Raw genomic sequence first — 57,671 nt, 5'->3', positions numbered from 1 at the left:
ACCATTTCTCGAGTTTCAAGACCATCATATTCCGTGGTCTCGGTTATCGAGGCAACGCCGCCCCCCCCTTCGACCGTCCGCGATATGGTCCTGCCTTGCCCATCAACGACCAGCCGGGTTATTATTCCTGTTTGATCGATCTCCACCGACTCGACCGGTGTCGGATATTCATTTTGGACAATGATCCTGCCATCCTTCCATGAATAGGTTTGGCGCCCGTAAGCATCATAAGCATAGGTAGTCTGTGTGGCGGGCACGAAACTTGACTCATCGGAAACACCAGAAACTCCCGGAGGCAAAATTCGCGTTTCTTCTAACATTAGACCCTGCATTCCTGAGATTGTTATTGTCTGGATCGATCGTCCCGGGATCACATACTGTCCACCGGAATAGGGAATCTGGTCGGTCCAGCTCGTACCCTGCGTGACCACAGACATCGTATGAATGGCAGAATCTTCCGTGCCCGGAGCAGCAGGTGTGAAATCCGACCAAGCATTTCCAGTTGCAGGATTCCAAGTCCCTTTGATCTGGTCGGTAATCGTCGCACCCCAGAGTTCGTCGTGCGACACCGAAGATCCTCCCTCACTCACGATATTGCGGGTGGCATCGCGAATAATCTTAGGCGCGTGACCGTCTTCTAGAAGCCAGGTCTTAGCTGTCTGGGTATATGTCTCGGTTCCAATATATGCTTCGACTCGCATCTGCTTAACCGGAAGATTCATTACCGCCAACTCCGTGTTCCCATCTACAACTCCCACGCCAGTTACAGGATCAAGCGAGGGAGGCATTGTCGACTCCCATGGTTCGTAGGTGGTCGCCACATTTCCATCGATGTCGTAACCGTAAAGAATCCATCCTCCATCATTCCGCTGATGAAACTTTAGTTTGCCGTTTAGGTGGATATTCCCGCCCAGTAGAGCAGCGTGCTGCCCGTAATAGTGCCAGGTTTCGTCCAATCCGGTATCCGTCAAGCTATTGAGAACCACCCTCCTCAAGGTCGGGAGTTCCTCCACTCTCAAAAGAAGGGCTTCGTGGTAAATCGGAATATAGCAATATTCCTCGATGGTTTTGGAAACCAACTCCTCATTGTCATGCACCGTTGTAGTCGAACTGCGGTACGACGCCCGGATGGATGCGGCATCAGTCAAATCAAGACCCTGGTCCTCCGTCACCGTCACCGTCCTGCCTCCGCTCGATGTCGTGGTGGTCATCTTGTCAGTGGAAATCCCATAGTCCGTGACCTTTACTGGGTTCAAGCTGTCAACAAAGGCACCGGTCCACTCGGAGATCCGCAGGCCATTAGAAAAGCCGGTCGATGCGGGGGTGATCTCATATTTATAGATGGCAAGCTTCTGGCCGGTAAAAATACGGCTCCCCACATTATAGCCCGATGCGGGATACACATCGATCTGTAGGAGTCCCGATAGCTCCTCGATGCAGATCACCGCTTCCTCCGACACCAGTATCCGTCGTGGATCACCCGTCGCGGGATCCCAGTGGACCGGCATCGCGTCATTGTCTTCGTCAGATGGATTGAAATACTCCGATGAAATTAACACACCAATGCCCGAAAAATCCTCATCGCCTACCGGATGAGAAATTCTCAATGATCCCGCGCTCTTCCTCATACCTGAATCATCAACCCCACCCAACGGAATCGAAATGCCAATCGCGGGTTCCGCAAGGAACTCTGTCGCCGCCGCTTCAGGGAGATCAGAAAAAATTCCCTCTTGGATCCCCTGTGTGATTCTCGAAAGCCCGGGAGCTTCGTTCCAGTTTGCCCCGTTCACCGATCCTCCCGCCTGAGGGGCGGTTGTCCCTGCACCACCAACATCAGGAGCGATCCGGACATAGTAACGGGTTACATCCTTTGCTTTCCTCTTACCTTCTACAATCAGAACTTCGTCAGGATCATGATTGTGGGGAATGTTGGTTTGATCATGCGCATCAGGGAAATTAACGGTATCCCACTTGAAATTTGCACTGCTGCTTCCCTGCTGGAGCGTCATGGTTTCGGCGTTAACCCACGCCGAATAAGTGGGCAGCCCCGGTTGATCTTCATCGATAATTTGTATCTCCAAGCGGCACCCTTCAAATAATAGATTAGCCGACGGGCAATCTTTGGCACCTGTGTATTGTGCCGAAATTTCCATAGGATAGACCTTACCGGGGAGTAGCATAATCTTACGCTCTTCACCAAGTGACGCTCTTTTCCACCCCTCCTCGTCGCGTATTCTCAAAGTAGCCGAGTTCACTTTACTCTCTCCCTCATCATCCACAACATCCGGTATCCTCGAAGGATTCTGATCGGGAACCGGGTTTGAGATCTGAATCGTGTTTGTGATAACCCCTCCCGGACAAGACCAGCAGTTCGCCTGGGCAGACCCAATCCAGTATGGCAAGGCTAACAACGGAACAATCGATGCAAAAGGAGTTCTCATGATCGTATAAAAAGAATTACAATAGCTACAAAGAAACTGCCTATCTTAACGGCGTGAGTACAAACACTGAAATAATCGTTGGACTATCAATTGCCGGGGTCAGCGGATACTCATCCTCCCCGTCCGGGACACCGTCATGATCCGTGTCAATATCTATCGGAGATGTTCCCAGTGCGTATTCCTGGGAGTTGGTAAGACCGTCTCCATCAGGGTCATCACTGGGTCCGAAGCCATGGCCTATACCAAAATATCCCTCCATCCAGAGCTTGAACTCTTCCCAGTCAGGAATGTCGTTGGAGTTTCCGTCATAAGGCGTCTTGAGGCGCAGGTAGTCTGAGGGCTTTGAAAATGCCCCCGCAGAACTCGCCGCAATCGCGTGAATCTCAAGGTTGCCCCAGGTTGTCGGAGTGTAGGTGTAGGTGTAGGGAGCAGTATCGTCCTCTCCGAGATAAATGCCATCAGCGTAGAAGTAGACTCGGTCGATACTTCCCGAACTCACTGATGCAGTTGCCTCCACCGTCACGTTATGGTGGAGATTTACTGATGTATCGGATGATGGTGCGGCAATCAAAAGCTCGGGAATCGGATTTATATAGTTAAACCCCAAAGCTAATCGAGCGACACAATTGGCATAGGTATTGAAAGAATTTATCAGCTCCCCCCTAGGACCAAAACCAGTAGACAATATTCGGCCGTCATCCTTGATAATATAACTTGTTTTATTACCCGCGAATGTCCGCCCGGCCTGTCCGACATTTACGTTTGGAATTTGAATTGGCATTGATCGAACGGCATTAGTATCATCACCTAGCTGCCCATACGAGTTGGCTCCCCATCCCCATACGCTCCCATCTGATCTAATAGCCAACGAACATGCCCACAGTGCTGCGTCAAAGTCTCCTTTACTCGCCGAAATTGAAGTGATTCCGGCGAGGTTCGCAACTTGAGTTGGAGTTGACCTGTTCGTAAATGTTCCATCGCCAATATTGCCACTCGCATTGCTTCCCCAAGCCCAAACGGTACCATCATCTTTAAGCGCAATGGCAAATTCACATCCACATGAAACGGCGATTACCCCATTAAGACCCAATACCTGAACTGGGATATTGCTAAACGTAGTTGTTCCATCCCCAAGTTGTCCCGACCAGTTCGCACCCCATGTCCAAACGGTCCCGTCAGATTTTAGAGCCATCGAATGAAAGTACCCGGCCGATATTGCAACTATCCCAGACAATCCATTTACCTGTACAGGACTTGACCGATCTAGCCACGAACCGTCTCCCAACTCACCAGACCAATTTTGTCCCCAAGCCCATACTGTACCATTATTTTTTAGCGCCAACGAGTGACACTCTCCTGCGGAAATAGCAACCACGTTGTCCATATCTACTACTCGGACAGGAATAGGAGTCGCACTATTACTAGTTGTCCCATTCCCCAGCTCCCCAACTGAATTACTCCCCCAAGCCCACACCTCGCCGCCATCATCCAAGGCAAGCGAATGGGATCCCCCTGCTTCGGCACTTACGATATTCTTAACTTTTTCAACTTTATTTGGCGTGAGATGACTCGATATCGCCTCATACCCCAACTGCCCCTGATCATAGCGACCTACGGACCAAACATTACCATCAACATCAACAAGAAGGGTATGCCCTGAACTACCTGATATCGAATCAATATTCGAAATAAATCTCTGGCTCCAGCTTTTACGTTGAACCACCGCACCGTCGCCCAACTGACCATACCGATTATTCCCTAAAGAAACCACGGATCCATCCCCTCCCAGTATAACCGTGTGGTGTTGGCCTGCAGAAACCGACACCCCGACTAATCCGATCACTTGAACCGGTTCACTTTTCCGCGTGGTCGTCCCATCCCCCAACTGCCCGCTTTCATTACGCCCCCACGCCCATACCGAACCATTTGAATTAAGTGCAACTGTGTGATATTGACCGGCTGATATCGACACAGCTTCGCTCAAACCTATTACTTGAACTGGCGTGCTTCTTTGGCTCGTCGTTCCATCTCCGATCCGACCACTTTCATTGTTTCCCCATGCCCACGCCGTTCCATCAGACTTCACAGCCACGCTATGGCTTTCACCCGCTGATATTGCTGTCACTGAATCTAATCCGAAAACTTGCACTGGAGTATTCCTTGCAGTCGTTGTTCCATCTCCGAGCCGACCGCTTCCATTGTTTCCCCATGACCAAGCCGTTCCATCAGACTTCACGGCCAAGCTATGGCTTTCACCCGCTGATATTGCCACCACTGAAGTTAATCCCGAAACTTGCACCGGAGTATTTCTTTGGGTCGTTGTTCCATCTCCGAGGCGACCACTTCCGTTGTTTCCCCATGCCCACACCGTCCCATCGGATTTTACGGCCATGCTATGACTTCTACCCGCTGATATCGCCACCACTGAACTCAATCCCGAAACTTGAACCGGTATGGCTCTATCTATTAGCGTCCCGTCTCCCAACCTTCCATTGGTGTTGGATCCCCATGCCCAAACGGTTCCGTCGGATTTCAGTGCGATCGCATGTCCCTCCCCCGCAGAAACGGCCACCGTCCCGGTCAGACCTGAGACTTGAACTGGCATATCCCTCTGTATAGTCGTCCCATCCCCAAGCTGACTTGTATCATTGTATCCCCAAGCCCACACTGTACCATCTGCTTTGACAGCAGTGGTGAACAGCTCGCCCGCGTCAAGTATTTCCGCCCGCACGCTTCCAGTCAGTCCAACCATGGAAATAAACAGAGCGGCGCTCAATATATGATATACATCTAACAAACAGGCATCCAGAAGAGGCAATCTTTCCCGATTGCACGCCCGAATCGGGGTATAATTAGAATTATTCATAGTTAATCCTTTTGGTTAATGCATTCCGGAGGCAATCCGGCATGCGATTTTGAATCCATTTCGATATAGGCCAATCCCACGTTCAGAGCTGAATTGAACGCGCTCCAACCTTCCGGAAATCTGGGCTTTCCCCTAGGGTTGAAGGGATACATCTCGCTCCCGGGACCTGAGGAGAGCGATCCCCGGCAAGTCTCCAGACGTGCTGTAGTTCCGTTCGGGAACCCCACTGGCCATCCTCTCTCGATCATTCCATTCCACCCCCGTTCCGGATGATGGGGTGAAGCACTATTGATCGGATTCCGCCCCAAGAGGCAGTCCAAGGCAGCAAATGCGATCTCTCTGAGACGTTTCTTTTTCGCGGAATCCTCAATCACCCAGCTTACCGACAAGGCACACGCCGGGAAGCCCCCCAAATTACCAGGCTCGTTCATCACCGGGATCGTCCAGTGGTCTCCAAGGTCGTAGCGACGGAAATCCCAGAGGTTATCGGATCGGGAGATGGCAACATCCGCCCAATCCTCCAGCTTCTTTTTCAGTCCCGATGGAGCCTGCTCCGGGTAGTTCTGCTGGAGCCACACCAAGCCCGTAATCATCTTGTGCTCGCTCATCCGGTGACCCTTCGTGTGGCGCGGGTCCCTCCAGTCCATCTCGCGGATCACATACTGCGCCTGGGAAATCGCGGCGGTGAGGTAATTGATCCCTCTTCCGCTTTCATTACGCCGAGTCACTTCATACATGAGAAGGTTAGGCAGAATCGAGTGCCCGGGAACATGGCGGCCCTTGTAGGGATTGAGTGCGGGGCCGGACATCTGTCTCAGTGCCGGGTCTGTCGCCTCCCTGTAGTCCCGGGGTTCCCAAGTGTGAGGAACCCTCAGAAGTCCCACTTTCGCCCAGTGCTTGTCCACGAATGCTTGGGCTTCGGTGAAAAATGTTTTCGGGATCCATTTCTTGAGCTTCGGCTCCAACGCTAGGACATACGCCACTTGTTCGATCAGTTGCGAATGCACCTGTAAACCGATGCCATCGCCGCTCGGATCGAAGATCTTGGGTTTGGCCATGGTCATCCCGCAGCCCCAATGGATCAATTTCACGGCATCCGGAGCGTCAGCTGCCGGGGCCTCATAGTGGCGATAGTAGTATCGGGCCGCTTCCAGGAGATGATTGTCTCCCCTCGTTGGCACCCATTTGAAATCCGGAGAGAGAACCCTGACTTGCTCCGCCTGCCAGTCGATCTGGCGAGGCATTTCGCTGATCTCATCCGGAAACGCCAGATAGAGCATCACCAATGACGCCAATTCGTGGGTGTAATAACTTCCATCCCGCCATGCGGCACCACCATAGGCACTCGGGTGAGTTCCCACGACCGAGCGCGCATCAACCATGAAATCCACCATTGGTTGCAACAGGGATTTTTGCAAAGCTCTCTCACCCACCGCAAAAGGAAACGATTTTTCAGCATCCATCCCTCCGCCTTCAACGTGAATCGTGTAGTCCCCTCCGTCCTTGCCTGCGTTCCATGCTGAGAAATCCCCAGTCCCCGCCCTTATGTCTCCTGTGAAAAGCGCCTCCTTGTCCGAACCTGCTTTTCGGACTGAGAACTTGGCGCCATCCTTGATCGCGGTTGGCACAGTGAACCGTTTCGGATAACCGTCGTTGTAAGCGATCTGGTTCACGCTCACCATATGTGTGCCATCACCATAAAAACCTAGGCCTTCCCCGAGCGCTGCTGACTGTGGGTAGAGCGCAAGTTCCCGCACAGCCACCTCGCCTTTCTGAACAGTCCACAGCCGGAGAGAGGATGTTTCAATCAGCCCTCCTGGGACCGTAATCCTTAGTTCATCGAACCTGTTATTGGAAAACTCTCCGACCTTCTTCCAATCGGCTCCTTCCTTCACTTGGATCTCTCCCGCCGTCACGAGCGAGCCCTTGATCGATCTGAGACCGCTGTGGAGCTGAACTTCAGAAACCCTTACAGGCGACGGAAAGTCCAATTGCAACCACTGCCCTTCCCCCTCTCCTCCACCCACCCATGCAGAAGCATCGGTCGCATCTCCATCAGCAGCATTCTTCGCGTCATGCGTCCCCGAAACGGAACTCGCTGATACCTTCGCCCCACGGAGAGGACCGGAGACTTCATTCTCTGCAAGGAGACCTGAAACTCCGAATAAAGGAAGCGTCAAAACAGAGGCAAACGCTATCTGGCACACCGAACGACTGCCCGACAGAATTGATCTTTCCACCCGATAAAACATTAAAGGGTCGAATACTAACAGCGCACCAACTGATCAACTATTTTCTTCTTAATGTCCGGTTATGGGATATTTCAGTTACCCATCAATCGCCCCCATGAAAGATAGTTTCATCCCATGACGCAAGTCAATGTCATCACCGCGCAATCGCGTTAAGCGGGCCACATCCCTCACCGAAAAGGCCGTAGATATTCAGTAGGACAGCAACAGTTGACCAATGCACAGCAACAGTTTACCAATGCGATAACCGCAGAGAAGCCCCCTCAACTCGGGCGTTCTACCTTAGCATTCTTACTCTCCTGCCTACAGCCAATGGCGAATTAATGGTCCACCATCACCCTCAACGGGATCAGTCGATCGCAACGGAACGAGTGGGAGATTTCTGTCCGCCTTTTCCCTATCGTCCGGATCATCACGGAGAAGATCAGGCTCATTCCCTCCAGGATATGCCCCACCACCATGAAATTGCCAGAGCACCGGAGGCATTTGTGGCCCACACCGGCAGGGATGACCACTACATCTCCGAGTACAACCTCAATCTCTCGCCCACTTTCCCTCCGAGCTTCAAAGTCGCTGATCCCCTGCACACCCCGAGAACTTCATGCGTCATGCTGTGGTAGTGAGGGAATGGATAAATCCCGTCCCTCCATGCGTTAGTACCGCCGTTCTCCCGAAATCTCCCCTCAATTAGATCTGCAAGATCCGGGGAATCCAGAGGGCAGGCATTCCTGTAGAGAATTACGGGAAGATGACTGTTGGGGATGTTGCCCTCTTTTGAAAAGGCGATGACCTCAATTCGCGAATCAGGTTCCGGTGACGGCAGGAAGTCCATCAGCCAAAGTATCCTGCCAGCCACCACACGCAATGGGTGAATGGAGAGCATTTCACGAAACAAAGAAGCCCGGCCTATTCAGCCGGGCTCCAGTCTCGCTTCTATCTCAAACCACTTTCATCAGCCACCCATTTTCAAAGTAATGAACCGGAATGGACGTCTGGGAGTAGCAACCATCCGGTCGATAACGCCGGAGCATTCGGAGTGTGCACGCGCCCTTGCAGCCCTTTAGCCGAATCCTCTCCAACGAATCAAAGGACAGAATCTCGGTTACTTCCTCGCGCCGATACACGTGGATGACCTTTTCCGCCGAGAAGAGCCCCTCGTAACGGGCTACCTCCAATCCGAGGCTCTCGTAGATATCCGTGATCACCGCCTGGGCCTGACCTTTGGATAAATCCATGGCCTGTCCAAACTTAGCGAGAGTATCCCGCTGTTTGGCGCTAGCCGCTTCCTTGTCAATGCCGAGGCTGCGATTCACGCTATCCACCACCAGCGCTCTCGCCTGCCTCACACTGAGTCCGTGAACGGACACCTTCATGTCTTTCCAGATCTTCTCTGCACCTTCCTTCGTCACCTTGGCGGCAAATGGGATATGATATTTCTCCATGTCTTTTGAGGGGATCACGGGTTCAGGCAGGAAGCCACTCGTTGCGGAAATACTCCTGGGGGATGTCCGTTTTGGAGTAATCCCCGTCGTCCCGGTATTTTCGGAGCATCCTGATGTAAGCAGTCTTTCCGGTTCCCTCGAATTTCACCTTCTCACCGAGCTTGATCGAGCGGATCACCAGCACCGTTCGCTTGTCCTTCACGTGAACCACCTTGGATCCGATCATCAGCTTTTCGTGGAACATCACATCCCGGTCAAGCTGCTCGCCAACGTCATCGATCACCGCTTGGTCGATCACCTTGATGCCGCTGCTTTCAAGCCCGTATTTCGCGAGCCACGCAACCTGTTGTTCGGTTGAATTATAATTCCCCAAGCAATCCGTCTTTCTCTGGAAATCGGCTCTTACCATCGCCTCTCCAACCCGGCGGCTGTAACCCGTCAGATTCTGATCAATTTCCATGGTTTTCCCATAGTATCCTTCGTGATTTTTCAGGAGGTGGATGTTCGGCATTTCGAATTTCTTCTTCATCTATTTCTTCGACGGGCATGTAATACCCGTAGATATACTTTCGTCAAGCATAAATCCGCATTTTTCCAGAAAAAGATCAATTCCCAAAGACATGCCTTACAGATATTGAAATCGACCATTAAACATGCCGAACCTAATCCACTTATAACTCCTTAAACTTTTGCGTGATCCTTCCGTCAGAGAGACAGGCGCGGAGCAGGCCTGGCTCTCAAAGCATTCACCTTTCCTCTCCGCTCGGAGGGGAGAGGCGTTTCACTGCTTATTCTGCGTAGCTACGGTCGGATTAGCTCCGCCCGTTCGTAGCTCCATCAGTTCAGCATAGCCTCTCGGCGGAGCGGGACATCCAACTTCATTTCTTCCTCCGGTCCTTCGATCAGGAAACATCAGGGCATTACTCTCCTTAAACCCCTTCCATCCTTCACTTTATATTCCCTGACAGAGAGACAGGCGCGGAGCTGGCCTGGCTCTCGAAGCATTTACCTTTCCTCTCCGCTCGGAGGGGAAAGGTATTTCATTCCCCATTGCTTGTAGAGCTACGGGCGGATCAGCCCCGCCCGACCGTAGCTCGATCTTCAACCGCTTCGCCGTTCGGCGGAGTGGCAGGCATTCAACTCCCCTTCCACCAGCCTCTCCGACTAAAGTCGAAGAAGCACCCGGATCCGGACTACCGGCGGGGCCCCAACCCCTCCCGGAACTCCTCAGAAAAAGAATGAAGAAGGACAGACATCCCCTCCGCCGAGCGGCGAAGGGATAAAGTGATCGGTGCCATCAAAACCCTCAAGCCCTCCGGGACGGGTTTTTCCGGACACCTTCAGGAAAGACAAACAGGAACAAGGCAACCCTTCTTGGATACATTGATTATAACAAAACCGGATTTCATGTCAAGAAAATTCGCGGACCAAAAGTTATGTTTTTATATATCAAAGAGCACAAGCATATTACAACCCACGCCCCACCCCTTCAATCACCGGCCACGAGACACAGATGTATATCACCCTTCGGAAAGAAGAACCCGGAAAGCCCTCACCTCACGATCCGACCATTTCACGGGATACGAAACCTCTTTTCCCCGTGTGTTATAATATGTCCGGAAGGTTCCCTCATTGCCCGTGACATCGTGCACAAGGAATACATACCCCTTCACCGGATCATGCAAGAGCACCGGACTGAAGACGTATTCCCCAGTTTTTTCATCGGCAAAGGAACTCCCACCGGCTATCCGCTCACACCCGAAAAGGCTGCAAATAAGCGAGGCCGTGTTGTCCTAGTGCGTGCGATGCCTCAACTTTACGGGCCCGAATTTAAAGGATCGCAACAAATGATATATCTCCACCAAACCAACATCTTCAACCTCCCAAACAGGCTCATCGACAATATATAAGCCACCGTCAAGATAACCATAAAGACGATGATCGATGACCTCCACCTTGTAATCATGACTGCTTGCCGATTTAGCATATTCAACCACGCTCTTTATTTCTCCATTTACCCTGTAAAGAACAGGCGTGTACACCTCAATGACCTTAGATCTCGAATTCCATACGACATCGTAATAATCATCAACGTGATCCATCCCCTCGACAGGCTTCGAGCAAATATAATATCTTAAGATTCCGTCACCTTTCAGATCGTACCTCTTTGCCCCTTTCCTAATCTGATCAGGAAGAACACGAGCATCCCATTTTTCTTTTAGGTCGAACCCCATGAAAACAAATCCCACCAGGCCAAAAAGAACGAAGAGAACAATACAGAGGCTTTTTATTATTTTCATGGTGATATTGGTTCAAGTTCGGCTTATCGGTGTGCATTGAACTTCCTCCGCTCCCTAATGGTTGTGATAAGGAAAGGTGCCACCCCAACCGAAAGAATACCTATCCCTGTCCACAGAAAGGAAACCACCAGTCCCTTGTAAGGATAAAGCGCGGCATTGGAAGGGATCGGCAGGACAGCGTAACCACGTTCCTTCATCGCCACGTTCCAGGCCCTCAATGCCTCGTTGCTCAGATCTTCGCGGCTCTTCCCTTCCGCCTTCTCTTCGACAGCATCCGAAGAACCAAAACCCGGTGCGGTGCCATAAAAGGGATCGAAAGGACTGTAAGGACCGCCAGAATAGTAGGGGTCTCCACCATTCTCGTGGCCACTGTCACTACTGCCAGTCGCGCCCAGCGGTTTGATCACCAGCCCCCGCATCACGGACTCTTCCAACCGGCGGGCATAGGCGTTCACAATCCGAAGTTCAGTTCTCCAGTCCCGAAGTTCGTTGTCCTCTTCGCTCCACTCGTTCAGGGCTGCAACAACAAGCTCACTGCTCATGTGGCGCATGGCTGACCTGGTGCCTTCCGCAACCGTGCTGATGTCATCCGTCCAGTTCGGTCCGGCGATGGAATGCAACGGATCTTCCACCTGGGTTCCGAACTCATCGTGTATGGCCATGAGCGACGTCAGGGTGAAGGTCAGCACAACCACGCCCGCGTATCGGCAGACGGTGGCCAAGATCCTTACCCAACGGACTACCTTGTCTTTCTGGAGCTTCATTGGTCAGAGGCTGGTGGGTTTTTGGCCGATTCATCCGACAGCTTCCAGAGGCCCCAGCAGATCCCGCCGATGAGGAATCCCCACCAAGGGAAGATCAGGGAGAATACAAAACCTCCAATCGCAACCGCCGTGTCGAGTCCTTGATTCTTCCTGTTGATCTTCTCGATCAGGGTTCCCGCGTGGTAGGCAAGGAACACTCCGGAGGTCAGACGTAAGAGAGTCTGGAACACGTAATAGAAGAATCCGCGTTCCCCTCTTCTTTCTTCCCTCTGGGCTTCCCGGGAGCTGTAGCCATACGCCTTACCACCCGCTCTTCCTCCTGCGGTGAAAAGGTCATCGAGAAACTTGAATTTGGCGGCAAGGTACGTTGCGGGAAGATGGGTCTGGGCGGGAATGGTGCCGTTTGGGCCTCCAGCGGCCTCACAAGGGCTTATGAGGCAGAGGGTGGCACACAGTACCATAACGATGGCCATCAGCCTGGAGGCGCTGCTGCGGACCATCGCCGTTGAGTAGGATTGTTCGCTTTCTTTCATGGTTGATCGGTTCTTGGATTCCCCCATTTGTCCATGCGCTGGCCGCAGTGGCGACAGGTCCACCCTCCCCACATGAACTCCTCCTTGTCTTTGGGCCTCCGAAAGGCAGGCGCGTCTTCCCCGCATCCACAGCACTTCATTCTTTTGAGGTTCACGCCTGCTGCTCCCTTGGACCGTGTGGTCCTGACAACGAGCACGACTCCGCCCACAGCCAGCGCGAGCTTCAGAATTCCAAGAAGTATCCCGATGAGTTCCATGGCCGTGGTTCAATCTTCCCCGAACAGATCGTCCGGAACGTCGTAACGGGCTTTCCGTCCCTTCAGGCCGTCCGAAAATCCTTCCTTAAACCAATCCCCGTCCTCGGAGGGCATTTCTGAGAGAGCGCCCGCCAACGTCCGCCGCTGTGTCTGCCGATCCGCATTTGTGGCGATTTCTCCCAGTGCCCATCCGCCACGATAGGTCATGACTGCATGGTTGGAAAGACCGCCGAGACGGAAGTCCCCCGTCAGGACAGGGAGAGAGAGGAACGGAAGGAGGTAGTACGCCCGCAGCTTCAGCGTGAGGGGGCCAAGACAAGCAACGGCGGGATCTGCCAGACCTCGATGCAGCCGATGAAGAAAAGTGGTGTTCGTACTCATGGGGAGGAATGGGGTCCTTCCCAGGTGGACGGGGAGTGAATAAGCTGCCGCTAGACAGCCGCAACGGCCTTTAGCCGACTCCCCGGAGGAAGCGGCCTGGACATGCGCCGCCGCCTCCCCGGCCATTTGGCACGGTTTGGCGGCAATGTTGCGGTCATTGCCGACCGCTAGCGGACAGGGTTATTCAGACCCTCGCCTGCTGGTGCAGACATTCCTGTTCAAGCAGTTAATCCCGCGCTCTGCAAGCAAATCCCACGGCGCGCGGGCATTTTCATGGATCTTCTAACAGAGTGGCACCGTGGAAGATACGCTATTTATACGACACACCTCACTTTCAAGAATATCTGGATCCCCGAAGGCAACGAAACGCCGGAAGCTCCAGATTGATCGAGCCTCCGAGATTTCTCCTGGAGGCTCTTTCATATCACTGGATGTGGACCGGATTAGCCGACCATACCCTATTTATCTCTGGAAGAGATCATACTCGAATTTCGTCCATGATATCTTGGATCAGGGCCTTCACATCTTTGAAACAGTAGTGTATCCCGTCCGCCCCATCGACGCGTTGAGGCGTCAACACCCCCTTTTCTTCCCACCTGAGGAGTTCTTCGTCGGCGAGATCAAAGAATGCAATCACCTTGCTGCGTCGAACCATAGTGTTCGAATCACGAGCATCGTGCTTTTGAAGCTCTTGCTCCAATGTCAATCCAGCGTGCTCCTTCCTAGCTTTTGCAATGAGGTGTGGTTTCTTAAGTGCGAGCGCTTGGATCGACTCCATGGTGTAGTAGGTCGAACCGTCTCCCGGAAAGACAGAGACGAGGAGTCCTTTCCGTCCCCACTCCTTGACCGTCTTTTCGGTAACACCGAAATAATCTGCAACCATCGCAGGGCGCATCACGAGAGGGCCATCGATCAACACAGGGGTTTCCGCTTTCTTCTGGTTATGGATACTTTTCTTTTTCACTTTTTCATATTGTCTGGGTTGTTCCCACACAAATGAACCGAAAGAAAATCGCTCATCCTGAATCAGAATGACCATCACAACACTCCCTACCGTCCTTAGACGAGGGAAGCCGCGGATCTCGAAACGAGTCCATTTGCCGGGAGTGTCAGGTAGCCAGGTGCCAAACTACCAGTGATTAAATAGGGCATCAACCGACATAGCCGCTCGATGAGCACCCTGCGCCAGAGGCGCTACAGATACTTGCATTGCAGGCACCTCGTTGCAAGCTCAAAGTGAAAAATTAAGATTTGTCCGGATCAAGAAGGCCCAATCCGATTGTCTGGGTCTGGGGGTTGAAAAAGAGAGGTTCCACCAGTCTTCCCAAAAGAGCAAATTCCTCCCATTCTCGTCCTGACAATCCCGAGATCTTTTGGACATCCGATATAGAAAGCGCAAGATCACACAAAAGGAGTTTTGAGCAGATTCGACCTAGAGCGGAATTGGGTTCTGTCTTTGATATCAGCCTCGCCATTTTCCGCGCCTCCCCATGTTTGGGAAAGCCGTCCTGAAAGAGCGTCGAAAAATCTGGATTCGGCAGCAGATCGCCAAAAAGTCGCCTCCTAAGAACCTTCTGAATCTCGGTTGGTTCGGTCATATCGGACTGCTACGAGGATAGAACAAGAAGTTCAAGAGGCTTACTGCGATCAGCCCCGCGCTATGCGATGTAAGAACAGCTATCGCTGTCCGCTTTCACGATTCGAGGCTCGCACAGATCAAGGAAGCACCTAGCTCCCAGAAATCAAGAAATCAAGAAATCAAGAAATCAGGCCCTGCGCTGCCCCCCACAGCCAGCGATCCTGAAAAGGGCTCCTCCGTAAGAAGCCGGAAGAGCCCTTAATTAAATGATTAATTGACTGGCACTCCCGCGTCCCCGGCTAACTTCCCTTCCTCCGAAATCAAGCGGATCACGATGGCCGGCTGGCCCCTTTTTCCGCTATGGAGACGCTCTCCTCGCGCAAATCTGTCAGGCTTCGCCCTGACAATGGTATAGACAGTGTTTCGGGCGATTCCCAGTTCCTCGATGAGAGTGTCAACCCTCGCAGAGCCCCCACGGGCCCGAAGAGCCGCTTCCAGCAAATTCGCCTTCTCGTTCGTCACCCTCTCATGGGCATCCTCGCTAAAAATCTCCGCATTCCGGGTGTAAGACTCGCAAAGATCACAGAGACCAACGGCCGCCTGGAGATCCGCCAGTCCAATCTCGGTATCTTCGAGGAGGGATTCCAGATCACCATCAGGATGCCCTTCGGCAATCCGCTCGGCATGGAGAATAGCTGCCAGCCGGACGCCCAGTTCATCCCTCCGAAGAACGCTATCCTCCGACTTTGCCCGCTCGGTCTTGAGCCATTCACTGGCTTCGGACGAGAGAGTGACAGGAATGTACCCCGCAGCTTTCTCGGCGGAACGAATCGCCGCAAACCGTCTGAAGTGTTTCTCCAGCAAAGGCTTTGCCTGATCCACTGAAACAGCTGTCGGCGTCTTGGGCAATGCTTCCAGTGCCTGGAACTGAAGGGTGCGGTTGATCAGTCCCTTTTCACGAACCCTGGTACTTCCAAAGAAGTCCGTGATTCTCTCCGGTTGAACCATCACAAGCGTACCCAGATGGAGATGCGGAATGGTGTCCTTACCCTCCGCCGTCACCCGTTCGTAACGCTCGCCGCAAAAGCCCTTTGCATGGAAGTCCAGGGCGAAGGCCGCCTTTCCAGAATCCACGGTGATCGTGCGGATGATCTGGCTACCATCCGGATCCGAGACCCCCACCGAGTTCCAGGAGTCAGAGTTGGCAGCCCGGAGAAGACCGATTTCGGTGAACGCATTCTGGAGAATGTCGGGAAACACGCAAGCGTCGATCAGCCTGTGAAGGGTACCGACAATCGCAGTGTAGGCGAGGGACTTTCCAACCTTGGGAAAAGCCCCTACCTGGATCTGAAGGACCGGAGTGGACGAGAAATCCTCTTCGCGGACCTGCAGACGCGGGCTGAGGGACAGGCTGAGGACATGCAGCATGCAAGGCAGGGAGAGCTCGTAGGGAACTCCGTGCCTCCGAGCCAAAGCGTCCATCATGGTGACGGAAGCATGTCCCATTCTCGACATGTAGGCATCGAGGCCGTGTTTCCCCGACCGCTTTTGGCTGTCGAAATTCGCTTTCTGCGCTTTGGAGGTTCCAAACGCTCCTGCCTTGGGAGCAGGGCGAGCGGGGCGTCTGGAGAATCCGCCAAGCTGATACTTGCTGGGTTGATCTGAGAGTAGAGATTTGACGACCTTCCGAGAAACTCCTTTGGGGGTAGGCTTCTTCTCAAATTCTCGGAGCAAATCGTCGAGTCCGACTGACTGATTCCGAGGATCTTTGCCAGAACTCGTCTGGACAGCCTCTTCAACAGTGAGGATTCGTTCCGCAATCCCCGAATTGGGGACTGTGGACTGATCGCCTGTGCTATTTTGGTTTTTAGTCGACTCCGAGGAGGCGGCTTTACACTGCTTTGTGGTATATGTCATTCTAGTGAGGGCGGTTGGCGGAACCTTCCATGACCGAGACAGCCAACCGCGTGGGTATTTTGCCTCTGCGCTCCTTCCTTGCGGAACTTACGCTTCATGTTAGGCCTCCCTCCCCCCCGGTTTTGGACACCGACAGAGCAATCAACGGACGTACTCTTTTATACCGGCGACGAGATACTGACAACCGGGTCAACGCACTTTTCCGAAAAAAGTTCGTCACCTTTTCACTCCCCGGATCTCACGGCCTGCCAGGGTCAGAAGTCCGGTCGTTCTTCCGATGCTAAAGTGGTGCGAAGAGCTATGACGAGCTGGAACTGGTCAGACAATCCTCGCGCAACTGCTAGCATAAGAAGTAGCATAAACGAACGAAAGTCAGGCCACATAAACGAAAAAGGGAGCCTTGATGGCTCCCTAACTCGTTCTACCTAAAGAAGTGCTCGAAAGAGGACTCGAACCTCCACGGGGTTGCCCCCACTAGAACCTGAATCTAGCGCGTCTACCAATTCCGCCATCCGAGCTGATGACTTTTTCCGGCGGGTCGCGCCGGGGCGCACAAAACAGCATGCGCGCCGGGGGAATGCAACACCGATTTCAAAGATCTTTTCGCGGCCCATGGACAACGGCTCCGGGCGGTGCCGCTTTCGACGTTGCCACCCCGCCACACAACCTCCATTTTCTTCCCCATGCAGAAGGCCACGCCGCTCATCCTCGTCCTCATCCTGGCAGTGACCGCAACGGTCCTGTCCCTGCGCCCGAAGCAGGAAAAACCGGCGGATCCACCACCTGCGGCGGCCGCTCCGGCCGAGCAGAAGCCAGCCGCCACGGCCGAAACAGTCCCCGCTCCGACGGCGGCGCCGGCACCCGTGGCGGCAAAGCCATGGCCGCAGGAAGCCTCTGACATCAAGCCCGACGAGGGTGCGACCTTCGGCAAGCTGCCGAACGGCTTCCGTTACATCATCTACCCGAACGTGGAGCCGCCGACGCGCGTGTCCATGCGCCTGCACGTGGCCGCCGGCTCTCTGATGGAGGCGGATGACCAGCAGGGACTGGCGCATTTCCTGGAGCACATGGTGTTCAACGGATCGAAGAACTTCACGTCCGCGGAGCTTATCCCGAAGATGCAGCGGCTGGGGATCGCCTTCGGCGCGCACGCGAATGCCTACACCTCGTTCGACGAGACGGTGTACATGCTGGACCTGCCGGACCTGTCGAAGGACACCCTGGATCTGGGCTTCACCGTGATGCGCGACTTCGGCGATGGCGCGAAGCTGGAGGCGGATGAGATCGACAAGGAGCGCGGTGTGATCCTTTCGGAAAAGATGAGCCGTGACTCCGTGGACTACCGCCTGATGGAGCAACAGTACCAGAAATTCCTGCCCGGCTCCCTGGTGGCGAAGCGTTTCCCCATCGGCACGGAGGAAGTGATCAAGGGCGCGTCCCGCGAGCGCTTCACCGACTTCTACACGCGTTACTACACCCCGGAGCGGATGACTTTCGTGGTGGTGGGCGACATCGACGCTGCTGAGATCGCAAAGCGGGTGGAAGCCGTCTTCGGCGATATGAAGAACCCCGCGGATCCCGGGAAGAATCCGGATCTGGGACCGATCAAGTCGCCGGAGGGCATCGAGGCCAGCGTCTTCGCGGACAAGGAAGTGGACTCCACGGAAGTCTCCCTGATGTTGACCCGCCCGTTCGTCCAGAAGCCTGATACGGCGGCGAACCGCACGGAGCGCATCCCTCGGGGGCTGGCGCATTCCATCCTTTCCCGACGCTTCGACCAACTGGCGAAGCAAGAGAACTCCCCGATCACGACCGGCTCGGCGGGTGACTTCGACCTGTTCAACTACCTGGAGCTCGGCTCCATCGACGTGACCGCAGCGGACGACCGCTGGCAGGAAGCGGTGCCGGTGTTGGAGCACGAGTTCCGCCGCGCTCTGGAGCATGGTTTCACGGAAGCTGAACTGGCAGAGGCGAAGGCGAACCTGATCAACGCCTACGAGCAGGCGGTGAAGCAGAAACCCACCCGGAAGTCGGAGGGATTGGCTTCCTCCCTCGCCCGAATGATCAATGACGACAAGGTGTTCTCCACCCCGGAGACGAACCTGGAGATCGCAAAGAAGGCGCTCGATTCCATCGATCTCGCCGGGATCCACGAAGCGTTCAAAGCGTTCTGGAACGCACCGGGCTACCACCTGACACTGACCACCAAGGAGAAGCCGGAAGGCGCGGAGGGCACCCTGGCATCCCTCTATCAGGAGGCGACCGGCCAACCGGTGGAAGCCCCCGCCGCGAAGGCCGTCGAGCCATTCGGCTACACGGACTTCGGCAAGCCGGGTACAGTGGCCACCCGCAAGGAAGTCGCTGACCTGGGCATCACCCAACTGGTGCTTTCCAACAAGATCCGGGTGAACCTGAAGCCGACGGATTTCGAAAAGAACAAGATCCGCGTCTCCGCGCGCATCGGTTCCGGGCAACTGAGCCAGCCAAAGGACAGCCCGATGTTCGACGCATTCGCCTCCGCGGTGTTTGACGGCGGCGGCCTGGGCAAGCACTCCAACGACGATCTGCAGCGCATCCTGGCCGGGAAGAACGTGAACAGCGGCTTCGGCATCGGAGAGGACGCCTTCATCCTCGGTGGCACCACCACTCCGGCGGACTTCCTGCTGCAACTGCAGTTGCTGGCCGCCACCCTGACGGATCCGGGCTACCGGAACGAGGGGCTGTGGCAGTTCCAGAAGATGATCCCGACGATCTACCAGCAACTGAAACACACCACCTCCGGCCCGGAGCAGGAGATGAACGCGTGGCTGCACGGCGGCGACGCCCGCTTCTCCGTGGCACCGCAGGCAAAGCTGGCCTCCTACACCATCGCGGACGCGAAGAAGTGGCTCACCCCGGAACTGACGAAGGGCTACCTGGAGCTCAGCATCGTGGGTGACTTCACGGTGGATGAGGTGCTGCCCGGCATCCTTTCGACCTTCGGCGCGCTCCCGGCGCGGGCCGCGGCCCCCGCCCCGCTCGACGCGGCGCGCACGGTGAAGTTCCCGAACGCACCCGGCGAGAAGACCTTCACCTTCGAATCGAAGATCCCGCAGGCCGTCGCCTCCACCGTGTGGAAGACCGGCGGCATGCGGAACAACATCCCGGAGTTCCGCCGCCTCAACATCCTCTCCACCATCTTCGAGAACCGCATCCGCGAGGAGATCCGCGAGAAACTGGGAGCCTCATACAGCCCGAACGCCGGTGCCTCCGGATCCGATGCGCTGGACAATTTCGGCTACGTGATCGGCCAGAGCGTCGGCAAGCCGGAGGACCTGGAGCTGCTGCTGAAGACGGTGCGGGACATCGCCCACGAGCTTTCCGAAAAGGGCGCGACCGACGACGAACTGGACCGCGCGCTGAAGCCGACGCTGGGGATGCTGGATAAGTCCACCCGCGACAACGGCTACTGGCTCAGCACCGTGCTCAGCCAGTCCCAGGCGGATCCGAAGCGGCTGGACCTAGCCCGCACCCGCGACGAGGACTACCGCGCGATCAACCTTAAGGAGATCAACGCGCTGGCGAAGAAGCATCTCGCCGCGGAGAACGCGCTGATGATCTCCATCAAACCCGCGCCCGCTCCCTGAGTCATCCCTTCCTGCCATGGAACCCCTCACCCTGCGGCCCTTGGGCGGCGCGGATCTGCCCGCCGCGGCGGAGTTGCTGGGTTTCCTGAATCCATCCACACCCTGCGGGACACTGCGGGAACGCCTCGCCACCATCCTCGCGGAGCATCCGCACTACCGGCTGACGGGCGCCTTTTCCGGTGACCGGCTGGTGGGGCTGACCGGAGCGTGGATCGCCACCAAGGTCTGGTGCGGCAAGTATCTGGAGGTGGACAACCTGGTGGTCCACCCTGACGCCCGTTCCGCGAAGATCGGCACGCGCCTGATCGGAGATCTGGAGGCGGCCGCCCGGGCGGAGGGTTGTGAGATCCTCGTGCTGGACAGCTACACCTCGAACCACCCCTCCCACCGGCTCTACCACCGTCTGGGATTCGAGATCTGGGGATTCCATTTCGTGAAACCGCTTAATCCTACCTAGTGCAAGTTCCTACCCTCGTGAGAGAAGAGATTTTCAACCACAGATGAACGCGGATGTACGCAGATAAATAAGAGGATTTGGATGGATCTCTTCGATCTGCGTACATCCGCGTTCATCTGCGGTTGAATTGCATTTCGGCAGTTTGTTTTGGCAATGGGTCTAACAAAAGATAATTAGCCGGTAGCCTCCCGCGAACCGCCGCCGGGCCGTCATGCGCATCGCCATCGTCCACTACCACCTGTCACCCGGCGGGGTCACCACCATCATCCGCGCCGCGTGCCGCGGGCTGGCGGCGGCTGGAGTGCACCATTTGGTGCTGTGCGGCAACGCGCCTGCGGAGGATCTCCCGGTACGGATCGTCCCGGATCTCCGTTACCTCCGGACCAGCGCGCGCCCGGCGGAGGCCCTGCTCGAGGAGATGCGGAAGGCGGCGGCGGATGCCCTGGGCGGCCCACCGGACGTCTGGCATTTCCACAACCACTCTCTGGGCAAAAACATCCTCATGCCCCGCGTGGTGTCCCTGCTGGCGGAGGCGGGAGAACGGCTGGTTCTGCAACTCCATGATCTGGTGGAGGACGGGCGACCGGGGAACCATCCGCTGGTGGCGGAGCAACCGTGGCTCTATCCGCTGTCACCGCGCGTCCGCTATGCGTTCATCAACGGAACGGACCATCACCGGTTCCTGGCCGCAGGGCTGCCGGAGGAGAACGCGATCCTACTTCCGAACCCCATCCCCACTGCGCCCCCCCTCCCCCCTGCCCCGCAGGAAAAGCCACCGCTGATCCTCTATCCCACGCGGGCCATCCGGCGGAAGAATCTGGGAGAGCTGCTGCTGCTGTCCATGTTCGCGCCGGAGGGCACCCGCTTCGCCATCACACGCGCACCGGAAGATCCGGCCGCGCGCGCCATCCACGACCACTGGAAGTGGCTGGCAGAGGAACTGGAACTGCCCGTCCAGTTCGGGGTGGTGGACCGCACCGTGCCTCATGGGGAAAACGATGCTTCCTACGCCTCATGGATTGCGGCCTCCACCCACTTCATCACGACGTCCGTGGCGGAGGGATTCGGCATGATCTTTCCTGAGGCCGCAGCGTTCGGAAAGCCGGTCATCGGGAGGGAACTCGAAACCCATCCGCGGTCCGGCGACCGTCCGATCTATCAGAACATCCTGGTGCCTGAGGAATGGATGCCAGCCGGGTACCTGCGACGCCATCTTTCCCGTCATCTCGGTGAGACCCACCGGCTCTACAAGCGCAGGCTCGCCCCGGAGGATACCGACTCAGCCAGGGCAGCACTGCTTCATGACGGGCATGTGGATTTCGGCAACCTGCCGGAGACGCTGCAGCGGGAAATCCTGCTGCGCCTGCGTGGTGATCCATCGCTCCGTCCCATCATCGGCGGGAAGCCTGCCGACGAATGGATGCGGGAGGCGCTGGCACAGCCACCCGCGCCTTACACGGGGCAGGGCATTCCGGAAGGAGAGTATGGGAGAAAACTCATCTCATACTACGCATCGCTGTCCGGGCGTGCGCCAGGTGCCGTGGGGTATGCCGATCCTGAACGTGTGCTGGACGCCTACCTTTCGCCGGAGAATTTCCATTTCCTCCGCACATCCATCGCGAAGATCCGCGCGGTCATCTTCGACATCTACGGCACGCTGCTCATCGCCCCGCCGGGAGCGGTGAAGCACGATCCGGCATTCGATCCGGCACTGCGGGAAATCCTTTCCGCAGCCGGGCATGATCTAGGGGATTCGCCAACGGCCGTGCTGCATGCAGCCGTCCGCCGCCACCATGCGGAGTCGGGGCATGCCCATCCGGAGATCGATCTGATGCAGGTCTGGCAGGAAGTGCTGGGCACCACGGAGGATGTGACGGACCTCATCACGGCGGTGGAGAACGCATGGCATCCGTGCGAGCCGATGCCCCGCGCGCGGGAAACTCTCCAGCGCCTTTCCGCGGAGGGCGTGACGCTCGGCGTGCTGTCGAACGCCCAGGCCAACACGCTGCCTGCCCTGGACGGCACGCTCGGCGCGGTCACCCATCTGCTGGTCCCGGAGCTGACCCTTCTTTCCTACCAGCATGGCCTCGCGAAGCCATCACCGGAGCTGTTCCAACTGCTGGTGCGGAGGTTGGAGGCGTGCGGCATTTCCCCGGCGGAGACGCTTTTCGTCGGGAACGATCCCCGGCAGGACATCCTGCCCGCGCAGGCGGCGGGATTCCGCACCGCGCTCTTCGCCGGCCATTCCGGATCCCTCCGTCCCGGAGAATGCACACCGGATCTCACACTTCGGAGCTTGTCCGAAATTCCGTCCGCGACATCATCTTTCTAGCCCGGAGACCACCATGCACCGCCGTTCGTTCCTGAAGACCACCGCCGCAGCGGCCATCGCCGCACCTTTCGCCAATGCCGCCACGGCCGCCGCAGCAGAGGGGGCGAAGATGAAGGTCGGCTTCGACAATTTCTCGATCCGCGCGCTGGGACTCAAAGCCGGACCACTCATCGACTACGCGGCGGAACAGAAGGTGGATTGCCTGCTCCTTTCCGACCTGGATGTGTATGAGAACCACACCGACGCCTATCTGGACGATCTTCGGAGAAAGGCGGCGGATCTCAACATCGCTCTCTACGCCGGCACCGGCGGCATCTGTCCCACCGCGCACCGTTTCTCCGACAAGTGGGGCACGGCGGAGGAACACCTCAAGCTCACCATCCGCGTGGCGAAGGCGCTCGGCTCACCGGTGGCGCGCTGCTACCAGGGCTTTGCCGATGACCGGAAAAGCCCCGGCGGCATCAAGGCGCGGAACAAGGACACGCTGGCCGTGCTGAAGAACGTCCGCAGCTTCGCCATCGATCACGGGGTGAAGATCGCCATCGAGAACCACGCGGGGGACATGCAATCGTATGAACTGCGCGACCTCATCGAGGAGGCGGGCCGGGATTTCGTCGGCTGCACCATTGACAGCGGCAACGCCGCATGGGCGCTGGAAGATCCCATGGAGAATCTGGAAGTGCTGGGACCCTACACCGTCTGCTCCGGCATCCGGAACAACATCATCTGGGAGGATGGCGACGGAGCACAGGTCGCGTGGACGTCCATCGGTGAGGGACAGACGGACATGAAGGCGTATGCGAAGCGATTCGCGGAGCTGGCTCCCGGCGCGCCTTTCATCCTGGAGATCATCAGTGGCATCAACCGCCCGTTCACTTACCTGAAGCCTGAGTTCTGGAACGGCTACGAGAACGTCTCCGCGCGGGGCTTCGCGAAGTTCCTGGCGCTGGCGAAACAGGGGAAGGCCATCCCGTCTTTCAAACCGGAGGGAGACAAGAAGGCGGCGGAGCAGGCTTACCAGAAAGCGGAGCTGGAGCGCGGCATCGTGTGGTGCCGGGAGAACCTGAGGTAGGGAGGGTGGACACTTGTCCACCGGCGGCATTGGCGATGGCAGGTAAGAGGCGGATCTATCTTGAGATGCCTTTGCTCTGTGTTCCCATTGCAGCCGAGTAAGGAGGGTGGACACTCCTGTCCACCGGCGGCATTGGCGATGGCAGGTAAGAGGCGGATCTATTCTGAGATGCCTTTGCTCTGTGTTCCCATTGCAGCCGAGTAAGGAGGGTGGACACTCCTGTCCACCGGCGGCATTGGCAATGGCAGATAAAAGGCGGATCTATTTTGAGATGCCTTTGCTTTGCGTTCCTGTTGCAGCCGGAGGACAGGAGTGTCCTCCCTCCTTACTTCACTTTCCGGACCGCATCATAGACATACCAGTCCTCCAGCTTCTTCCGCGCCCATGGAGTCTTCCGGAGAAAGGTGAGGCTGGACTTGATGGTGGGGTCGAACATGAAGCAGCGGATCGGGATGCGGTCGGCCAGCGTTTCCCAGCCGTAGCGGTCCACCATCTTGCGCAGCACGGCTTCCAGCGTGATGCCGTGCAGGGGATCGTTCGGATGTTCCATGGCGGCAGCATTCCGGAATCACGCGGCATGGCAATCCGTGAATTTCCCGCCGCACCGCGCTTGCCGGGTCCGGCGGGGCGGGCAAGACTCCGCGCATCATGGAACGCGAGGATCTCCCGCTCGACCGACAACTCCGCCAGGAAACGCTCTTTGCCAGGGAGCGTGTCTATCGTTTCGGCCAGCCAACTCCTCTCGAGCGCATCATTATTCCCGACGGACCCGAGGTATGGGTGAAGCGGGAGGACCTGTGCGCGGTGAAGTCCTACAAGTGGCGCGGCGCCTGCAACCGCATGGCGGTGCTGGCACCGCAGGAAGCCGCGAAGGGAGTGGTCACCGCCTCCGCGGGCAACCACGCGCAGGGCATCGCGCTGGCGGCGAAGTCGCTGGGCATCCGGGCGCGCATCTACATGCCGCGCTCCACCCCGCGGGTGAAACAATCCGCCGTCCTCCACCACGGCGGGGAGTTCGTGGAGATCCACCTTTCCGGAGACTCCTATGACGAGGCGGTGCAAGCCGCCCGCGCCGATGAAGCGCAGAGCGGAGCCGTCTATGTCCACGCCTACGACGACGTGAAGGTGATGGCGGGACAAGGCACGCTCGCGGATGAAGTCGTCCTTTCCGGCCACGGCCCGTTTGACGCCGCCTACCTCCAGATCGGCGGTGGCGGGATGGCGGCCGGGGTTTCCACCTGGCTGAAGACCTATTGGCCGGGTATTGAAATCATCGGCGTGGAGGGCATCGGCCAGGCGTCGATGAAAGCCGCGCTGGAGGCGGGGAAACCCATCTCACTGGAAAACGTAGATCTGTTCTGCGACGGAACCGCCGTCCGCAAGGCGGGCGAATTCCCATTCCAGATCCTCCGTGAAACGCTGGACCGCATCGAGACCGTCACCAACACGGAGGTCAGCCACGCCATCCGCACGCTGTGGGAAACGCTGCGTTGCGTCTCCGAGCCGTCCGGCGCGCTGGGTCTGGCCGCCGTCATCAAGAACCGCGAGGCGCTCAAGGGAAAGAAAGTGCTCATCGTTGTCTCCGGCTCGAACGTGGATTTCCTCCAGCTCGGCCTCATCGCCCAGTCACAGGGCGCCTCCAACCAGATCAGCCGCACGCTGCGCGTGAGGATCCCGGAGCGACCGGGCACCATGCTGGAGTTGCTGGACACCTGCTTCGACGGAGTGAACATCACCGACTTCCAATACGGAAAGACCGACGAAGCGGAGGCGTGGCCCGCCTTCACCATCGCCGCGGACGACGCAGCCGTCCTGGATGGGGTCCCCGCAAAACTGGATGCCGCCGGGTTTGCTTGGCAGGACCTCACCGGGGCCATCGACATCGACTTCCGCGCCATTCCACTACGCAGCGACCTGCTCAGGAACCCCGCCTTTCTGCGGCTGGACTTCTATGAACGGAAGGGCGCGCTCCACGACTTCCTCGGCCAGCGGATCCAGGGCAACGCGAACCTCTGCTACTTCAACTATCGCCAGTCCGGCGAACGCATCGGCCGCGCGCTCATCGGTCTCGATTTCCCCTCACCCTACGAACGGGACGCCCTGCTGATGACCATCCCCAGCCACGGTGACGGCTACCGCCTGTGCGAGCCGGTGGATGAGGAAACGCGGCGGCGGCTGGCCGGTGGGAAATAACGGAGGTCGGGGGGACTGGGGCGTCCAGCTCTCAGAACTCCACCCGCTCGTAGATCTCCGCCAATTTCAGTTCCGTCTCGACCTCCGGCAACGGCACTGATTTCTCCAATCCGAAATACTCCTCCCTGGTAAATCCTCCGCTGGGACCGCGCCGATGGACCAGCACCAGAGGTTCGTCAGATTCGACGAAGATCAGGACCTTGAGCGACGGGATCGTCAGGTACGCTTCTTTCTTCTCCGTCAGGTCGGTCCGCCGCGTCGAATCGCTGAGGACCTCCACGATCACAGCAGGCCATTGCTGGAATTGCTCCGAATCCTGGCTCTTCTGGCAAACGACCATCGCATCCGGGTAGTAGAAGCGGGTTTGGCTGGTCAGCTCAATGCGGACCTTCGTGTCGCTATTGAAGACCCGGCAGGATTTTCCACGAAGTCCTGAACCAAGCGAGACCATGATGTTTGAGGAGATCTCATTGTGGCGGTTGGACGCCCCGGCCATCGCATGCACCGCTCCCCCGAGATATTCATGCTTGGTCTCGGACGTCAGTTCGCCAGCCAGGTATTCCTCGATACCCAGATGATGATGCTTTGGCACCGCCGTCATAGGAGCATCCTAGCCCTAGGGTGGAAAATTGGCAAGAACGCCAACCGCCGGCTCCGCCACGCCGATCCTGCCTCCCTATTGCCAGCTTGTGAAAAATTTCACAAAGCACGCTTGCCCGTTCATGGGCGGATTGACATATTCGCGCGCGAACCCGCCGGAAATGATCATCCGTCGGGATTCAGTGCCTTTCACCAGCCATGAGCGACACACCTTCGGCGACCGCGGAAATCAAGCTTCCAAAAGACCTAGCCGCCGAAAAGGGCATGGTGAATGTCCAGATCAACGGCACATGGCACCAATTTCCCCGTGGCACCCGGATGATCGAGGCATGCCGCCAGGTGGGCGCGCTGGTCCCGCATTATTGCTACCACCCGAAGCTTTCCGTCCCCGGCAATTGCCGTATGTGCCTGGTACAGATGGGCATGCCACCCCGTCCGGCTCCCGGTGAGGAACCGAAGCGTGACGAAGACGGCTACGAAAACATCGGCTGGATGCCCCGTCCGGCCATCGCCTGCGCGAACACCGTCGGCGAAAACATGGGCATCCGCACCCAGGGAGAGCTGGTCGAGAAATGCCGCGAGGGCGTGATGGAGTTCCTCCTCATCAACCACCCGCTGGACTGCCCGATCTGTGACCAGGCCGGCGAGTGCCGCCTGCAGGAACACTCCGTGGACCACGGACGCGGCGTTTCCCGCTTCGTGGACATGAAGGTGAAGAAGCCGAAGAACGTCGATATCGGCCCGCGCATCCGGCTGGATGACGAGCGCTGCATCATGTGCAGCCGCTGCATCCGCTTCATGGATGAGGTGGCCGGGGATCCGGTGCTGGGCTTCACCCAACGCGGCACCCACACCACCCTGACCGTCCACCCTGGACGCCTGCTGGACTCCAACTACTCCCTCAACACGGCGGACATCTGCCCGGTCGGAGCACTGACTTCCAATGACTTCCGCTTCCAGATGCGGGTCTGGTTCCTCAAGGAAACGCCGACCATCGACGTGAACTGCGGCACTGGCACCAACATCACCGTCTGGAACCGCGGCAACACCATCCACCGCATCACCCCGCGCCAGAATGACGGCGTGAACAGCAACTGGATGCCGGACTCCCACCGCCTGAATTTCCACTACATCAACAGCGACGCCCGCCTGACCGAGCCGCTGGTGAAGCAAGGACCCGTCCACGAAGTGGTCCCATGGGCGGACGCCCACGCCACCGCCGCCACCGTTCTCAAGACCCTCTCCCCGGACGAAGTGGCGGTCATCGCCTCCGGCCGAATGACCAACGAGGAGCTGTTCCTCGTCAAAAAGCTCACGCAAACCATCGGCACCAGCCACCTTTCCCTGGTCCCGCGCACGGGTGAGGCGGACAAGTTGCTGGTCGCCGCCGACCGCAACCCGAACACCACCGGCGCGAAGCTGGTGCTGGGTCTGGAAGATCCCTACGCCGACCTTTCCGCCATCCGCGAGGGCGTCCGCCGCGGCGCCATCAAGGCGCTCCTCGTATTCGGTGAGGACCTCATCGCCGACGCGGATTTCACCCACGACGACCTTTCGGAACTGAAGCTGCTGATCCAATCCCACATTCTGGCGAACCCGACCGCGGAGAACGCCCACATCGTCCTGCCATCCGCCGCTTTCACCGAGAAACGCGGCTCGATGGTGAACCTGAGCGGCCGCCTGCAACGCCTCAACCGGGCCAACGAACTGCCGGGACAGGCCCGCGACGACTGGGAAATCCTCCGCGACCTCACCGCCGCCATCACCGGCGAAAAGAGCCCGCTGTTCCTCATCGAGGATCTCTTCAAGCAAGTCGCCGAAACGGTTCCCGCCTTCAACGACCTCACCCTTTCGAAAATCGGCCACCAAGGCACGCAGGTGCTGGAGACCGGCTACGAAATCCCCCTCCTCAAGAACGAGGGCGCCCGCAAGGCCGCTGGCATCATCAACGGCTAACCGGACAACCTTTCCGCTACCATGGACATCGTCCCGATCCTCATCATCCTGGTCAAAATCGTCGCGCTGACCTTCATGGTCGTGCTGCCGCTGGTGCCGGTATCCGTTTATTTCGAGCGCCGCTTCTCCGCCATCATCCAGGACCGGGTGGGGCCGAACCGGGTGGGCATCCCGCTCACGCTGTTCGGGGCAAAGAAAGACTTCCACCTCTTCGGTCTGGTCCAGCCCATCGCGGACGGCCTGAAGCTGTTCCTGAAGGAGGACTTCACCCCGGACCATGTCCGGAAAGCGTTCTACTGGCTGGCCCCCGCCCTCACCGTCATCCCTGCGCTGATCACCGTGTGTGTCGTCCCCTTCGGCTCGCCGCTGATGGTCAACGGGGAGGAATACAAGCTGGTCATCGCCGACATCGATGTCGGCCCGCTGTTCGTCTTCGCCGTCGCTTCGCTCAGTGTCTACGGCATCACCATCGCCGGATGGGCCTCGAATTCGAAGTTCCCGTTCATCGGTGGTGTCCGTTCCACCGCGCAGATGATCTCCTACGAGATCTGCCTGGGGCTCTCCGTCATCCCGGTGCTGCTCTACTTCGGCGACCTGAACCTTTCCAAGATCGTCCAGCACCAGGCGGACCACGGCTGGCTGCTGCTGCCCATCTGGGACAAGGACGGCTTCGGCCTGACCATGGAAAAGGCGCTGTTCTGGTTCCCCGCCGCCATCGCCTTCCTCATCTTCACCATCTCCATCTTCGCGGAAACCAACCGCATGCCCTTCGACCTCCCGGAGTGCGAGACGGAACTCGTCGGCGGCTACCACACCGAATATTCCTCGATGAAGTTCGCCATGTTCTTCATGGGCGAATACGCCGCCATGGTCATCGGCTCCGCCATGATCGTAACCCTGTTCCTCGGCGGCTGGTCGATGGGCTTCACGCTCGATTCCCACATCGCGGACTGGAACATCGCCGGATTCGGCCTGGCCGGGCTGATCCACCTCGGCGTGTTCATGACGAAGCTGATCGTCTTCATCCTCTTCTTCATCCTCGTCCGCTGGACGGTGCCGCGGTTCCGCTATGACCAGCTCATGAAGCTGGGCTGGGTGATCTTCTTCGAAGCCGCGCTCATCAACGTCTTCCTGGCCGCACTGATCCTGGCCGCCCCTCAGCTCAAGGGCACGATCATCGCCGTCGGCGCCGTCCTCCTCATCGTCCTCACGCTGGCCGTCATCTGGGTGGCGAAGGTGTCCGAGGAAAAACCCAAGCTGCTCCGGGCCTAACCCTTTTCCCTCCATGGCAATCGTCAAACTCCAGCGCCCCAAACTCGGCCTCGGCGAGAAGATCTACTTCGGCGGCCTCATCAAGGGCTTCATGCTCACGATGCGCCACGCCATCACCTCCCTGCGCGGAAAGTCGATGGGCGCGAAAAGCCTCAACTCCTCCGGTCTGGGCGTGACCATGCAGTTCCCCGAGCAACGGTGGGACGACCACATGCCCAACCACTACCGCGGCGCGCCCACCCTCGTCACCGACGAGCAGGGCCGCGAGCGCTGTGTGTCCTGCCAGCTCTGCGAATTCATCTGCCCGCCGAAGGCGATCAAGATCACCCCGTCCGAGATCCCGTCCGACGACAAGTGGGCAAAGGTCGAGAAGCGTCCGCTGGAGTTCGACATCGACATGATCCGCTGCATCTACTGCGGCATGTGCGAGGAAGTCTGCCCGGAGCAGGCCATCTTCCTCCGCAAGGACTACCTGATCACCGGCCTCAGCCGGAAGGAGATGGTCCACGACAAGAAGAAGCTCTACCAGATCGGCGGTGTCCGCGAGGGCCTCGTGAACAAGTGGAACGAACTGAAATGAAATCGATCTCGGCCTCCATCGTCGTCATTGCGGGTGTCTACGGCCTCGTGGCCGCCGCGCCCCACATCCATCAGGTGTCCGGCTTCATCCTGACCCTGGCGGGCGTCATCACCCTCGCGCTCGGACTCGTCGGCTGGTGGGCCAGCCTTAAATACGACCGCTGAACTTTTTCGAGAATCCCAATGCCCTCCTACCTTTTCTGGCTTTTCACCACCATCATGCTGATCGGTGGCACCGCGGTTGTCGCCTTCCGCAATCCGGTCTCCAGCGCGCTGTCCGTCGTGACCTGCTTCGTGGGACTGGCCGGGCTGTTCATCGGTCTGAGCGCGTTCTTCGTCGGAGTCATCCAGATCCTGGTCTACACCGGCGCGGTCATGGTGCTGTTCCTGTTCATCATCATGCTCCTCGACCTGAAAAACGAGGAACACCGGGCCAACCGCCTCGCCCCCATCGCGGCGGGCATCGCCCTATCGCTGGCATTCGTGGTCCAGCTTCTCGGCGTGCTATCCAAGACGGCGGACAAAGCCGCGCCCGCTCTGGACAAGACCGCCCTCGCCAACTCCGCGGGCCGGTTCCCCGCTGGTTCCAAGATCGCCACCACACTGGGTGAAGGAAAACTGCCCGACGTCCACCTGATCGGCCACACGCTGTTCACCGAATACAACTTCCCCCTCCAGATCCTCGGCGTGCTCCTCCTCGTCGCCACCGTTGGCGTCGTCTCCCTTTCCAAACGCCAGGCTGAATAGTCCTCACACTTGTTGACCGCTGACCCCTGAACCGATGGCTACTCTCAACGACTACCTCCTCGCCTCCGGCCTGCTGTTCGCCATCGGCCTCGCCGGCGTCGTCATCCGGCGGAACATCATCATCGTCTTCATGTGCCTGGAGCTGATGCTCAGCGCCGCGAACCTGAGCCTGGTCGCCTTCTCCCGTTTCAACACCGTGAACGGCCTGCCGGACTACAACGGCCAGATGCTTGTCTTCTTCGTCGTCACCGTCGCAGCCGCGGAGGTCGCCGTCGGCCTGGCCATCATCGTGGCCCTCTACCGCTCCCGCCAGACCATCCACACCGACGAGCTGACTTCCCTGAAGGGATAGAAACCACGGATTTCACGGATTATACGGATTTAATGAAGAGCAGAGCTGACAGCCACCCACATATGGAACTCACCGAGCAGATCATCGGTGCGGCCATGAAGGTGCATCGCGCTCTCGGCCCAGGCTTGGATGAGAAGATCTATGAGAACGCTCTCTGCCTGGAGTTCGCGGCCCAGTCGCCCGATTTCACCCAGCAACAAGCATTCCCGGTATTCTACCGGAAGCGCATTGTGGGCAACCTCATCACCGATCTGATCGTCTCCGACAAGGTGATCATCGAAGCAAAAGCCGCTTCCAGCATCAGCGACATCCACATCGCCCAGACATTGAGTTATCTCAGCATCACAGGACTACAAGTTGGCTTGATTCTGAATTTTCGGCCCCTCTCCCTCACCTTTAAACGGATCGCCAATATTTACCTCCAGGAGAACTCCGAAGTTCACACTGATCCGCGAACACAGAATCTGAATAATCCGTAAATCCGTGTAATCCGTGGTTTCCCATCCCCTTTCCTAACAGACGCACCCATGCCCTGGATCCTACTCTTTCTCCCTCTGGCCGTCGCCGCGGCCAACCAGCTCGTCCTGAAGAAGACGGGCCTGGCACCGCTCGTTTCGACCGGATCATCGGTTGCGACCTTCATCATCGCGGTGCTGCTGCTTGGAAAGACCGGCACCTACGATTTCCAGTGGGCGACCATCGGCGACTTCTCCGTCAACATCGGCGTCCAGCTCGACAAGCTCTCCACCGGCATGATGATCGTGGTGACCGGCATCGGCATGCTGGTCCACATCTTCTCCCTCGCCTACATGAAGGATGACGAGGCGAAGGCCCGCTACTTCACCGGCCTGTCCCTTTTCATGTTCTCGATGACCGGCATCGTGCTGGCGTCGAACTTCATCATGACTTTCATCTTCTGGGAGCTGGTCGGCCTGAGTTCCTACCTGCTCATCGGCCACTGGTATCAGAAAGACTCCGCCGCGGATGCCGCGAAGAAGGCATTCCTCGCCAACCGCGTGGGTGACTTCGGTTTCATGGTGGGCATCCTGATGATCTGGGGCATCACCGGCACGCTGACCTTCGGCGGCATGGCGGACGGCATGAAAGCCTTCGGCGCGGACAACGCCGGTTACTTCGCCCAGAACTCCGCCGCCTACGGCTGCATCCTTTCCATGGCGCTGCTCTTCGTCTTCTGCGGCGCGGTCGGCAAGTCCGCCCAGCTACCCCTCCACGTCTGGCTGCCGGACGCGATGGAAGGCCCCACCCCGGTGTCCGCCCTCATCCACGCCGCGACCATGGTCGCCGCCGGTGTCTACATGCTTTTCCGCGTGCAGCTTTCCCTCGCCCTGCCGGAGGATGTCCTCGCCGGCCTGTTCTCCAGCCAGGTCATCGCTTGGGTCGGTGGCATCACCTCGCTGGCCGCCGCGTTGATGGCGACCCAGCAGGACGACATCAAGAAGATCCTGGCCTACTCCACCCTCTCCCAACTCGGCTACATGGTGATGGCCGTCGGCCTCGTTTCCAGTGAAGCGGGCATGTTCCACCTCTTCACCCACGCCTGGTTCAAGGCGCTCCTGTTCCTCGGTTCCGGTGCGATCATCTACGCCTGCCACCACGAGCAGAACATCTGGAAAATGGGCGGCCTGCTGAAGAAGATGCCCATCACCGGCATCACCTTCGCCATCGGCACCGCGGCCCTGATCGCGGTCCCTTACGTCACCGCCGGTTTCTGGTCGAAGGAGGAAATCCTGGCCGCCGCCTGGAACGGGAACAAGGCGCTGTTCGGCATCGCCGTCTTCGTCGCCTTCCTCACCACCTTCTACATGACCCGCGCGTTCGTGGTCACCTTCCTCGGCAAGCCTCGTGACGAACACGGCGCGGGCCACGCGCATGAAGTCGGCCCGCTGATGTCCATTCCGCTGGTGCTTCTCGCCGTGATGGCGGTGATCGCGGGATTCGGATTCACCACTGACAAGCTCAGCGCTTTCCGCCCGATCCATGAAGGCGGCCACGCGGAAGGCCACTCCATCATCCTCGGTGCCTCCATCGCCACCCTGATCCTTGGCCTCATCACGGGATTCGTCCTCTACAAGGGCAAGGACAAGGACCCGCTCTCCGTCCCGCCGTTCAAGAACCGCTTCTACATCGACGGCTTCTACGACAACTTCCTCGTCCGTTACTTCCAGGACGCCTTCGCCGCCATCGTCCATTTCTTCGACGAGCTTTTCATCAACGGCATCTTCGTCGGCGGCCTGAGCCGCGGCGCGGAGTCCCTCGGCAACGCCTTCCGCAAGGTCCAGTCCGGCAGCCTCCAGGCGTATGCCTTCGCCTTCGGCATCGGAACCCTCCTCGTCATCTACTTCACGGTTTTCTTCTGAGCTTCCGGAGCGCCATTCCCTGAAAACTGAAAACTGCCACCTAGCAAACTTTCAAATGCTCGCCCTCCTCGTCTTTCTCCCGATCATCGCTTTCGTCGCGATCCTGCTCGGCGCGCCCGCAAGATCCACCTCCATCGCGGCGGCGGCGATCAACCTGTTACTCGGACTCGCGGCCACGGTCACGCCGAAGGCGGCGTGGGCATTCAACCTGCCTGTCCTGGAAAAACCGGCGCTCCACCTTTCCTTCGCCTTCACGGATGGCATGAGCCTGGTGATGGTGCTGCTGACGGTCATCGTCACGCTGGCAGCCGTCCTCTCCGGCCAGTCCCCCGCCGGGAAAGAGAAACTCTGGTTCGGCTCCTCCCTGCTGATCTCCGCCGGTGCCCTGGGTGCCTTCGCCGCCACCGACCTGTTCTTCTTCTACGCCTTCCACGAACTGGCGCTGATCCCCACCTTCCTGATGATCGGCATCCTCGGCCGCGGTGACCGCCGCGAGATCGCCTGGAAGATCACCATCTACCTCGGCATCGGCTCCATCATCCTGCTGGCCGGGCTTGTCTGGCTGGCGAACCTGACCGGCAGCTACGACATCCCGACGATGATCGCCAACAAGGCGATGATCCCGGCGGAGGCGCAGAAAGGCATCGCCGCGCTGCTGATCATCGGCTTCGGCACGCTGGTTTCCCTCTTCCCCTTCCACTCCTGGGCCGCCCCGGCCTATGCCAGCGCGCCCGCGCCGGTGGCCATGCTGCACGCCGGTGTCCTGAAAAAATTCGGCCTCTACGGCCTGTTGCGCCTGGCCATCCCGCTGGTGCCGGAAGGCCTGCAACAGTGGCTCACCCCGCTGCTGGTCCTGCTGCTCGGCAATATCCTCTGGGTCGGCCTCGTCACCATTTCCCAGAAGCGCCTGGATACCCTGCTGGGGAACTCCTCAGTGATGCACATGGGCTACATCTTCCTGGCCATCGCCGCGCTGATCGCTGTTCCCGGCAACACCCTCGCCGCTCCCGCCGCCATCGTCCTGATGTTCGCCCACGGTGTCTCCATCGCCCTGCTGTTCGGCCTGGCGGACCGCATCGAGCGCAACACCGGCTCGCTCGACCTCGCGGACCTCGGTGGACTCGCCAAGTCCGCTCCGACACTCGCCTTCCTCTTCGGCATCGCCGCCATGGCCTCCATCGGCCTGCCGGGACTGGCGAACTTCTCCGGTGAGGTTCTCGTCTTCCTTTCCGCCTTCAAGGACTACTCCCCGACCGCCGGCCTCGGCCCGGTCCAGATCGCCTGCATCCTGTCCGTCTGGGGCGTGGTCATCAGCGCCGTCTACATGCTGCGTGCCTACCGCCGGATCTTCCACGGCCCGGCCGTGAAGCTCACCACCTCCGCTCCGGACATCACCTTCGCCGACCGCGCCCCCGCCCTGATTCTGATCATCGCCCTGCTCGCCGTCGGCCTGTATCCGAACCTGCTCCTCAATCTCCTCCTCAAGTGACCTCAGTTCGTTCCTGGAATCTGAAAACTGAACACTAGCAAACTCCCTTCCATGCCCGCTTACTATCTCGAAGCCCTGACCGTCACCCTCGGCATCGTCCTGCTGATGGCCGAAGCCTTTTCTTCGGGCAAAAGCAAGGCGTGGCTCGGCATTGCCGGTGCCATCGGCCTGGCGGTCATCCTGATCCTGACGTTCTTCGCCATCGGGACTGACCAAGCTGCCAAGGGGGCGGTCATGGAAAATGGTGTGGCGGTGATGAAAGCAAAGGGTGCTGCGACATGGGCCGAATGGCCGTTGTGGAACTTCTACCAGTTCGACGCCTCCGCGAAGTTCTACAAAATCTTCGCCCTGCTCACCACCATCCTCGTCCTGTTGCTGGCCATTGACTACCGCAAGGTGCTGGCCCGCTTCACCGACCATCCGGGTTCCGAGAACGGCACCGGTGAATATTACTGCCTGCCCATCTTCGCCTGCGCGGGCATGATGTGGGTGGCGTCTGCAAAGGATCTGGCCGGTGCGTTCGTCGCCCTGGAGCTGGTCACCATCACCTTCTACATCCTCGTCTCCTTCATGCGCCGGAATGTCGGCTCGCTGGAGGCCGGGGTGAAATACCTCATCATCGGTGCGCTGAGCACCGGCTTCCTGGTCTATGGCATCGCCTGGGTCTATGGCACCCTCGGCACCATGAACCTCGCGGAGATGTCGCAGGCACTCCTTCCCCGTCTGGTCACCCCCATCGCTTCTGATCCGGTTCCCTACCCTGCCGTTCCGCAGCTTCCGCTCCTCTTCGGCATCGCCCTCGTCCTCATCGGCCTCGGCTTCAAGATCGGCGCGGTTCCGACCCACATCTGGATCCCGGACGTCTATCAGGGTGCCCCCACGCCGACCACGGCCTTCCTTTCCGTGGGATCGAAAGCAGCGGGCTTCATCCTCCTGATGCGCTTCCTGGAACCGTTCCTGGCCAGCGACCTCACCCGCGGCCCGGTCATCACCCTGCTGGCAATCCTGGCCGGTGCCACCCTACTGTTCGGAAACCTGGCCGCCATCTCCCAGTCCAACTTCAAGCGCCTCCTCGGCTACTCCTCCATCGCCCACGCCGGATTCCTCCTCCTCGCGCTGGCAGCGGGCAGCCCCGGCTCTGACAAGGCCCTCAGCTCGAACCAAGCGGCGTCCTTCTACCTCGCAACCTACCTGCTGATGACCCTCGGCGTGTTCTTCGTGCTTTCCCAGATCCGCATCCAGCGCGACGGGGAAGCGGTCAATGACTTCAACGGCCTCGGCAAGACGAACCCGACACTCGCCTTCGCCCTCACCGTCCTGCTCGCCGCTCTGGCAGGTGTCCCGCTCACCGCAGGCTTCATCGGCAAGTTCTTCGTCTTTTCCCTCGCGGTGGACGCCGGTCTGTGGGTGCCGGTGGTGATCGCCTTCATTGGTGCCGCCGCAGGCTTCTATTACTACTTCAAGGTCATCCGCGCCATGTGGTGGTCCGCACCGGCCGACGGCGCGCAGCCGCTGGTCCTGCCCACCATCACCAAGGCAGCCGTGGGCGTCCTCACCGCCGCCGTCCTGCTCTTCGGCGTCTGGCCGCAGCCCATCCTCGCGCTGTTGAAATAAACGGCTTCATGGCCACCTTCAAGTTCACCCGTGACGAATACCTCGCCGCCTCCCTGAGCCTGGCGAAGCAGCGGACGCTCCGTTTCATCCTTTTTCTCGCTGCAGTGGTGGTGGCCATCGCCACCTTCCGGGTGATCCGGAACGACAACGTGCTGGCCGCCGCGCCCTATGTGGTGGCGTTGCTGGTGATGGTGCCGACCGTCATCCTCGTCCTGAGGCATCGGCTGGGAAAGACCTTCGACGCCCAGGCCTCCCTCCGTGAAACCTTCACGGTGGAGATCAACGAGGAAGGCATCCGTTACAGCCACTCCACCGGCACCCGCCTGCTCGGCTGGGACAAGATCCGGAAATGGAGCGAGGACCGCCGCTTCATTTTCCTGTTCGAGAGCGACCTGCACGCGCGCATCCTGCCGAAGCGGGCGCTGTCAGAGGAGGAGGACCGCTTCGTCCGCGACCGCCTGTCCGGCTTGAGCGGAAACTGATGCGGTGACATCATCGCCAGGAACGGAGCGCGGACTTCAGTCCGCCTGGCTTCGCAAAGCCGTGATTCCAGATGCGGACTGAAGTCCGCGCTCCAACAAAAAAGCCGCCCCGGTTTCCCGGGACGGCTTCATGGATATCAGTCAGGAAGAATTACTTCTTCTTCGCTGCCTTCTTGGCTGGCTTTGCAGCCTTCTTGGCCGCGGCTGGCTTGGCACCGCTGGCGCGCTTCTCGGCGAGAGCGGCCTGGGCGGCGGCAAGACGGGCGACCGGCACGCGGTATGGCGAGCAGGACACGTAGTTCAGGCCGACCTGGTGGCAGAACACGACGGACTCAGGGTCACCACCGTGCTCACCGCAGATGCCGAGCTTGATGTCCGGGCGGGTCTTGCGGCCCTTCGAGACGGCGGTCTCGATGAGCTGGCCGACGCCGACGGTGTCAAGCGTGGCGAACGGGTTCTTCTTGAACACGTCGCTCTCGGTGTAGGGCATGAGGAACGCGCCCATGTCGTCACGGCTGATGCCGAGCGCGGTCTGGGTGAGGTCGTTCGTGCCGAAGCTGAAGAACTCGGCGTTCTCGGCGATCTGGTCGGCGGTGAGGGCACCACGCGGCACTTCGATCATCGTGCCGACCTGGTATTCGAACTTCACCTTCTTCTCGCCCATGACTTCCTTCGCCACGCGGTGGACGATCTCGGCCTGCAGGTCGAACTCCTTCTTGAAGCCGACGAGCGGGATCATCACCTCAGGCTTCACCTTGATCTTCTTCTTCGCCACGTCAGCGGCGGCTTCGAAGATGGCGCGGGCCTGCATCTCGGTGATTTCCGGATAGGCGATGCCGAGGCGGCAGCCGCGGTGGCCGAGCATCGGGTTGAACTCGTGCAGGTCGTGCACGCGCTGGATGATGGTTTCCACCGGCACGCCGATCTTCTTGGCGAGGTCCAGTTGTTGCTCCTTCGTGTGAGGGAGGAACTCGTGGAGTGGCGGGTCCAGGAGGCGGATGGTGGCTGGGAGGCCTTTCAGCTCCTTGAAGATGCCGGTGAAGTCCTCACGCTGGTAGGGGAGGAGCTTCGCGAGGGCTTCCTTCCGGGCAGGAAGGTTGGTCGCGAGGATCATCTCACGCATCGCGTCGATGCGGTCACCTTCGAAGAACATGTGCTCCGTCCGGGTGAGGCCGATGCCCTGCGCGCCGAAGGCGAGGGCGATGCGGGTCTGCTCCGGGGTGTCCGCGTTGGTGCGGACGGACATGCGGGTCGCGTCGGCGCACCACTTCATGAGCTGGGTGAAGCCCTTGAACTTCTCGGTCGCCTTGGCGGCCTTGTCGTTGCTGACGATGCCCGCGATGATTTCCGAAGGAGCGGTCTTCAGCTCGCCACCGTAGACGGTGCCGGCGGTGCCGTCGATGGACATGAAGTCGCCTTCCTTGAAGGTCTTGCCACCGGCGGTGACGGTCTTCTTGTCATAGTCGATCTCGACGCCTGCGGCGCCGCAGACGCAAACCTTGCCCATCTGGCGGGCAACGAGTGCCGCGTGGGAGGAAACACCACCCTTGGAGGTGAGGATGCCTTCCGCCGCGATCATGCCGCGGAGGTCTTCCGGGCTGGTCTCGGTGCGGACGAGGAGGACGCGCTCGCCGCGTGCCTCCGCGAGAACCGCGCGGTCAGCGTTGAGGTAGACCTTGCCGGAGGCGGCGCCAGGGCCGGCCGGAAGGCCGGTGGCGATTGCCTTGACCTTCTTGACCTCCGCGGCGTCGAAGATCGGGGCAAGGAGCTGGTCGAGCTGCTCCGCAGGGTTGCGCAGGATGGCGGTTTCCCAGTCGATGAGCTTCTCCTTGACCATGTCCATGGAGAACTTGAGGGCGGCGGCGGCGGTGCGCTTGCCGTTCCGGGTCTGGAGCATGAACAGCTTGCCTTCCTGGACGGTGAACTCGACGTCCTGGACGTCCTTGAAGTGTTTCTCAAGGATGGTGCGGACCTTCATGAGCTCGGCGTACGACTTCGGCATCGCCTTCTTCATGTTGATGACCGGCTCAGGGGTGCGGACACCGGCGACGACGTCCTCACCTTGTGCGTTCACGAGGAACTCACCGTAGAACTCGTTCACACCGTTGGCAGGGTTACGGGTGAAGGCCACGCCGGAACCGGAGGTTTCACCGGTGTTGCCGTAAACCATGGCCTGCACGTTGACGGCCGTGCCCCACTCGGCGGGGATGCCGTACTTGCGGCGATACACGATCGCGCGGTCGTTCATCCAGGAGGAGAACACGGCGCCTGCGGCACCGCGGAGCTGGTCCCAAGGATCGCTCGGGAAGCCCTTGCCGGTGCGCTCCTTGACCAGCGCCTTGAAGCGCTTGACCAGTTCCTTCTGGTCGTCGGCGGTCAGGTCGGAGTCGATGATGTCCTTGCCGTATTTCTCGTGCTTGAAGTCTTCGATGACGACTTCGAAAGGCTCGTGGTCCTCACCTTCGCGCTTCTGCACGCCGAGGACGACGTCGCCGTACATCTGGACGAAGCGGCGGTAGCAGTCCCATGCGAAGCGCTCGTTCTTGGTGACGGCGGCGAGGGAAAGGACGGTCTGGTCGTTGAGACCGAGGTTCAGGATGGTGTCCATCATGCCCGGCATGGAGTCGCGCGCGCCGGAGCGGACGGCGACCAGCAGGGGGAGGCCCTTGGCATCGCCGAACTTGCTGTCCATGATCTTCTCCATGTTGCGGACACCGGCTTCCATCTGGGCCTGGAGCTCCTGCGGGTAGCTCTTACGGTTCGCGTAGTAGTAGGTGCAGACCTCGGTGGTGATGGTGAAGCCGGGAGGCACTGGCAGACCGATGCGGGTCATTTCCGCGAGGTTCGCGCCCTTGCCGCCGAGAAGGGCCTTCATGGTGCCGTTACCGTCGGCCTTGGCTGCGCCCCAGGTGTAGACGTACTTGGTCTTCTTACCGGCGGGCGCTTTGGCTGCGGCGGTGGATTTTTTGGCGGCCGTCTTGCTTGCAGCGGACTTGGCTGCGGACGGGGCGCTTTTCTTGGCGGCAGGCTTAGCGGCCTTCTTCTTGGTTGCCATCGTGGTTGGTATGTCAGGTTATTGGCTAGGGCTGGGATTGCAGGAAAAATGCAACTCAAAACCCCAGCGCAAGGCGCGGGAGGCTAACAACAGGTGCAACTCTGTCAATCGGACAGTTGCCACAAATGCGCGGTTCCACCCACGTTCCACGGGCGTTCCGCGGTCCGCGCCCCGGAACTCCGCCGCCCCCCATGGAACCATTCCCCGGCTTGCTCCTTGCCATGCTCCATGACCTCCCGTATCGGATTCGGCCATGAAAGTCCCCGCTTTGCTGGTCTGCGCCACCTCCTTCGCCTCCGCCCATGCCGCGGAACTCACGCCGGAGGAAACCAAGGAACTGATGGCGGGGGTTAAAATGGTCGAGGCAGCCTTCGAGAAGAAGGATGTTCCCGGCATGGTGGAGCACACCCACCCGGCGATCCACAAACTGCTCGGGGGGAAGGAAGCCTTTGCCAAGGTCACGGAGCAGGCGATGGCACAGATCGCGCAACAGGAGATCCGGGTCTTGGACAACCAGTATGGCCCGCCTTCCAAAGTCCATCTCAGCGGAACGGACCGGATCTGCTTCATCCCGCGCACCAACGTGATGCACATCAAGGACATGAAAATCAAATCCACGGGCTTTCTCATCGCCATCCGGAGCGAAGGCCAGCCATGGAAATTCCTTGATGGCGCCGCGCTGCGCCAGAATCCCGAACTGCTGAAAACCCTGTTCCCGGGCCTGCCAGATGATGTCGAGCAACCGGAGAACCGCATGGAACCCATCACGGATTGACCCGCCCCCGCCCGGAAGCAGCGGATGCAGGAAAGCGGAAGCCGCGGCGGGTCACTTCACCCCGTTGAACTTCTCCAGATCGTAGCCGATCTTCTTCGCCGCCAGGTCGTAGATGCCGAAGAAGGATTCCACCTTCTGCTTCTCGCCTCCCCGCGCGCTCACGGAGAGCAGCAGCGACTTCGAGTCCGCGGCCCAGCCGGTGAAGCGGACATAGACGTGGTCCATGGCGTCGGCCTTCTTCCGGTCGCCACCGCAGGCGGCAAGCAGCGCCACGTCACCGATGTCCGGGTCTTTCTCCTCGTTGTAGATCATCCCGTTTTCCCGGCGGAAGGCTATGAGATTGATCCCGAGACTGGGCCCGCCGGTCTGGACGATCATCCATGAATCATCCGGCGAGACAAAGACCTCCGTATTCGCAATGGAGATGGCCTCACACAGCTTTTGCGCGGCGGATTCGCCTTGGTCCCCCTCCGAGATGAAAACCTCCGAGACACCGTTGTCCCCGGCGTTCACTACATGCCAGGCGATCTTCCCGCTGGCGGAGACACCATCCTTCCTTTTTTCCTGCGCCACCACGGCGGAGAGGCCGGCGAGAAACACGATGGAAACGACGGCGAGGAATTTCATGGCGGGGGTAGTTGGACTTTCCGGTCAGCGCAGGCCGCGGAGCAGGAACTCCGCGTTCGTCTTCGTGCCCTTGAGATTGGAAAGCAGCGACTCGATCGCATCACCGATGGGCTGCTGCGCGAGCTGGCGGCGGACGTCCACCACCTTGACGAATTCATCCGGGTGGTAGAGGCGGTCGTCATTCCGGGTGCCGGACTGCGGGATGTGGATGGCGGGGAACACGCGGCGCTCCGCCAGCTCCCGGTCCAGCCGGACCTCCATGTTGCCCGTACCCTTGAATTCTTCGAAAACGACGTCGTCCAGACGGCTCTCCGTCTCCACCAGCGCGGTCGCCAGGATGGTGAGCGAGCCCCCCTCCTCCACGTTCCGCGCGGTGCCGAAAAACTTCCGCGACTTCTGCAGCGCCACGGGGCTCACACCACCGGAGCCGATGGGGCCGCCCTGCATGGCGGAGTTATGCCCGCGCGCCAGGCGGGTGAGGCTGTCCAGCAGCAGGATCACGTCCTTGCCCTGCTCGACCAGGCGCTTCGCCCGCTCGATCACCATGTCGGCGACCTGCGCGTGGCGCTTCGGCGCTTCGTCGAAGGTGGAGGCGAAAACCTCCGCGCCCACGGTTTCCTCAAAGTCGGTGACTTCCTCCGGACGCTCGTCCAGCAGCAGGATCACCAGCTCCGCTTCCGGGTGGTTGCGCTTGATCGACTTCGCGATCTGCTTGAGCAAAATGGTCTTTCCGCCCCGCGGTGGCGCGACGATGAGTCCTCGCTGGCCCTTGCCGAGCGGAGCGATGAGGTCGATGACACGCACGCCGAGGAACTCCGTCCCCTCCCCTTCCAGGTGGATGCGTTGGTCCGGGAACAGCGGCGTCAGTTTGTCGAACTCCGTCGGTTGCTGGAAGTCCGCGACCGGGATGCCCTCGATCTCGATGACATCCCCGGCGGTCATGTACTTGTCCTTCTCCCGCGGTGCCTTCACGTGGACCTTCACCTTCTGGCCGATGCGGAGGCCATGTTCCCGCAGCAGGTTCGCGCTCACATGGATGTCATCCTGCCCCGGGCGGAAGCTCCGGTGCGGATCCCGCAGCATGGCGAAATTCTCCTTCACCCCCTCCAGGATGCCCTCGCAGACGATCTCCGCACCTTCCTTGCCGTAGAAGCACAGCAGTTCATAGACGAGCTGCGTCTTGGGGATGCCACCGGGGATGCGGGCCGGGACGGCCTCCGCCATCGCCTGCAGCTCCGCGAAGGATTTCAGGCGCAGTTGGTTCACATCCACCAGGGGCGGAACCGAAATTTTCGGCGCGGCTTCCTCAGGGGCTTGTTCCTCAACAGCGACGGCACCTTCCGCCGGGGCGGCTGCTTCCACCGATGGCGCGGCGGCCGGCACATCAGCGGGAATTCCGTTTCCGGCTTCGGAAGATTCGATCTCGTTGGAACTTGTCATGGGGAATGCTTGGCAGAACCGGCGGACCTGTGCCTCCAGAACCTCGGGCGGACCCTCGTTCCAGAACACCACATCCGCGCGGCGTATTTTCTCTTCTCCGGGGAGTTGGGCATCGATCATCGATTCGATCATCCGATCATCGAAGCCGTTGCGCCGTTTCACACGCTCGATCTGGCTCCGCCGGGAACAGGCAACGACGATCACCTCATCCTGGCCGAAATCGAAGCCCGTTTCGAAGAAAAGGGGGATATCGGCGACGAAAATCCCCGCGCCATTACTGGCACCACGCTCCAACAAAGCAAGACATTCCTTCCTCACCCGGGGGTGCAGGATCCCTTCCAGTTTCCTCCGTTCCGCCGGATCTCCGAACACTTTCTCCCGCAGAAAACCCCGGTCCGGCTTCCCGCCCGTATCCACCGCACCTTCACCGAACGCCGCCGAGATGGCCTCCGCGACCTCCTCATCCCCCTCCAGCAAAGCCCGCACCGTCGCATCGCCGTCAAAGATCACCACCCCCGGCAGCAGTTCCCGGAACCACCGGATCACCGTCGATTTCCCCGAAGCGATTCCCCCCGTGAGAGCAAGCACGCGCATATGCTCATCAGTAAGGAGGGTGGACACTCCTGTCCACCTCTTCCGGAAAGGCAGGAAAGTCCGCTACCGGCGCGCCCCAAAGATGATCCGTGATCCATGACTGATGAGACGTGGGACAGGAGTGTCCCACCTCCTTGCTCCATCCATGCGGGACGAGGATGATTGCGGCCTGAAGACCGGCGCTCCCAGCGGGCTGATGGGCGACAAAAAAACAGGCGGAGGATTTCTCCTCCGCCTGCATGGAATGGGTCAGTCTGTCAGAGCAGCCGCCTTATTGGGGCAGGCTGATGTCCGGAAGAACTCCTGGAGGGAAGCTCGCATCGCCGCCGGTAGAGACCGGGGTGGATGTCGGGGCGGAATCCGGTCCGCGGAGCGGACGGCCGGTGGCATCGATGATCTGCGCGGTGACGAAGATGATCAGGTTGCTCTTGATCCGGTTCTCGGACTTGCTCTGGAACAGGCGGCCGATGAACGGGATGTCACCCAGGATCGGCACCTTGTCCTCGACGTTCTGCACGTCTTCGCGCATCAGGCCACCGACTGCGACGGTGTAGCCGTCATAGATGGTGAGGGAGGTGTCAACCTTGCGGGTCGAGAACACCGGCATTTCGATGCGGTTTTCCGTGATGGTGACGGTGACCGGGTTGCCCAGGATGTCCGTGGAGGGCGACTGGATCGGGCTGCCGTAGTTGATGAAGCCTTCGAACTCGACGATTTCCGGGATGAAGCGGAGCTCGATCACGAAGTCGTTCTCACCGACGTTCGGCTCGATCTCGAGCGTCACACCGGTGTTCCGGGTTTCGAACGCGGTCGGAGTCGCCGGAGTGACCGGGAACATGCCGGAGCCGCCACCCAGACCGCCGACGATACCGCCGCCGGTGCCGCCGGTCGCACCGACGCTGTTCGGAAGTTCCGGGGGTTCGTATTCGGTTGGGTAGATGAATTCGCGGATGATCTCGATCTTGGCCTTCTGGCCGCTCTTCGCCATCACGGACGGTGCGGTCATGAGGTCGGTTCCCTTCTTCTGGGCAAGGCCGCGCATGATGAGCTGGACCTGGCCGTCGGAGAACAGACCGGTGAGGGCCGCGATGCCCGGTGCCACGTTCGCCTGCTGGGCGGTGCGGTTCGGGTTGTTGAGGATCGCGTCGATGTTGTTGCGGTTGATCGCCTGGTCACCGGAGCGGAGACCGCCGGTCATGATGTTGGTGACGTTCTGGGTCGGATCCGCCGGGAAGCTCGGCAGAGTCAGGCCGTTGACCGGGTTGACGAAGTCACCGGAACCACGGAAGCCACCGCTGCCGATGGTGCCGCCGCTGCCGAAGAGGTGGTTTTCGGAAAGACCGAATGGGGAGACCACCCAGTCGAAGCCGAGTTCGTCCGTGTTCTCCTGGGAGACTTCGACGAACTTGGTGGTGATCTTGACCTGCTTCGGCGCTGATTTGGCGATGACGTCCACAAGGCTCTCGATCTTTTCGAGTTCGCTTGGAGTGTTGCGGACGACCAGGTTGCCACCAGTCAGGGTCACGGAACTGCCGTCCGCGAAGGTGATGCCGTTGCCGATCAGGAGTTCCCGGATCGGCTTGCGGGCCGAAAGGGCCGAGGTGCCGGCGGCATCGCCACCGCCGAACGGATCGACCGGCGCCGCGGCACCACCGCCACCCGCACCCTCAAGTGCGGTCGCGAAATCAGGCGGCACGCTGAAGGTGCGCATGAAGAAGTCTTCGCCGGTTTCGTTCTGGGGAACGAGGGTGACGGAGAAATCATCCACCTTGAAACGCAGCTTGGCAGCGTCGCAGATGTATTGGAGGGCGGTCTGGAGTGGCACGTTGCGGACGCGCAACTGCGGGATGCGGATCGTGGATGGATCCGGAGCGGCGGCGAGCGTGTCGGCCGGGGCGGAGCCATCCGCCGCAGGGGCGGGGGCCGCCGCCGGACGTGGACGGCGGACGATGAAGTTCACGCCCTTCTTCGCTGGATCCAGTTCCATGGTGTCCAGTTCGATGGAGCGCATGCGGAGGAAGTCGATGGCTTCCTCAACCGTGGTGTCTTCGAAATCGATCCGCGGGACGATGATGGTCCTCAGCTTCTGCGTGATGTAGGCGACACCGGAGGAGTCACCGGAACCACCACCGGTCTGCGGGGCGAAGTCCGGCACGGTGGCTGGCACAGCCAGTTCCCAGGCCTTGTCCACTTCCATCAGAAGCTCGGCGCGGGTGTGGTCATAGGCAGCGCGGTAGTAGTCGGACTTGGCGGCGGCGAGACGCTCCAGGCCGCGGCGGGCCGCGGAGTTGAAGGGGTCCTTGCGCAGGACGTTCTCATACTCGCGCTTGGCGTCGTCGTATTTGCCGAGATTGTAGTTCCCTTCCGCCATGTAGAGGCCGCGGCGGACGGCATCGACATTCTGCGTGTGTTCGTAGGTGAGGGCAGGGTTGGTGCGGATCGGGTCGTCCAGGTAGCTGAGCTCACGCTTCGCCGCGGCGTTCTCCGGATCCACGTTCGGCGCGAGGACGCCATCCAGGAGCGCACGGGCTTCGGTGTACTTGCCAACGCGGCGGTGCTGCTGCGCCAGGGCCACGCTCGCATCGGCGAGGTGGGCGGTATATTCCAGACGGCGGTCCTCGAGGCTTGGTGCGTCAGGAAGGCGGTCCAGCGCCTCGCGGTACTTGTTCACCGCGACCTGGTAGTCAGCCTTCGCATAGGCTTCGCGGCCTTCGCCGAGAAGTCGGTCACCATCCACCACCGCTTCCTGGCGGCGGATCATTTCGCGCTGGGCGAGCCCGCTATAGCTGCCACCTTCACCCGCCGTGGCGACCGTTACGGTCACCGGCATGGAGGTAGCCACCGCCATCAACGCGAGGGCGGTGCGACTGGAACGATACATTGGCGTTTTTTGCATACGTGATTTCGGGTTTTTGGCGGTGTTATGAAACTTTGGAAAGAGATTTTTTCGGGGACACATCAAATCGTTATTTGTAAAGTCTAACGTTTCGGAATTTCGATGGATTTTTTCGATCCATCCGGTGCGGTATACTCCACTTCGATCTTCTCCGGAGTGACGGATTTCAGGAGGTAGTCCTTCTTGTCGGAGTTCGCCGGGAGACCGAAAGTGGTGTTTTCCTCGACCTTGAACTCGGCTCCGCCCTGATCGAGCGCATCCAGCTTCAGCACCGCGGTGCGGTCATACTGGCTGTAGGCGGGGATCTCTTCCGGATCGCGGAAGTTCTGCTTGAGCTCGTAGATCTTGCCCTTCTTGTTCGCCTTCTGGTCTTCGACCCGGACGAACTTGAAGTCCTGCTCCATGTTGAGGCGCTCGTTCTTCACCTTCCGGGTTTCGGAGCCGAGCAACTTGAATCGGCCTTTCATCGTACCTTCGGCGAAGAAGATCTCATCCGGCTTCACCACCCCGCCGGCGGGAATCCGGTTGGTGCCGCCCTTGTTGTCGCGGTAGTTGAATCCAAAGCCGCCGTCGGTGTCGAACCCGGGACGGAGGATCCAGTTGAGGCTCTCATCGCCGACATAGACCAGCTTGTTGATGAGCGCGGGGAAGTCGGACGGGTTCGTCGGGTCCGTCTTGGCATTGAACTCCTCGAGGTTGGAGAAACCGTCGCTGTCCGGATCCCGCAGCGGGGAGTCGCCGAAGCCCGGGTCCAGGCGGTACTGGAGCCACCACTGGTTCGGGATCGGAGGATGGATCGGATCCCCGCCGTAGGGATCCACCGGTTTGGACGGATCCGACTTGGAGATGAACAGCGGGATGCCGGTGAAAAGATTGACCGGGCGGCCCTTGTCATCCGCCTGGTCCCACTTGCGCTTGTTGCCAAGGGAGGCGGACGCCTTCGCAACGAGATCCGCATCCTTGACGGCGGGATTGTCATTGCCGGAGCCTTTGAGTTCGGTCGCGAAGTCTTCCTCGACCTTGCCGACCTTCAGGAAACCGACGGCTGCCAGACCAAGGGCAATGACCGCGGCACCGCCGAGGGCGGCTTTCTCATAATTTTTCGATAACCAGGACATGGATGAAAGCGGGTTTTAGAAGGGATGAACCTCAGAATTTTTTCGCGGGAAGGAACTGCATGATGTCGATGCGGACGAAGACGTAGATGTCTTCCGTGCCAAGCACCTGTTGGAGGATCCTGCTGGTATCCACCGGAGCGGGTGCAGGAGCGGCTTCAGCCGGTGCGGCGTCCGCAGCGGGAGCGGCGGCGGCCCCATCAGCGGCCGGAGCGGCCTCAGCAGGGTCCGGAGGCAGGGCGAAGCCACCATCCGCAGGGGCGGCGGCATCCGTTGCAGGCGCCGGTTCATCGAACTTCGCATCCGTGGCCAGCGGCGGGCCTTTCCGTTCGTTGGAAATGCGGACGGAACGGACGACGTAGTAGTGCTTGTCCGATCCCGCGATGGTGGAGAAAAACTCACGCGCGGCGGCTTCGGAGCCCTTGAAAACGACCTCCACCGGAAGCGCACGGGCAACCTGGCCGGTCTCTTCCTTGAAGGCGGCGCCGTCCTCTTCCACCAGCTTTTCGCGGCGGACGTTGACGAGTTGGGAGACGCCGGGCTTGGCCAGGGAGAGCATCAGCTCCTTCATCGCCCCCAGTTCGAAGTCGAGGATACCGGTCGCAGCGCCTTTGGCGAGGGAACCCGTATAACCTTCGAAACCGAGGAAGAACACACCCGGCACCTCCGTCTTGCTGGCCTGGAAGGCGGCAAGAACCTCCGTGTTCGCGGCCTGCAGGCGGTTGGTGAATTCCTGCGGAGGGATATTGTCGAGCTTCTCCGGGCGGAATTTCCCGAAGGAAGTCTGGAGCGCTTCCGCGGCGGCCTTGTAGTCGGCCACGGCCTTGCGCTTGCCCTGCTCGTTGGCGGTGGTGGGGTACAACGCGAGGTTCTCCGCGTCGTTGGTGATGGTGGTCTGCTCTTCGTAGGCCGCCTGGGCCTCGGCATATTTGCCGGAGAACTGGAGGCCCGCGACGATCAGTCCGGCGGCACCCACCAGGGTGATTCCGCCGAGGGTGGCGGCAAACTTGTTATCCTTGATCCAACTCATATGAGGTCAGTGAAAAATGTTCCGATGGGGTTTTATTTGATGGCGACGGGCTTTGCCAGGGGCAGCGTGACCTCGAAGGGGAATCCCAGTTCACCGCTGCCGGCGTTGCCGACGGAGACCTTCAGGATCTGTTCGTCCTTGAGGGTGACGGGCTTGCCGTCCTTGCCGGGCAGGTCGAAGTTGAAGGCCTGCTTGTTCTCCCGGATCTTCTTGAGGATCTCGGAAACCACGTTCTGGCCGGCCGGGTTGTCCCGCCAGAAGCCGCGGATGCGGATGGCGTTCGCGTCCGTGAGGGAAGCGGGCTTCGCGGCCTGGCCTTTCGCCGGAGCATCCGCGGTGAGGACCAGGAGATTCGTCTGGCCGTAGGCGGAGCTGAAGAAGTCAGCCTTGACCATGGATTTCGGCTGGCCGGCTTTCGGGTCCACTTTGGTGTCCGCCAGGGGGTTGTAGCCATTGAGCGGCTCCAGATCGGTGATCCAGACGGCGTCGCTGGCGAAGGACCCGCGCACTTCGGAAAGAAGGTCATACCAGTAGGCATGGTCGTCTTCCGCCTCGGTGTAGCCGGAGGCCACCTTGCGGATGCCTTCCTCTTCGCGGAGGAGGCCGCGGATGTTGTCGGCGATGGGGTTGAGCTGCTCGTTGGTCTCCGTCAGCGGCTGGAGTTTTTCCTTCTCCGCCTTCTGCCAGGCCATGTATTGCAGGCCGGCCCATCCACCGGCACCCAGCAGCACCAGGGCCGCGGCACCGATGAGGAATGGCTTGCGGCGGTCCGCCGCGCGCGCCTGCTCGACCACGGCCGGGACCAGGTCGATGTTGATCTTGGATTTGCCCAGACCGCGCAGGCCGAGGCCGATGAGTTCACCGAGCAGGTGCCCCTCGCGCTGGAGCACGGCTGGATCCATGCCCTTGCCCGCGGTGACGATGCCGAGCGGATTGAAGAACTCCACCGGCAGGTTGAGCTTCTCCTGGAAGAATTCCAGCGTGTAGGGCAGGTTCGCACCGCCACCGGCCAGGATCACGCGCGTCGGCGCGCTGCCACCCTGCTGGCTGCGGTAGTAGTTGGTCGTGCGGGCGATTTCCGCAGGCAGACGGGTCAGCGCGTTGCGGACCACTCCAGCCAGCGCGGCGACACTTTCCTCCAGTTGTTCCGTGTGGCCGCCTCCCAGCGCCACCATGCCGTGCTGCACCTTCGTGCCTTCCGCCTCCATGAAGGAGACGCCGTATTCCTTGGACACGGCGGCGGTCACCGCCGCGCCGCCGATGGCGATGCTGCGGGTGAAGAAGCGCTTGCCCTCGATGTAAAGCAGGTTGCTGGTCCGCGCGCCGATGTCGATGAGCAGGACGGTCTCCGCAGGCTCGCCGTAGGCGGCGCGGAAGGCATTGTAGAGCGCCATCGGCGCGACATCCACCTCGACGGTGCTGAGGCCGGAATCCGTGACAGCGGTGTTGATCTCGTCCAGCGCGTCGCCCTTGATGGCGACGATCACGACCTCTTTCTCGCCCGGGTTCTCGATCAGCTCGTAGTCCCACACCACCTCGTTGATGGGGAAAGGAACGTGCTGCTGGGCTTCAAAGGTGACCAGTTGCTCGATGTTGTCCTCCTGGAGCGGAGGCAGCTTGACGAAGCGGGTGAAGACGGATTGTCCGGAGATCGCATAGCGGACCCTGGACTTTCCGACCTTCAGCTTCTGGGCGAGGCTGGCGACGGCGATGCGGGTCTGGGAGACGCGGGCGGCCTCCATCGCGGGATCCGCGACGATGGTTTCGGATTCGTAGGCCTTGAGGACGAGCCCTCCGCCTTTCGCGGCTTCGAATACGGCCATGCCGATTCGTTGGGAACCAATGTTGAGGGCGACGGTTGCTGGGGTATCAGCCATGATGCGTTTTTTGTGGAAATCGGAAAAACAAGGAGAGGCGTACCGGAATATTCCGGCACGCCGAAGGCAGGGAGGATCAGCGGCGGACCGGTGCCTCTTCCGCGTAGCGGTCCCACCACATCACGCTGAAGGGGGTTTCCTTCTTGCTCAGGAGGGGCACGGTGTCCGTGCGGGAGATCTTGTCAGAGGCGGCGTTCCACCAGCCAACCTGGCCCTTGTTGGTGTCGGCGGCGAGTTTCTCACCGTTGACCAGAACTTCGAAGCCGACGTATTCGACCGAGCCCTTTCCGGCCCTGTCGCTGCCCGTGAGGCGCTTGAGTGAAGCCGGGGCGAGGTAGACGGAGGAGAAGACATCTTCCTCAAGGGCGATGTTCACATACTCGATGTCCTTGGTGAGCAGCAGGAAGGTGCCGCTCTTCTCCGGGTTTTTCACGGCGATGTACCACTTCACCGTCATGCGCTCCAGCGTCTGGGACTTCGGCGCGGGGGCCATCTGGAACTTGAGTTTCGTCTCCACTTCCAGCCAGTCCTTCGGCTTGAAGGCCTTGCTCTTCGCGCCACCGAAATCGGTCGGGGAAGGAAGATCATCGAAGCTGGGTTTTTCTGCGGTGACTTTCACTGCCTGGGCAACCGCAGAAGCGGAAAAAGCCAGGGATGCGGTGACTGCGACGGCTGATACGGCGATTTTTTGAAAGAAAGGAATCATGAGAATCGGGTTTCCAAGATAACTAGGTGCTGGGTGTCCGGGTTGACCAGAGAAAAGCTCGGATCAGAATGAAAATTATTTCGTGTAATTACAAATGAAGTCCCCTTCCGCCGCAAGCGATTGACGGGACGCCCCGGGTGGTTCTCCATGGGGCATGCCGCGCCCGCAACCCATCCTCAACCGACCGAACATCGTTGGCAGCTTCGGCCGTGCCGGAACGATCCCGGCCACGTCCGCGGAGTCCGCTGCGGCGGCCGCGGACCTCCTGGAGATCCGGCTTGATCTGCTGGTGGCGGAAGGCACCACTCCGGAGCGCGGGATATGGTCGCATCTTCTGGATATGCCATTGCTTTTCACGGCCCGGCGGAAAGAGGAGGGAAGCCCGATCGAGTTGAGTCATGCAAACCGCGAAAAACTCATCCGGCTTGCCATCGTGGATGCCGCGCTGATCGACATCGAGGTCGCCAGCATCAGCGAGATGTCCGCCGTCGTCGAGGAGATGGCGCACCTGGGACTGCCGTGGGTCGCATCTTACCATGACTTCGGGAAACTGCCGTCCACCGCCGCACTGGAGACCGCCGCCGCACTGGCGAGGGACGCCGGCGCCGCCGTCTTCAAAGCCGCCGCGCGGATGAATTCCACGGCGGACGTCGCGCGTCTGGCGGATTTCCAGGCAGCGGACCACGGCCTGCCGGTGGCCACCATGGGCATGGGCCCGCTGGCCCCCGTCTCGCGTCTACTATGCGCGCAGTACGGCAGCGTGCTGAACTACGGCTTCATCGGTGAAACACCGACCGCCCCCGGCCAATGGAGCGCGGCTTTCCTGAAGCAAGCGGTGTCAAAACTCGCGGCGGTTTGATCCGCCCCACGGCGGAGCCCCTCCCCTCCCGCCCTCATCCGATGATCTCGACCGGCGCGTCCGGCAGCGCCTTGAGAAAGAGATTTCCATATCTCTTTGTGAGAATCCGGTTGTCGAGGATACATACCAATCCACTGTCCCTGGCGGTGCGGATGAGACGGCCGACACCCTGCCTCATCTTGAGGATGGCCTCCGGCACGGAGTAGTCCATGAAGGGGTTCCCCCCCGCCGCCTCGATGGCCTCCAGGCGGGAGGCCGTGAGGGGGTGGTCCGGCACCGCGAAGGGCAGCCGTGTGACCACCACGTTGGACAGCGCCTCACCAGGAACATCCACCCCCGTCCAGAAACTGTCGGTGCCGAAAAGGACACTGTGCAGGTCATTCCGGAACTCCTCGATCATGCGATGGCGGGGCAGACCGTCGCCTTGCATGATCAGACGCCAGCCCTTCCGTTTGAAAAATCCCTCCAAACGCTGCGCCGCGTCCCGCATCATGCGGTAGCTGGTGAACAGGACGAAGGCGCGGCCCTCGCTCTCGCTCACCGCCTGGCGGATGCCCTCCGCCAGCAGTTCATCGTAGCGAGGCGCGTTCGGTTCCGGCACGGACTTGTAGATCCTGACCTTCATCTGTCGCTGGTAGTCGAACGGACTGCCGATGCTCAGCGCGCGGCAGCTTTCCGCCCCCACCCGCCCGCGGAAGTATCCCAGGGCAGGATCCCCCACGCCGAGTGTGGCGCTCGTCAGCACCAGGCTTTTCGGTCCGGAGAAAAGCAACGGGCGCAGCCGGTCGGCCACGTTCACCGGGGCGGCATGCAGGCTGTAGTGCGTCTCCTCCCGGCCGCCTTTCTCCACCCAATAGACGCTGTCTTCGGAAGATTGGTCGAGGAACACACCGACCGCGCCATGCGCCTCACGCAGCTTCCGTGCGGCGTCCTGCAGCTCCGATTTCGTCGCCTCCGACTCGACATCCGCGGCGATGGTGTCCAGCTCCAGCCAGAGGTTGCGCAGGGGCTCCGCCAGCGTGTTGGGTACCATCTCCGGCTGGCGCACACGGTGTTCCTTCGCATGGCTGGCGAAAGCCGCGGCATCCCCCAACCGGTGGAAAAAACGGTCCGCCGCCACCAGGGTCTCCTCGACCGCCATCATGGCGGACGCTTTCCGGAAGGACTTCAGCAGGCCTTTCCGCGTCCGCGGATGATAGAGCCGCTGGAGATCGAACTTCAGTCCGGCCTGGGAAAGCCGCAGCCCGAGCTGCACCGCCGCCACCTGCTCGATGGTGTGGGCCTCGTCCAGCACCGCGAAATCATTCGGAAACAGGAAGCCCGGAGCCTTCGCGGACTCTTCGTCGCCGCACATCTCATCCGTGTTCATCAGGGCGAAAAAGAGCGTGTGGTTCACCACCACCAGCTTTGCGTCCGCCGCCGCCTTCCGCGCCTCCTGGAAGAAGCAATCCCCGCGCGGCCCGCAGTAGCGCGCCGTGCAGAGGTGCGCCTCGCTGCACACCTGCAGCCAGACCTTCATCGACGGCTGGAACTCCAGGTCGCTCAGCGTGCCGTCTCGCGTGCCCTCCGCCCAGCGGCGGATGGCCTCCAGTTCCTCGCTCTCCGTGGTGGTGAAAAGATCCCCCGCCTGTTCGCGCGCGCGCTTCAGCCGCAACGGGCAGAGATAGTTCTGCCGTCCCTTCAGCAACACCGCGGGCAGTTCCTCCCCCAGCACCTTGCGGACGATGGGGATGTCCTTCCGGACGAGCTGTTCCTGCAGGTTGATCGTGTGGGTGGAGATGATCCCCTTCCGCCCGGTCTCCAGGGCGAAACGCGCGGCGGGCACCAGATAGGCGAGGGATTTCCCCACCCCGGTCCCCGCCTCCGCCACCAGCGGAGACGCCCTCACCAGCGCCTCCGCCACGGCCACCGCCAGTTCCTGCTGCTGCGGCCGGTATTCGAAATCCCGGGACTTCGCCAGGATCCCCTTCGGCGAAAATGCATGCCGCACCGCCTCCCCCAGTCCGGGCAGCGGTTGTCCTTCCGTGATCGCGATCATGCGGCCCCATCGCACTCCGCGATCCCCCCTCCTGCCAAGCTCAACTTCGGAGTACGCCCCCAGAGTTTCCGGCCACGGATGACTATTTCCTGTCCTCCCGGGCAGGGAGCCCCCATAGTCCGCCCAAATCGTTCCCGGACCACAATGCCATTCCAGCCATCCATCGTCGCACTGCTGCTCGCCGCCACACTGGCCGCGCTGCCCGCCGCGGCGGTGGAGCTGCCGATGGACCTGGGCACCCTCACCACCCGGGACAACAAGGTCTACGAGAACGCGAAGATCATCGGTTCGGACGCCGTCGGGGTCAAAGTCACCCATGATGCCGGCACCGCCCGCGTCCCCTTCAACCGGCTGCCACGGGAACTGGCGGAGAAATTCGAGGTGAAACCCGGTGCCGCCGCCGAGCAGCTCCGCAAGGAGAAGGAGGATGCCGCCGCCCACGACCGGGAAACGGCACGCGCCATGGCCAAGGCTGACAGGGAGGCTGCGGACAAGGCCATCGAGAAAGCCCTTTCCGATCCCGCCAGGCTCGAGGCCGCGCTGCCGGAGGACATGCGCCACACCGCCTTCGAGGAGATGATCGAGGCGCGGGACGCGGATGCGGGCAGACGCATCACCTACCTGGAGAATTTCATCGAACTGACCTACCGCCAGATTGATGGCTCGAAGAAGGAAATCCACCGGCGGTCGGAGCAGGCGGCGAAGGCATTTGAACAAGGCCGGGCGGAGGAGCAGGACGATGTGAAATCCCGGGTCAAGGTCAACCGGCGTCCCTCCCGGATCTACGCCGGACTCAGGGAAGGTGACCGGATCAACCAATGGATCGCCAAGGAGCGCGAGAAGATCGGTGAGGCGGAGGCACGGATCGCCAAGGCGGCGGCGGAGATCCGCTCCCTGAGAAAGAACGCCGGATCCCCTGACTGAGAATTTTCCGCATGTCCTCCACCATCCGCCCGTTCGCCACTGCGGACACCGCTGACATGTCCGTCCTGATGGCGGATCTCGGCTACCCATCCACCGAGGAACAGGTCGCGGAGCGCATGCGCTCCATGTCCGCGGACTACTACCACACGCTGGTCGCGGAGGTGGAGGGCCGGGTCGTCGGCTTCATCGGCGTCATCGTCCTGCCGGTCTATGAATACTCCATCCCCGTCGGCTGGATCCTCGCCCTGTCCGTCGCGGAAGGCCACCGGCGGAAAGGCATCGGCAAGGCGCTCATCGCCACCGCGGAGGATGACCTGCGTTCACGTGGCATCGAGGACGTCCGCCTCCACAGCGGCCTCCAGCGCGATGACGCCCACGAATTCTACACCCGGCTGGGGTATGACAAGACGGGGTATCGGTTCAAGAAGCGGCTGCTTCCATAACCTCCCCATCCATGCTGCGGCTCCTCTTACTGCTGGTTATCCCGCTGTTGATCCAGGCGTGCGCTTATCAGCAGCAAACGCAACCCACCCATGACATGACATCCTACCGGGACTCGTTGGCGGATGCCATCCGCAGCGCGGATACCGTCCGGATCATCGAACAGTCACATCCATTGGATACGGAAAGTAAGGCTGATTCCGGAAAGCCACGCCGGATCCACCGGCAGGTGGATCTGTCCCCCACCGCCACCGCATCCCTGGAAAGTTCCATACGGTCACTGGACCCGCGCGCGGAGGACATCCGGACCCGCTGCGCATTCATCGACCATCATGCCATCCAGTTCCGCAAAAAAGGAACCACCACCAGCACCCTGCTCATCTGCTTCAAATGCGCAGCCGTCAGATGGGATGGCAGCGACCGCCTCCCACCCAAGCATCTCCTTTCCGCTCTCCATGGATCCCTCGTCTCCCAGGGCTTCCAGCCGGAACGGGACTGGGCGAAACTCGCGGAGGCACCATAGAGACCGTTCATCTCGGAGTGGAATGACCTATCCAAGACGTCAGGGAGAACTACACTTTCCACGCATCAGGGATTTGAAGGAGGGGCACCTCCAGCTCCCGCGATATCCGCTTCCACCTTTCTCAGGTCATCCACAACCTTCACCTTGGAGGGATGTCGCTCACCCAACCCGGCCCGTTCGAGGATCTGCATCCGATCCACAATCCGGTCCCTTTCACGCCGCAGTCTGTCGAGATCCGTTTCGACGGGACGCAGCTTGGACCGGGTCGCATGCATTGCGTTGCCCTGATCCTCCGTTTCCGCTTCGGTTCCGGCTTTGGCAATCAGTCCATCCCGATGCCGGATGTTCCCTGGCTTCGCGGACGCCTTCCCGCCCGTGCTTCCGGTCCCTGCCTGCGGCATCCCACCAGAAATGATCAGAACAACCACGGCACACCCCAGAAGAAGGATTCCAATGACGATAGCTCTACGGCTGGAGATTTTCATGATCCTTTATCCGCCGGGAAGTATCATGAACCTGACGGGGGTGGCGAGTGCTTTCGCCCTGTCCCCGCTCACTCCACGTCCCCCACCGGACCGGTGAAAGAGGCAGCCATGATCAGCCCTGCCAACCCGGTGGCGAAACGCCACAGGCCATAGCCGAAGATCAGCGCAGGCACGGCGACGACGCGCAGACCCCATACCCGGAATCCTTCCAGCACAAACCAGCCGGTGGAAAAGATCAGAACACCCGCAGCGAGGATCAGCGCACCGGTCCATACCTTCCGCCACTCCCATGCGCGAAGTTTCCGCAGGCGTTCGCGGCGGGCCTCGCCATACATCTCCCGCGCCAGCTCGGGCGGCACCTGGTTCACCTCCAGCATGTGCATGATCTCCGCCTCCGGCTCCCCCCAC

46 protein-coding genes and 1 tRNA gene (2 of these 47 cut by a window edge) are annotated in these 57,671 nt (G+C 60.0%); 21 read left to right on the top strand and 26 right to left on the bottom strand.

What is annotated here, in order from left to right:
* From OVA24_RS06815 to OVA24_RS06755, 13 genes are all read right to left on the bottom strand, one after another.
* Positions 1-2,441 carry the start of an RHS repeat domain-containing protein gene (locus OVA24_RS06815; protein WP_267674444.1) on the bottom strand. The gene continues 3,772 nt to the left of window position 1, outside the view, so the window shows 2,441 of its 6,213 coding nt (coding positions 1-2,441); it begins with the start codon at positions 2,439-2,441; its stop codon lies off the left edge, out of view.
* Positions 2,442-2,481: 40 nt separating this feature from the next.
* Positions 2,482-5,259, bottom strand: coding sequence for an RCC1 domain-containing protein (locus tag OVA24_RS06810; protein WP_267674443.1), 2,778 nt, complete (start codon positions 5,257-5,259; stop codon positions 2,482-2,484).
* Between the two features lie 50 nt (positions 5,260-5,309).
* Positions 5,310-7,559 (bottom strand): discoidin domain-containing protein, encoded by a 2,250-nt coding sequence (locus tag OVA24_RS06805; RefSeq protein ID WP_267674442.1) that lies wholly within the window; start codon positions 7,557-7,559, stop codon positions 5,310-5,312.
* Positions 7,560-8,070: 511 nt separating this feature from the next.
* Positions 8,071-8,439: a cupin domain-containing protein gene (locus tag OVA24_RS06800; protein ID WP_267674441.1), complete on the bottom strand. Its 369-nt coding sequence runs from the start codon at positions 8,437-8,439 to the stop codon at positions 8,071-8,073.
* A gap of 55 nt (positions 8,440-8,494) precedes the next feature.
* Positions 8,495-9,016, bottom strand: a complete 522-nt coding sequence (locus OVA24_RS06795) for a hypothetical protein (protein ID WP_267674440.1) — start codon at positions 9,014-9,016, stop codon at positions 8,495-8,497.
* 4 nt (positions 9,017-9,020) lie between these two features.
* Positions 9,021-9,527 (bottom strand): hypothetical protein, encoded by a 507-nt coding sequence (locus tag OVA24_RS06790; RefSeq protein ID WP_267674439.1) that lies wholly within the window; start codon positions 9,525-9,527, stop codon positions 9,021-9,023.
* Positions 9,528-10,791: 1,264 nt separating this feature from the next.
* A complete protein-coding gene (locus tag OVA24_RS06785) occupies positions 10,792-11,298 on the bottom strand; it encodes a hypothetical protein (RefSeq protein WP_267674438.1) in 507 nt (168 codons plus the stop codon).
* 23 nt (positions 11,299-11,321) lie between these two features.
* Positions 11,322-12,062 (bottom strand): hypothetical protein, encoded by a 741-nt coding sequence (locus tag OVA24_RS06780; protein WP_267674437.1) that lies wholly within the window; start codon positions 12,060-12,062, stop codon positions 11,322-11,324.
* A complete protein-coding gene (locus OVA24_RS06775; protein WP_267674436.1) occupies positions 12,059-12,595 on the bottom strand; it encodes a hypothetical protein in 537 nt (178 codons plus the stop codon). The genes OVA24_RS06780 and OVA24_RS06775 overlap by 4 nt, the downstream gene beginning before the upstream one ends.
* Positions 12,596-12,861: 266 nt before the next feature.
* Positions 12,862-13,233, bottom strand: a complete 372-nt coding sequence (locus OVA24_RS06770) for a hypothetical protein (protein ID WP_267674435.1) — start codon at positions 13,231-13,233, stop codon at positions 12,862-12,864.
* A 478-nt stretch (positions 13,234-13,711) separates the two neighbouring features.
* A complete protein-coding gene (locus OVA24_RS06765; protein WP_267674434.1) occupies positions 13,712-14,272 on the bottom strand; it encodes a MerR family transcriptional regulator in 561 nt (186 codons plus the stop codon).
* Positions 14,273-15,082: 810 nt separating this feature from the next.
* Entirely contained in the window at positions 15,083-16,240 is a 1,158-nt protein-coding gene (locus OVA24_RS06760) for a DUF3987 domain-containing protein (protein ID WP_267674433.1), read from the bottom strand.
* A 923-nt stretch (positions 16,241-17,163) separates the two neighbouring features.
* A tRNA-Leu gene (locus OVA24_RS06755) sits at positions 17,164-17,247 on the bottom strand.
* Positions 17,248-17,412: 165 nt separating this feature from the next.
* Here OVA24_RS06755 and OVA24_RS06750 point away from each other — a divergent pair.
* The 4 genes from OVA24_RS06750 (at position 17,413) to OVA24_RS06735 (ending at position 24,216) form a co-directional block, all read left to right on the top strand.
* Positions 17,413-20,355, top strand: coding sequence for a M16 family metallopeptidase (locus OVA24_RS06750; protein WP_267674432.1), 2,943 nt, complete (start codon positions 17,413-17,415; stop codon positions 20,353-20,355).
* A 16-nt stretch (positions 20,356-20,371) separates the two neighbouring features.
* Positions 20,372-20,812, top strand: coding sequence for a GNAT family N-acetyltransferase (locus OVA24_RS06745; protein WP_267674431.1), 441 nt, complete (start codon positions 20,372-20,374; stop codon positions 20,810-20,812).
* 211 nt (positions 20,813-21,023) lie between these two features.
* On the top strand, positions 21,024-23,144 hold the full coding sequence (locus tag OVA24_RS06740) for an HAD family hydrolase (protein ID WP_267674430.1): 2,121 nt from the start codon (positions 21,024-21,026) through the stop codon (positions 23,142-23,144).
* Positions 23,145-23,157: 13 nt separating this feature from the next.
* On the top strand, positions 23,158-24,216 hold the full coding sequence (locus OVA24_RS06735; RefSeq protein ID WP_267674429.1) for a sugar phosphate isomerase/epimerase family protein: 1,059 nt from the start codon (positions 23,158-23,160) through the stop codon (positions 24,214-24,216).
* A 325-nt stretch (positions 24,217-24,541) separates the two neighbouring features.
* On the opposite strand, the gene OVA24_RS06730 is transcribed toward OVA24_RS06735, so the two are convergent.
* The gene (locus OVA24_RS06730) at positions 24,542-24,766 is read right to left on the bottom strand and encodes a VF530 family protein (protein WP_267674428.1); all 225 of its coding nucleotides are present in this window, start codon (positions 24,764-24,766) and stop codon (positions 24,542-24,544) included.
* A 98-nt stretch (positions 24,767-24,864) separates the two neighbouring features.
* On the opposite strand from OVA24_RS06730, the gene OVA24_RS06725 reads away from it, so the two are divergent.
* Positions 24,865-26,409 (top strand): pyridoxal-phosphate dependent enzyme, encoded by a 1,545-nt coding sequence (locus tag OVA24_RS06725; protein ID WP_267674427.1) that lies wholly within the window; start codon positions 24,865-24,867, stop codon positions 26,407-26,409.
* Positions 26,410-26,440: 31 nt separating this feature from the next.
* Here the strand turns inward: OVA24_RS06725 and OVA24_RS06720 are convergent, their stop codons facing one another.
* Positions 26,441-27,010, bottom strand: coding sequence for a Uma2 family endonuclease (locus OVA24_RS06720; RefSeq protein ID WP_267674426.1), 570 nt, complete (start codon positions 27,008-27,010; stop codon positions 26,441-26,443).
* A gap of 197 nt (positions 27,011-27,207) precedes the next feature.
* Between OVA24_RS06720 and OVA24_RS06715 the strand changes: the two genes are divergently transcribed.
* The 11 genes from OVA24_RS06715 to OVA24_RS06665 all read left to right on the top strand — a co-directional run bounded on the left by OVA24_RS06715 (position 27,208) and on the right by OVA24_RS06665 (position 37,878).
* Positions 27,208-28,965 carry an NADH-quinone oxidoreductase subunit G gene (locus OVA24_RS06715; RefSeq protein ID WP_267674425.1) on the top strand — a complete coding sequence of 586 codons (1,758 nt, stop codon included), beginning with the start codon at positions 27,208-27,210 and terminating at the stop codon, positions 28,963-28,965.
* Positions 28,966-28,986: 21 nt separating this feature from the next.
* Positions 28,987-30,237, top strand: coding sequence for a complex I subunit 1/NuoH family protein (locus tag OVA24_RS06710; protein ID WP_267674424.1), 1,251 nt, complete (start codon positions 28,987-28,989; stop codon positions 30,235-30,237).
* 13 nt (positions 30,238-30,250) lie between these two features.
* The gene (locus OVA24_RS06705) at positions 30,251-30,817 is read left to right on the top strand and encodes a NuoI/complex I 23 kDa subunit family protein (protein WP_267674423.1); all 567 of its coding nucleotides are present in this window, start codon (positions 30,251-30,253) and stop codon (positions 30,815-30,817) included.
* Positions 30,814-30,981: a hypothetical protein gene (locus OVA24_RS06700; protein ID WP_267674422.1), complete on the top strand. Its 168-nt coding sequence runs from the start codon at positions 30,814-30,816 to the stop codon at positions 30,979-30,981. The genes OVA24_RS06705 and OVA24_RS06700 overlap by 4 nt, the downstream gene beginning before the upstream one ends.
* An 18-nt stretch (positions 30,982-30,999) precedes the next feature.
* Positions 31,000-31,563, top strand: coding sequence for an NADH-quinone oxidoreductase subunit J family protein (locus OVA24_RS06695; RefSeq protein ID WP_267674421.1), 564 nt, complete (start codon positions 31,000-31,002; stop codon positions 31,561-31,563).
* A 34-nt stretch (positions 31,564-31,597) separates the two neighbouring features.
* Complete coding sequence (gene nuoK / locus OVA24_RS06690; RefSeq protein ID WP_267674420.1) at positions 31,598-31,915, top strand: NADH-quinone oxidoreductase subunit NuoK; 318 nt, start codon at positions 31,598-31,600, stop codon at positions 31,913-31,915.
* Positions 31,916-31,977: 62 nt separating this feature from the next.
* Complete coding sequence (locus OVA24_RS06685) at positions 31,978-32,394, top strand: GxxExxY protein (RefSeq protein WP_267674419.1); 417 nt, start codon at positions 31,978-31,980, stop codon at positions 32,392-32,394.
* Positions 32,395-32,442: 48 nt separating this feature from the next.
* Positions 32,443-34,293 carry an NADH-quinone oxidoreductase subunit L gene (gene nuoL, locus OVA24_RS06680; protein ID WP_267674418.1) on the top strand — a complete coding sequence of 617 codons (1,851 nt, stop codon included), beginning with the start codon at positions 32,443-32,445 and terminating at the stop codon, positions 34,291-34,293.
* Between the two features lie 55 nt (positions 34,294-34,348).
* Positions 34,349-35,782: a complex I subunit 4 family protein gene (locus tag OVA24_RS06675; RefSeq protein WP_267674417.1), complete on the top strand. Its 1,434-nt coding sequence runs from the start codon at positions 34,349-34,351 to the stop codon at positions 35,780-35,782.
* 51 nt (positions 35,783-35,833) lie between these two features.
* A complete protein-coding gene (locus OVA24_RS06670) occupies positions 35,834-37,396 on the top strand; it encodes an NADH-quinone oxidoreductase subunit N (protein WP_267674416.1) in 1,563 nt (520 codons plus the stop codon).
* Positions 37,397-37,404: 8 nt separating this feature from the next.
* Positions 37,405-37,878 (top strand): YcxB family protein, encoded by a 474-nt coding sequence (locus OVA24_RS06665; protein ID WP_267674415.1) that lies wholly within the window; start codon positions 37,405-37,407, stop codon positions 37,876-37,878.
* A 151-nt stretch (positions 37,879-38,029) separates the two neighbouring features.
* Here the strand turns inward: OVA24_RS06665 and ppdK are convergent, their stop codons facing one another.
* A complete protein-coding gene (ppdK, locus tag OVA24_RS06660; protein WP_267674414.1) occupies positions 38,030-40,933 on the bottom strand; it encodes a pyruvate, phosphate dikinase in 2,904 nt (967 codons plus the stop codon).
* A 253-nt stretch (positions 40,934-41,186) separates the two neighbouring features.
* Between ppdK and OVA24_RS06655 the strand changes: the two genes are divergently transcribed.
* Positions 41,187-41,708 (top strand): hypothetical protein, encoded by a 522-nt coding sequence (locus OVA24_RS06655; protein ID WP_267674413.1) that lies wholly within the window; start codon positions 41,187-41,189, stop codon positions 41,706-41,708.
* A gap of 51 nt (positions 41,709-41,759) precedes the next feature.
* Here OVA24_RS06655 and OVA24_RS06650 read toward each other — a convergent pair whose 3' ends face one another.
* The 7 genes from OVA24_RS06650 to OVA24_RS06620 all read right to left on the bottom strand — a co-directional run bounded on the left by OVA24_RS06650 (position 41,760) and on the right by OVA24_RS06620 (position 51,993).
* Positions 41,760-42,335 carry a hypothetical protein gene (locus OVA24_RS06650; protein ID WP_267674412.1) on the bottom strand — a complete coding sequence of 192 codons (576 nt, stop codon included), beginning with the start codon at positions 42,333-42,335 and terminating at the stop codon, positions 41,760-41,762.
* 24 nt (positions 42,336-42,359) lie between these two features.
* Positions 42,360-44,363 carry a transcription termination factor Rho gene (gene rho / locus OVA24_RS06645; RefSeq protein WP_267674411.1) on the bottom strand — a complete coding sequence of 668 codons (2,004 nt, stop codon included), beginning with the start codon at positions 44,361-44,363 and terminating at the stop codon, positions 42,360-42,362.
* 277 nt (positions 44,364-44,640) lie between these two features.
* Positions 44,641-47,250 carry an Amuc_1098 family type IV pilus outer membrane protein gene (locus OVA24_RS06640; protein WP_267674410.1) on the bottom strand — a complete coding sequence of 870 codons (2,610 nt, stop codon included), beginning with the start codon at positions 47,248-47,250 and terminating at the stop codon, positions 44,641-44,643.
* Between the two features lie 98 nt (positions 47,251-47,348).
* On the bottom strand, positions 47,349-48,383 hold the full coding sequence (locus OVA24_RS06635; protein WP_267674409.1) for an Amuc_1099 family pilus-like system protein: 1,035 nt from the start codon (positions 48,381-48,383) through the stop codon (positions 47,349-47,351).
* 31 nt (positions 48,384-48,414) lie between these two features.
* Positions 48,415-49,410, bottom strand: a complete 996-nt coding sequence (locus tag OVA24_RS06630; protein ID WP_267674408.1) for an Amuc_1100 family pilus-like protein — start codon at positions 49,408-49,410, stop codon at positions 48,415-48,417.
* Between the two features lie 32 nt (positions 49,411-49,442).
* The gene (locus OVA24_RS06625; protein WP_267674407.1) at positions 49,443-51,287 is read right to left on the bottom strand and encodes an Amuc_1101 family PilM-like pilus complex protein; all 1,845 of its coding nucleotides are present in this window, start codon (positions 51,285-51,287) and stop codon (positions 49,443-49,445) included.
* Between the two features lie 76 nt (positions 51,288-51,363).
* The gene (locus OVA24_RS06620) at positions 51,364-51,993 is read right to left on the bottom strand and encodes an Amuc_1102 family pilus-like protein (RefSeq protein WP_324287890.1); all 630 of its coding nucleotides are present in this window, start codon (positions 51,991-51,993) and stop codon (positions 51,364-51,366) included.
* A 154-nt stretch (positions 51,994-52,147) separates the two neighbouring features.
* Between OVA24_RS06620 and OVA24_RS06615 the strand changes: the two genes are divergently transcribed.
* Complete coding sequence (locus OVA24_RS06615; RefSeq protein WP_267674405.1) at positions 52,148-52,852, top strand: type I 3-dehydroquinate dehydratase; 705 nt, start codon at positions 52,148-52,150, stop codon at positions 52,850-52,852.
* Positions 52,853-52,886: 34 nt separating this feature from the next.
* On the opposite strand, the gene OVA24_RS06610 is transcribed toward OVA24_RS06615, so the two are convergent.
* Positions 52,887-54,890, bottom strand: coding sequence for an ATP-dependent DNA helicase (locus tag OVA24_RS06610; protein WP_267674404.1), 2,004 nt, complete (start codon positions 54,888-54,890; stop codon positions 52,887-52,889).
* A gap of 144 nt (positions 54,891-55,034) precedes the next feature.
* Between OVA24_RS06610 and OVA24_RS06605 the strand changes: the two genes are divergently transcribed.
* The 3 genes from OVA24_RS06605 to OVA24_RS06595 are packed head-to-tail and all read left to right on the top strand — an operon-like array spanning position 55,035 to position 56,778.
* Positions 55,035-55,814, top strand: coding sequence for a hypothetical protein (locus OVA24_RS06605; protein ID WP_267674403.1), 780 nt, complete (start codon positions 55,035-55,037; stop codon positions 55,812-55,814).
* Positions 55,815-55,825: 11 nt separating this feature from the next.
* Positions 55,826-56,257 (top strand): GNAT family N-acetyltransferase, encoded by a 432-nt coding sequence (locus OVA24_RS06600; RefSeq protein WP_267674402.1) that lies wholly within the window; start codon positions 55,826-55,828, stop codon positions 56,255-56,257.
* 11 nt (positions 56,258-56,268) lie between these two features.
* Positions 56,269-56,778 carry a hypothetical protein gene (locus tag OVA24_RS06595; RefSeq protein WP_267674401.1) on the top strand — a complete coding sequence of 170 codons (510 nt, stop codon included), beginning with the start codon at positions 56,269-56,271 and terminating at the stop codon, positions 56,776-56,778.
* Positions 56,779-56,843: 65 nt separating this feature from the next.
* Here OVA24_RS06595 and OVA24_RS06590 read toward each other — a convergent pair whose 3' ends face one another.
* Together OVA24_RS06590 and OVA24_RS06585 are read right to left on the bottom strand one after the other, a co-directional pair.
* On the bottom strand, positions 56,844-57,263 hold the full coding sequence (locus tag OVA24_RS06590) for a hypothetical protein (protein ID WP_267674400.1): 420 nt from the start codon (positions 57,261-57,263) through the stop codon (positions 56,844-56,846).
* 68 nt (positions 57,264-57,331) lie between these two features.
* Positions 57,332-57,671, bottom strand: the 3' portion of a protein-coding gene (locus OVA24_RS06585) for a hypothetical protein (RefSeq protein WP_267674399.1). It continues 68 nt past the right edge of the window; the window shows 340 of its 408 coding nt (coding positions 69-408); its start codon lies beyond the right edge, outside the window; it ends in the stop codon at positions 57,332-57,334.

Origin of the sequence: Luteolibacter sp. SL250, from assembly GCF_026625605.1 — a bacterium.
In the GTDB taxonomy this organism is placed as follows: domain Bacteria; phylum Verrucomicrobiota; class Verrucomicrobiia; order Verrucomicrobiales; family Akkermansiaceae; genus Luteolibacter.
Note: the sequence above shows the minus strand (reverse complement) of the source record. Positions and strands in the feature narration are given on the sequence as shown.

Excerpts from the sequence above, each read along its gene's own strand:
- OVA24_RS06805 (WP_267674442.1), bottom strand. The coding sequence starts at position 7,559 with ATGTTTTATCGGGTGGAAAGATCAATTCTGTCGGGCAGTCGTTCGGTG.
- OVA24_RS06800 (WP_267674441.1), bottom strand. The coding sequence starts at position 8,439 with ATGCTCTCCATTCACCCATTGCGTGTGGTGGCTGGCAGGATACTTTGG.
- OVA24_RS06790 (WP_267674439.1), bottom strand. The coding sequence starts at position 9,527 with ATGAAGAAGAAATTCGAAATGCCGAACATCCACCTCCTGAAAAATCAC.
- OVA24_RS06785 (WP_267674438.1), bottom strand. The coding sequence starts at position 11,298 with ATGAAAATAATAAAAAGCCTCTGTATTGTTCTCTTCGTTCTTTTTGGC.
- OVA24_RS06780 (WP_267674437.1), bottom strand. The coding sequence starts at position 12,062 with ATGAAGCTCCAGAAAGACAAGGTAGTCCGTTGGGTAAGGATCTTGGCC.
- OVA24_RS06775 (WP_267674436.1), bottom strand. The coding sequence starts at position 12,595 with ATGAAAGAAAGCGAACAATCCTACTCAACGGCGATGGTCCGCAGCAGC.
- OVA24_RS06770 (WP_267674435.1), bottom strand. The coding sequence starts at position 13,233 with ATGAGTACGAACACCACTTTTCTTCATCGGCTGCATCGAGGTCTGGCA.
- OVA24_RS06765 (WP_267674434.1), bottom strand. The coding sequence starts at position 14,272 with ATGGTCATTCTGATTCAGGATGAGCGATTTTCTTTCGGTTCATTTGTG.
- OVA24_RS06760 (WP_267674433.1), bottom strand. The coding sequence starts at position 16,240 with ATGCTGCATGTCCTCAGCCTGTCCCTCAGCCCGCGTCTGCAGGTCCGC.
- OVA24_RS06750 (WP_267674432.1), top strand. The coding sequence starts at position 17,413 with ATGCAGAAGGCCACGCCGCTCATCCTCGTCCTCATCCTGGCAGTGACC.
- OVA24_RS06745 (WP_267674431.1), top strand. The coding sequence starts at position 20,372 with ATGGAACCCCTCACCCTGCGGCCCTTGGGCGGCGCGGATCTGCCCGCC.
- OVA24_RS06740 (WP_267674430.1), top strand. The coding sequence starts at position 21,024 with ATGCGCATCGCCATCGTCCACTACCACCTGTCACCCGGCGGGGTCACC.
- OVA24_RS06735 (WP_267674429.1), top strand. The coding sequence starts at position 23,158 with ATGCACCGCCGTTCGTTCCTGAAGACCACCGCCGCAGCGGCCATCGCC.
- OVA24_RS06730 (WP_267674428.1), bottom strand. The coding sequence starts at position 24,766 with ATGGAACATCCGAACGATCCCCTGCACGGCATCACGCTGGAAGCCGTG.
- OVA24_RS06725 (WP_267674427.1), top strand. The coding sequence starts at position 24,865 with ATGGAACGCGAGGATCTCCCGCTCGACCGACAACTCCGCCAGGAAACG.
- OVA24_RS06720 (WP_267674426.1), bottom strand. The coding sequence starts at position 27,010 with ATGACGGCGGTGCCAAAGCATCATCATCTGGGTATCGAGGAATACCTG.
- OVA24_RS06715 (WP_267674425.1), top strand. The coding sequence starts at position 27,208 with ATGAGCGACACACCTTCGGCGACCGCGGAAATCAAGCTTCCAAAAGAC.
- OVA24_RS06710 (WP_267674424.1), top strand. The coding sequence starts at position 28,987 with ATGGACATCGTCCCGATCCTCATCATCCTGGTCAAAATCGTCGCGCTG.
- OVA24_RS06705 (WP_267674423.1), top strand. The coding sequence starts at position 30,251 with ATGGCAATCGTCAAACTCCAGCGCCCCAAACTCGGCCTCGGCGAGAAG.
- OVA24_RS06700 (WP_267674422.1), top strand. The coding sequence starts at position 30,814 with ATGAAATCGATCTCGGCCTCCATCGTCGTCATTGCGGGTGTCTACGGC.
- OVA24_RS06695 (WP_267674421.1), top strand. The coding sequence starts at position 31,000 with ATGCCCTCCTACCTTTTCTGGCTTTTCACCACCATCATGCTGATCGGT.
- nuoK (WP_267674420.1), top strand. The coding sequence starts at position 31,598 with ATGGCTACTCTCAACGACTACCTCCTCGCCTCCGGCCTGCTGTTCGCC.
- OVA24_RS06685 (WP_267674419.1), top strand. The coding sequence starts at position 31,978 with ATGGAACTCACCGAGCAGATCATCGGTGCGGCCATGAAGGTGCATCGC.
- nuoL (WP_267674418.1), top strand. The coding sequence starts at position 32,443 with ATGCCCTGGATCCTACTCTTTCTCCCTCTGGCCGTCGCCGCGGCCAAC.
- OVA24_RS06675 (WP_267674417.1), top strand. The coding sequence starts at position 34,349 with ATGCTCGCCCTCCTCGTCTTTCTCCCGATCATCGCTTTCGTCGCGATC.
- OVA24_RS06670 (WP_267674416.1), top strand. The coding sequence starts at position 35,834 with ATGCCCGCTTACTATCTCGAAGCCCTGACCGTCACCCTCGGCATCGTC.
- OVA24_RS06665 (WP_267674415.1), top strand. The coding sequence starts at position 37,405 with ATGGCCACCTTCAAGTTCACCCGTGACGAATACCTCGCCGCCTCCCTG.
- ppdK (WP_267674414.1), bottom strand. The coding sequence starts at position 40,933 with ATGGCAACCAAGAAGAAGGCCGCTAAGCCTGCCGCCAAGAAAAGCGCC.
- OVA24_RS06655 (WP_267674413.1), top strand. The coding sequence starts at position 41,187 with ATGAAAGTCCCCGCTTTGCTGGTCTGCGCCACCTCCTTCGCCTCCGCC.
- OVA24_RS06650 (WP_267674412.1), bottom strand. The coding sequence starts at position 42,335 with ATGAAATTCCTCGCCGTCGTTTCCATCGTGTTTCTCGCCGGCCTCTCC.
- OVA24_RS06640 (WP_267674410.1), bottom strand. The coding sequence starts at position 47,250 with ATGTATCGTTCCAGTCGCACCGCCCTCGCGTTGATGGCGGTGGCTACC.
- OVA24_RS06635 (WP_267674409.1), bottom strand. The coding sequence starts at position 48,383 with ATGTCCTGGTTATCGAAAAATTATGAGAAAGCCGCCCTCGGCGGTGCC.
- OVA24_RS06630 (WP_267674408.1), bottom strand. The coding sequence starts at position 49,410 with ATGAGTTGGATCAAGGATAACAAGTTTGCCGCCACCCTCGGCGGAATC.
- OVA24_RS06625 (WP_267674407.1), bottom strand. The coding sequence starts at position 51,287 with ATGGCTGATACCCCAGCAACCGTCGCCCTCAACATTGGTTCCCAACGA.
- OVA24_RS06620 (WP_324287890.1), bottom strand. The coding sequence starts at position 51,993 with ATGATTCCTTTCTTTCAAAAAATCGCCGTATCAGCCGTCGCAGTCACC.
- OVA24_RS06615 (WP_267674405.1), top strand. The coding sequence starts at position 52,148 with ATGCCGCGCCCGCAACCCATCCTCAACCGACCGAACATCGTTGGCAGC.
- OVA24_RS06610 (WP_267674404.1), bottom strand. The coding sequence starts at position 54,890 with ATGATCGCGATCACGGAAGGACAACCGCTGCCCGGACTGGGGGAGGCG.
- OVA24_RS06605 (WP_267674403.1), top strand. The coding sequence starts at position 55,035 with ATGCCATTCCAGCCATCCATCGTCGCACTGCTGCTCGCCGCCACACTG.
- OVA24_RS06600 (WP_267674402.1), top strand. The coding sequence starts at position 55,826 with ATGTCCTCCACCATCCGCCCGTTCGCCACTGCGGACACCGCTGACATG.
- OVA24_RS06595 (WP_267674401.1), top strand. The coding sequence starts at position 56,269 with ATGCTGCGGCTCCTCTTACTGCTGGTTATCCCGCTGTTGATCCAGGCG.
- OVA24_RS06590 (WP_267674400.1), bottom strand. The coding sequence starts at position 57,263 with ATGAAAATCTCCAGCCGTAGAGCTATCGTCATTGGAATCCTTCTTCTG.